General features: G+C 61.2%; 49 protein-coding genes and 1 pseudogene. 40 read left to right on the forward strand and 10 right to left on the reverse strand.

Annotated elements, in window-relative coordinates:
• From GM79_RS11600 to GM79_RS11695, 20 genes are all read left to right on the forward strand, one after another.
• A partial coding sequence (locus tag GM79_RS11600) for an IS5 family transposase (RefSeq protein ID WP_035561153.1) occupies window positions 1–696 on the forward strand: 696 nt, incomplete at its 5' end.
• 161 nt (window positions 697–857) lie between these two features.
• The gene (locus GM79_RS11605) at window positions 858–3,866 is read left to right on the forward strand and encodes a M16 family metallopeptidase (protein ID WP_235184047.1); all 3,009 of its coding nucleotides are present in this window, start codon (window positions 858–860) and stop codon (window positions 3,864–3,866) included.
• A 133-nt stretch (window positions 3,867–3,999) separates the two neighbouring features.
• Window positions 4,000–5,265 (forward strand): NADP-dependent isocitrate dehydrogenase, encoded by a 1,266-nt coding sequence (icd, locus tag GM79_RS11610; RefSeq protein ID WP_035564010.1) that lies wholly within the window; start codon window positions 4,000–4,002, stop codon window positions 5,263–5,265.
• A gap of 85 nt (window positions 5,266–5,350) precedes the next feature.
• Entirely contained in the window at window positions 5,351–6,052 is a 702-nt protein-coding gene (locus GM79_RS24925) for a hypothetical protein (protein WP_152559965.1), read from the forward strand.
• Between the two features lie 181 nt (window positions 6,053–6,233).
• Window positions 6,234–6,911, forward strand: a complete 678-nt coding sequence (locus GM79_RS11620; protein ID WP_035564016.1) for a response regulator transcription factor — start codon at window positions 6,234–6,236, stop codon at window positions 6,909–6,911.
• A complete protein-coding gene (locus tag GM79_RS25450; RefSeq protein WP_035564018.1) occupies window positions 6,908–8,167 on the forward strand; it encodes a sensor histidine kinase in 1,260 nt (419 codons plus the stop codon). The genes GM79_RS11620 and GM79_RS25450 overlap by 4 nt, the downstream gene beginning before the upstream one ends.
• 83 nt (window positions 8,168–8,250) lie before the next feature.
• A complete protein-coding gene (locus GM79_RS23030) occupies window positions 8,251–9,045 on the forward strand; it encodes a phosphatase PAP2 family protein (protein WP_051718811.1) in 795 nt (264 codons plus the stop codon).
• Between the two features lie 49 nt (window positions 9,046–9,094).
• Window positions 9,095–10,093 carry a GDP-mannose 4,6-dehydratase gene (locus GM79_RS11635; RefSeq protein WP_035564021.1) on the forward strand — a complete coding sequence of 333 codons (999 nt, stop codon included), beginning with the start codon at window positions 9,095–9,097 and terminating at the stop codon, window positions 10,091–10,093.
• Window positions 10,094–10,095: 2 nt separating this feature from the next.
• A complete protein-coding gene (locus tag GM79_RS11640) occupies window positions 10,096–11,766 on the forward strand; it encodes a glycosyltransferase family 39 protein (protein WP_035564024.1) in 1,671 nt (556 codons plus the stop codon).
• A 32-nt stretch (window positions 11,767–11,798) separates the two neighbouring features.
• Window positions 11,799–12,554 (forward strand): phosphatase PAP2 family protein, encoded by a 756-nt coding sequence (locus tag GM79_RS11645; protein ID WP_051718812.1) that lies wholly within the window; start codon window positions 11,799–11,801, stop codon window positions 12,552–12,554.
• Between the two features lie 221 nt (window positions 12,555–12,775).
• Window positions 12,776–14,140: a TolC family protein gene (locus tag GM79_RS11650; RefSeq protein WP_051718813.1), complete on the forward strand. Its 1,365-nt coding sequence runs from the start codon at window positions 12,776–12,778 to the stop codon at window positions 14,138–14,140.
• Between the two features lie 218 nt (window positions 14,141–14,358).
• The gene (locus GM79_RS11655; protein ID WP_035564026.1) at window positions 14,359–15,534 is read left to right on the forward strand and encodes an efflux RND transporter periplasmic adaptor subunit; all 1,176 of its coding nucleotides are present in this window, start codon (window positions 14,359–14,361) and stop codon (window positions 15,532–15,534) included.
• Window positions 15,535–15,634: 100 nt separating this feature from the next.
• Window positions 15,635–18,703, forward strand: a complete 3,069-nt coding sequence (locus GM79_RS11660) for an efflux RND transporter permease subunit (protein ID WP_035564028.1) — start codon at window positions 15,635–15,637, stop codon at window positions 18,701–18,703.
• A gap of 208 nt (window positions 18,704–18,911) precedes the next feature.
• Window positions 18,912–19,229 (forward strand): ArsR/SmtB family transcription factor, encoded by a 318-nt coding sequence (locus GM79_RS11665; RefSeq protein ID WP_235184048.1) that lies wholly within the window; start codon window positions 18,912–18,914, stop codon window positions 19,227–19,229.
• A 60-nt stretch (window positions 19,230–19,289) separates the two neighbouring features.
• On the forward strand, window positions 19,290–20,108 hold the full coding sequence (locus GM79_RS11670; protein ID WP_035564034.1) for a sulfite exporter TauE/SafE family protein: 819 nt from the start codon (window positions 19,290–19,292) through the stop codon (window positions 20,106–20,108).
• 123 nt (window positions 20,109–20,231) lie between these two features.
• The gene (locus GM79_RS11675) at window positions 20,232–21,587 is read left to right on the forward strand and encodes an MBL fold metallo-hydrolase (protein ID WP_035564036.1); all 1,356 of its coding nucleotides are present in this window, start codon (window positions 20,232–20,234) and stop codon (window positions 21,585–21,587) included.
• 100 nt (window positions 21,588–21,687) lie between these two features.
• Window positions 21,688–22,029, forward strand: a complete 342-nt coding sequence (locus tag GM79_RS11680) for a rhodanese-like domain-containing protein (protein WP_035564038.1) — start codon at window positions 21,688–21,690, stop codon at window positions 22,027–22,029.
• A 29-nt stretch (window positions 22,030–22,058) separates the two neighbouring features.
• Window positions 22,059–22,619: a YeeE/YedE family protein gene (locus tag GM79_RS11685; protein WP_035564040.1), complete on the forward strand. Its 561-nt coding sequence runs from the start codon at window positions 22,059–22,061 to the stop codon at window positions 22,617–22,619.
• 9 nt (window positions 22,620–22,628) lie between these two features.
• Window positions 22,629–23,039 (forward strand): DUF6691 family protein, encoded by a 411-nt coding sequence (locus GM79_RS11690; RefSeq protein WP_035564042.1) that lies wholly within the window; start codon window positions 22,629–22,631, stop codon window positions 23,037–23,039.
• 162 nt (window positions 23,040–23,201) lie between these two features.
• A complete protein-coding gene (locus tag GM79_RS11695; RefSeq protein ID WP_035564044.1) occupies window positions 23,202–23,828 on the forward strand; it encodes a hypothetical protein in 627 nt (208 codons plus the stop codon).
• A 278-nt stretch (window positions 23,829–24,106) separates the two neighbouring features.
• Here GM79_RS11695 and GM79_RS11700 read toward each other — a convergent pair whose 3' ends face one another.
• The gene (locus tag GM79_RS11700; protein ID WP_035564046.1) at window positions 24,107–25,519 is read right to left on the reverse strand and encodes a mercuric reductase; all 1,413 of its coding nucleotides are present in this window, start codon (window positions 25,517–25,519) and stop codon (window positions 24,107–24,109) included.
• 189 nt (window positions 25,520–25,708) lie between these two features.
• Here GM79_RS11700 and GM79_RS11705 point away from each other — a divergent pair, with 189 nt between their 5' ends.
• Entirely contained in the window at window positions 25,709–26,440 is a 732-nt protein-coding gene (locus tag GM79_RS11705; protein WP_035564048.1) for a hypothetical protein, read from the forward strand.
• Between the two features lie 724 nt (window positions 26,441–27,164).
• Here the strand turns inward: GM79_RS11705 and GM79_RS11710 are convergent.
• Entirely contained in the window at window positions 27,165–27,950 is a 786-nt protein-coding gene (locus tag GM79_RS11710; RefSeq protein WP_035564049.1) for a hypothetical protein, read from the reverse strand.
• Window positions 27,951–28,058: 108 nt separating this feature from the next.
• On the reverse strand, window positions 28,059–28,940 hold the full coding sequence (sucD, locus tag GM79_RS11715) for a succinate--CoA ligase subunit alpha (RefSeq protein WP_035564051.1): 882 nt from the start codon (window positions 28,938–28,940) through the stop codon (window positions 28,059–28,061).
• Window positions 28,941–29,244: 304 nt separating this feature from the next.
• On the opposite strand from sucD, the pseudogene GM79_RS11720 reads away from it, so the two are divergent.
• Together GM79_RS11720 and GM79_RS11725 are read left to right on the forward strand one after the other, a co-directional pair.
• Window positions 29,245–30,219 (forward strand): annotated as a pseudogene (locus tag GM79_RS11720) (PLP-dependent cysteine synthase family protein); the annotation flags it as partial.
• A gap of 72 nt (window positions 30,220–30,291) precedes the next feature.
• Window positions 30,292–30,699, forward strand: coding sequence for a response regulator (locus GM79_RS11725; RefSeq protein ID WP_035564055.1), 408 nt, complete (start codon window positions 30,292–30,294; stop codon window positions 30,697–30,699).
• Between the two features lie 213 nt (window positions 30,700–30,912).
• Here the strand turns inward: GM79_RS11725 and GM79_RS11730 are convergent, their stop codons facing one another.
• Together GM79_RS11730 and ade are read right to left on the reverse strand one after the other, a co-directional pair.
• A complete protein-coding gene (locus GM79_RS11730) occupies window positions 30,913–31,479 on the reverse strand; it encodes a hypothetical protein (RefSeq protein ID WP_051718819.1) in 567 nt (188 codons plus the stop codon).
• Window positions 31,480–31,597: 118 nt separating this feature from the next.
• A complete protein-coding gene (gene ade, locus GM79_RS11735; RefSeq protein WP_035564056.1) occupies window positions 31,598–33,259 on the reverse strand; it encodes an adenine deaminase in 1,662 nt (553 codons plus the stop codon).
• Window positions 33,260–33,337: 78 nt separating this feature from the next.
• On the opposite strand from ade, the gene GM79_RS25455 reads away from it, so the two are divergent.
• The 3 genes from GM79_RS25455 to cmk all read left to right on the forward strand — a co-directional run bounded on the left by GM79_RS25455 (window position 33,338) and on the right by cmk (window position 34,762).
• On the forward strand, window positions 33,338–33,499 hold the full coding sequence (locus GM79_RS25455) for a hypothetical protein (RefSeq protein WP_161787165.1): 162 nt from the start codon (window positions 33,338–33,340) through the stop codon (window positions 33,497–33,499).
• 137 nt (window positions 33,500–33,636) lie between these two features.
• Window positions 33,637–34,041, forward strand: a complete 405-nt coding sequence (locus GM79_RS11740) for a hypothetical protein (RefSeq protein WP_035564058.1) — start codon at window positions 33,637–33,639, stop codon at window positions 34,039–34,041.
• A gap of 31 nt (window positions 34,042–34,072) precedes the next feature.
• Entirely contained in the window at window positions 34,073–34,762 is a 690-nt protein-coding gene (gene cmk / locus GM79_RS11745; RefSeq protein ID WP_035564112.1) for a (d)CMP kinase, read from the forward strand.
• An 18-nt stretch (window positions 34,763–34,780) separates the two neighbouring features.
• Here the strand turns inward: cmk and GM79_RS11750 are convergent, their stop codons facing one another.
• Window positions 34,781–34,978, reverse strand: a complete 198-nt coding sequence (locus GM79_RS11750; protein ID WP_035564061.1) for a hypothetical protein — start codon at window positions 34,976–34,978, stop codon at window positions 34,781–34,783.
• Window positions 34,979–35,143: 165 nt separating this feature from the next.
• Between GM79_RS11750 and GM79_RS11755 the strand changes: the two genes are divergently transcribed.
• Window positions 35,144–36,025, forward strand: coding sequence for a 4-hydroxy-3-methylbut-2-enyl diphosphate reductase (locus GM79_RS11755; RefSeq protein WP_035564063.1), 882 nt, complete (start codon window positions 35,144–35,146; stop codon window positions 36,023–36,025).
• A 60-nt stretch (window positions 36,026–36,085) separates the two neighbouring features.
• Window positions 36,086–36,757 (forward strand): hypothetical protein, encoded by a 672-nt coding sequence (locus GM79_RS11760; protein WP_152559967.1) that lies wholly within the window; start codon window positions 36,086–36,088, stop codon window positions 36,755–36,757.
• Here the strand turns inward: GM79_RS11760 and GM79_RS11765 are convergent.
• Entirely contained in the window at window positions 36,708–37,298 is a 591-nt protein-coding gene (locus tag GM79_RS11765; protein ID WP_072008604.1) for an O-acetyl-ADP-ribose deacetylase, read from the reverse strand. The genes GM79_RS11760 and GM79_RS11765 overlap by 50 nt on opposite strands.
• Window positions 37,299–37,511: 213 nt before the next feature.
• Between GM79_RS11765 and GM79_RS11770 the strand changes: the two genes are divergently transcribed.
• From GM79_RS11770 to GM79_RS11785, 4 genes are all read left to right on the forward strand, one after another.
• Window positions 37,512–37,823: a 2TM domain-containing protein gene (locus tag GM79_RS11770; RefSeq protein ID WP_051718814.1), complete on the forward strand. Its 312-nt coding sequence runs from the start codon at window positions 37,512–37,514 to the stop codon at window positions 37,821–37,823.
• A gap of 76 nt (window positions 37,824–37,899) precedes the next feature.
• Complete coding sequence (locus tag GM79_RS11775; RefSeq protein WP_035564069.1) at window positions 37,900–38,376, forward strand: ATP-dependent zinc protease; 477 nt, start codon at window positions 37,900–37,902, stop codon at window positions 38,374–38,376.
• Window positions 38,377–38,553: 177 nt separating this feature from the next.
• The gene (gene rimK / locus GM79_RS11780) at window positions 38,554–39,504 is read left to right on the forward strand and encodes a 30S ribosomal protein S6--L-glutamate ligase (RefSeq protein WP_035564072.1); all 951 of its coding nucleotides are present in this window, start codon (window positions 38,554–38,556) and stop codon (window positions 39,502–39,504) included.
• A gap of 54 nt (window positions 39,505–39,558) precedes the next feature.
• Entirely contained in the window at window positions 39,559–40,518 is a 960-nt protein-coding gene (locus tag GM79_RS11785) for a succinylglutamate desuccinylase/aspartoacylase family protein (RefSeq protein WP_035564075.1), read from the forward strand.
• 32 nt (window positions 40,519–40,550) lie between these two features.
• Here GM79_RS11785 and GM79_RS11790 read toward each other — a convergent pair whose 3' ends face one another.
• Window positions 40,551–42,770, reverse strand: coding sequence for a tetratricopeptide repeat protein (locus tag GM79_RS11790; protein WP_035564078.1), 2,220 nt, complete (start codon window positions 42,768–42,770; stop codon window positions 40,551–40,553).
• A gap of 190 nt (window positions 42,771–42,960) precedes the next feature.
• Here GM79_RS11790 and GM79_RS23035 point away from each other — a divergent pair, with 190 nt between their 5' ends.
• The 6 genes from GM79_RS23035 (at window position 42,961) to GM79_RS11820 (ending at window position 47,017) form a co-directional block, all read left to right on the forward strand.
• On the forward strand, window positions 42,961–43,659 hold the full coding sequence (locus GM79_RS23035) for an OmpH family outer membrane protein (protein ID WP_051718815.1): 699 nt from the start codon (window positions 42,961–42,963) through the stop codon (window positions 43,657–43,659).
• A 140-nt stretch (window positions 43,660–43,799) separates the two neighbouring features.
• Window positions 43,800–44,105, forward strand: coding sequence for a hypothetical protein (locus tag GM79_RS11800; protein WP_035564081.1), 306 nt, complete (start codon window positions 43,800–43,802; stop codon window positions 44,103–44,105).
• 1 nt (window position 44,106) lies between these two features.
• Window positions 44,107–44,496 carry a hypothetical protein gene (locus tag GM79_RS11805; RefSeq protein ID WP_035564084.1) on the forward strand — a complete coding sequence of 130 codons (390 nt, stop codon included), beginning with the start codon at window positions 44,107–44,109 and terminating at the stop codon, window positions 44,494–44,496.
• A gap of 95 nt (window positions 44,497–44,591) precedes the next feature.
• A complete protein-coding gene (locus tag GM79_RS11810) occupies window positions 44,592–45,809 on the forward strand; it encodes an MFS transporter (protein WP_235184049.1) in 1,218 nt (405 codons plus the stop codon).
• A 107-nt stretch (window positions 45,810–45,916) separates the two neighbouring features.
• Window positions 45,917–46,495, forward strand: a complete 579-nt coding sequence (locus GM79_RS11815; protein WP_035564087.1) for a hypothetical protein — start codon at window positions 45,917–45,919, stop codon at window positions 46,493–46,495.
• A gap of 147 nt (window positions 46,496–46,642) precedes the next feature.
• Entirely contained in the window at window positions 46,643–47,017 is a 375-nt protein-coding gene (locus GM79_RS11820) for a hypothetical protein (protein ID WP_051718817.1), read from the forward strand.
• An 18-nt stretch (window positions 47,018–47,035) separates the two neighbouring features.
• Here GM79_RS11820 and GM79_RS11825 read toward each other — a convergent pair whose 3' ends face one another.
• Window positions 47,036–47,944 (reverse strand): mechanosensitive ion channel family protein, encoded by a 909-nt coding sequence (locus tag GM79_RS11825; RefSeq protein ID WP_235184050.1) that lies wholly within the window; start codon window positions 47,942–47,944, stop codon window positions 47,036–47,038.
• A gap of 243 nt (window positions 47,945–48,187) precedes the next feature.
• Between GM79_RS11825 and GM79_RS11830 the strand changes: the two genes are divergently transcribed.
• On the forward strand, window positions 48,188–49,639 hold the full coding sequence (locus GM79_RS11830) for a TIGR04222 domain-containing membrane protein (protein ID WP_035564093.1): 1,452 nt from the start codon (window positions 48,188–48,190) through the stop codon (window positions 49,637–49,639).
• A gap of 71 nt (window positions 49,640–49,710) precedes the next feature.
• On the opposite strand, the gene GM79_RS11835 is transcribed toward GM79_RS11830, so the two are convergent.
• Window positions 49,711–50,361: a zinc ribbon domain-containing protein gene (locus tag GM79_RS11835; RefSeq protein ID WP_051718818.1), complete on the reverse strand. Its 651-nt coding sequence runs from the start codon at window positions 50,359–50,361 to the stop codon at window positions 49,711–49,713.
• An 833-nt stretch (window positions 50,362–51,194) separates the two neighbouring features.
• Between GM79_RS11835 and GM79_RS11840 the strand changes: the two genes are divergently transcribed.
• Window positions 51,195–52,256, forward strand: a complete 1,062-nt coding sequence (locus GM79_RS11840) for a transposase (RefSeq protein WP_035562095.1) — start codon at window positions 51,195–51,197, stop codon at window positions 52,254–52,256.
• The last annotated feature ends 7 nt before the right edge of the window (window positions 52,257–52,263 follow it).

The following is a 52,263-nucleotide window of genomic DNA, read 5'->3' on the forward strand; positions in this document are numbered from 1 at the left end:
TTTTTTGCCATCTACTATATTTTGGTTACGGGGATGCAGTGGAAGGCCTTGCCGCGGTGCTTGGGGGCAACCTCCACGGTCCATGACCGGTTCCAGCAGTGGGCCCAGGCTGGCGTTTTTAAGCGGCTTTGGACCAGCGGCTTGGTGCAGTTACAGGCCGAAGGCCGCCTGGATTGGGACTGGCAGTGTCTGGATGCCTGCCAGACCAAGGCCCCGCTTGGCGGCGAGGCCGTCGGCCCCAACCCGACGGACCGGGGCAAGGGCGGCGTCAAACGCCACGTGCTGACCGAGGCTCAGGGCTTGCCCGTCGGCGTGGCCGTGACCGGAGCCAACGTCCACGAAGTGACGCAAGTACAGGCCGTACTCGATTCGATGCCCGTGCTGCCCCCACCGGCCGAAGGCGATTTCGCCCCCGGTTTCTGCGCCGACAAGGGCTACGACGCCGAGGCCATTCGGCGCCTACTGGCCCAGTGGGGCTACCGGGTGCACATCCTGAGCCGGGGAGAGGAAGCCGACAAATGCCGCACCCCCGGCTACCGCGCCCGTCGCTGGGTCGTCGAGCGCACCCACGCCTGGTTCCACCGTTTCCGCCGCCTGCTCATCCGCTGGGAAAAGAAAGTCGCCAACTACGAAGCCCTCCTCCACCTGGCTTGCGCAAACACCGTCTGGCGACACTCCCTCCTATTTTTCGGATAGGCTCTTAGTCTATGGATTAAGAAACAAAGCCCCAAAGCCGTCACAATCGTTTGGGGAATGGCCCGATAAATTTCTCATTCCTTCCCCGGGTTTTGAAAAATCCGGCAAGATAGCGCGAAAGTTCGTTTTTTATTCCCCTATCAGCCAGCTACCTTTGTTTTTTGAATCCTTCCGCGTCCTTCGTGAAAAACAACTTTTTGCTGCTATTTCCGGCCCTGGCAGTGCTTGGTGTTGCTACTCAGTGCCAATCCAGCAAGCCTGCCGCTACTGCTTCGGCTGCGGCTACTGCTCCCGCCGCCATGCCTGCTACCCCGAAGGAATACCGCTACGAAACGGTGCCCGGCGACCCGTTGCAGGTTCGTATCTACAAGCTGGACAACGGGCTGACCGTTTACCTCTCAGATTACAAGGACGCCCCGCGCATTCAGACCTACGTTGCTGTGCGTGCCGGCTCGAAGAACGACCCGGCCACCGCCACCGGCCTGGCCCACTACCTGGAGCACATGGTGTTCAAGGGCACGTCCAAGCTGGGCACGCAGGACTGGGCCAAGGAAAAAGTAGAGCTGGATAAGATTGAGGCGCTGTACGAAACGTACCGCGGCCAGCGCAACGACCCGGCCGCCCGCAAGCGCACCTACCACCAGATTGACTCGATTTCGGGTGTGGCCGCCTCCTACGCCGTGCCCAACGAGTACGACAAGGTGATGGGCGCCATCGGGGCCAAAGGCTCCAACGCCCATACCTCCAGCGAGGAAACGGTGTATCAGGAAGACATTCCAAGCAACCAACTGGAAAAGTGGACTGCCATTCAGGCGGAGCGCATGCAGGAGATGGTGCCGCGCTTGTTCCACACGGAGCTGGAAGCGGTGTACGAGGAGAAAAACCGGGGCCTGGACAGCGACTTTAACAAGGAGTTTGAGGCGCTGAACGCCGCGCTCTACCCCACGCACCCTTACGGCACGCAAACGACCATCGGCACGATTGACCACTTGCAAAACCCGTCGATAACGGAAATCAAGAAGTATTTCGGCCAGTACTACGTGCCCGGCAACGTGGCGCTCTGCCTGAGCGGTGACCTGGATTACGACGCCACAATTCGGCTTATCGACAAGTACTTTGGTGAGTTGCCCGCTAAAGCCGCGCCCGCCTTCGTGGTGCCGGTGGAGAAGCCGCTGATGGCGCCGATAACCCGCGAAATATTGGGTCCGCAGTCGGAAAACGTGATGCTGGGCTTCCGCCTGCCCGGTAAGTCGACCCGCGACGGCGTGCGGCTGCGAATGATGGACAAAATCCTGACCAACGGCCAGGCCGGTCTGATTGACCTCGACCTGAACCAGCAGCAGAAAGTGCTGGAAGCGGCCTCGTTCACAGACATGAACTCGGATTATTCCACGCACATCATCTACGGCACGCCGCGGGAGGGGCAGAAGCTGAGTGAGGTGAAAAGCCTGCTGCTCGGCGAATTGGCCAAAGTGAAGGCCGGGAACTTCCCCGACTGGCTGATTCCGGCCATCATCAACAACGACAAGCTGGAGCGCACCAAGGCGTTTGAGAGCAACGAGGCCCGCGCCAGCGCCATGTACGACGCCTTTATTCAGCGGGCCGAGTGGAAGGACTACCTGCAGCAGGAGAAGGATTTCGCCGCCATCACGAAAGAGGAAATGGTGAAATTCGCCAACGACCACTACGGCGAGAACTACGTGAGCGTGTTCAAGCGCACCGGCACCGACCCCAACAAGGTGAAGGTGGTGAAGCCCGCCATCACGCCCGTGCCCGCCAACCGCGACGTAGCCTCAACCTTCTACAAGCAGCTCACCGCCATGCCGAGCACGGAGCTGCAGCCGGTGTTCGTGGACTATAAGAAGGATATTCAGGAAACGGAGATTAAGCCCGGCCTGCCGCTGTACTACACCAAAAACAGCGAAAACGGCCTGTTCAACCTGTCTTACGTTTTCGACCTGGGCAAGAACAACGACCCGCGCTGGGGCCTCGCTTCGGACTACCTGCAATACCTGGGCACCGGCAGCTACAGCGCCGCGCAGCTGCAGCAGGAGTTCTACAAGCTGGGCTGCTCCTTCAACGTGAGCAGCAGCGCCGACCGCATTTTCGTTACCCTCAACGGCCTCGACACCAACCTGGAACCCGCGCTGAAGCTGTTTGAACAGCTGCTGAACGCGCCCAAGCCCGATGCTGCCGCCCTGAAAAACATGGTGGCCGGCGTGCTCAAGCAGCGCCAGGATGCCAAGCTGGAAAAAGGTGTGATTCTGAACGCGGCAATGGTGAACTACGTGAAGTATGGTCCAAAGAACCCCTTCACAAACGTCATTCCCGAGAAAGAGTTGAAGGCCATCATGCCCGAGCAACTCACGGCGCTGATTAAGAAGCTGCCGACGTACCAGCATCGGGTGCTGTATTATGGGCCGCGGCCTGGAAAAGGCGATACAGTAACTATTGTCGATGTGCTGAAGGCCAACCACCAAACACCCGCCATCCTCACGCCCGTACCGGCCGCAAAGGATTTCGCCGAGCAGCCGCTGAAAGACAAAAAAGTGTATTGGGTGGACTACAACATGGTGCAGGCCGAAATCCTGTTCCTGACCAAGGGCGACGTGTACAGCAAGGATATGGTGCCGACCGTAGCGCTCTACAACGAGTATTTCGGCGGCGGCATGGGCAGCATCGTATTTCAGGACTTGCGCGAGAGCAAGGCATTGGCCTACTCGGCGTCTTCCCGCTACTCGAACGCCGACAAAGCCGGTCGCTCCAACTACAACATGAGCTACATCGGCACGCAGAGCGACAAGCTGCCCGAGGCAATGGCCGGCATGGAAGCGCTGCTAACCGACATGCCCGTGGCCGCCGCCAACCTCGAAATTGCCAAAAATGCCATCCGCAACAGCATCAGCACCGAGCGCATCACCAAGGGCGATGTGCTGCTGAGCTACGAGCGTGCCCGCCGCCTCGGCCTCGACTACGACCTGCGCCGCGACGTGTACGCCGGCACCCAAAACATGACGTTTGACGAGCTAAGCAAATTTCAGAGCACCAAGATTAAGGGTCAAAACCAGGTCATTCTGGTGATTGGCTCGAAGGACCGGCTCAATTTCAAGGAGCTGGCCAAGTACGGCAAGGTGCAGCAGCTCACGCTGAAGGAGATTTTCGGGTACTAATTTCTTAGTTGTCGGTTGTTCGTTGTCAGTTGTTAGGCTGATGGCGATGGATAGAGACTTTTCTCCCAATAGCCGGCTACTTTAATTGAAAATCCTGACAACTGATAACTACTAACGGACAACTAAATTTCACATGGCAGAGCAAAAAATCACCATTAAAAATGGCAAGCTGAACGTACCGGATAAACCTACTATTCCCTTCATTGAGGGTGACGGCACGGGGCCGGACATCTGGGCGGCTTCCAAGCTGGTATTTGATGCGGCCGTTGAGAAAGCATACGGCGGCAAAAAGCAGCTGATGTGGAAGGAAGTGCTGGCCGGTGAGAAAGCCTACAAAGCCACCAACAACTGGCTGCCCAGCGAAACCCTCGACGCCTTCCGCGAATACCTCGTGGGCATCAAAGGCCCCCTTACTACGCCCGTGGGCGGCGGCATCCGCTCCCTCAACGTGGCCCTGCGCCAGGAGCTGGACCTGTATGCCTGCGTGCGCCCGGTGCGCTACTACGACGGCGTGCCCTCGCCGGTGCGCCACCCGGAACTGACCGACATGGTCATCTTCCGCGAAAACACCGAGGACATCTACGCCGGCATCGAGTACATGAACGGTACGCCGCAGGCCCAGAAAATGCTGGAATTCCTGCAGGATGAGATGGGCGTGAAGAAAATCCGCTTCCCCGATTCGTCCTCCTTCGGCATCAAGCCCGTGAGTAAGGAAGGCACCGAGCGCTTGGTGCGCGCGGCCATCAACTACGCCTTGCAGCACAAGAAACCCTCGGTGACCATCGTGCACAAGGGCAATATCATGAAGTTCACCGAAGGCGCCTTCAAAACCTGGGGCTACGAGCTGGCCGAGAAGGAATTCGGCAGCAAGGTATTTACCTGGGCGCAGTACGACAAAATAGTGGCCAAGCAGGGCGTGGCCGTGGCCGATGCCCTGCAGAAGCAGGCCGTGGACCAGGGCAAGCTCATTATCAAGGACAGCATTGCCGATGCCTTTTTGCAGCAGATTCTGCTACGCCCCGCCGAGTACTCGGTAGTGGCCACGCTGAACCTGAACGGCGACTACATCTCCGATGCGCTGGCGGCCATCGTGGGCGGTATCGGCATCGCGCCGGGGGCCAACATCAACTACCTCACCGGCCACGCCATTTTCGAAGCCACCCACGGCACAGCGCCCAAATACGCCAACCAGGACAAGGTAAACCCCGGCTCGGTTATCCTCTCCGGCGTGATGATGCTGGAGCACATGGGCTGGAAAGAAGCCGCTGCCCTCATCAACAAGGGCCTCGAAGCCGCCATCGCCAGCAAGCGCGTGACCTACGACTTCGAACGCCAGATGGAAGGTGCCACGCTGCTCAAAACCAGTGAGTTCGGCCAGGAAATTGTGAACAATATGTAGTAGCTTGGCCGCGGCCTAAGCAGCAATATAAACCCCCGCGTCGGCTTTGGCTGGCGCGGGGGTTTTGGCTTATCTGAAATCATTAATGACTCTTCACGCTATTCCTATTTGTGACCAATTAACTTGGTTGCCGCCGTACAGCCACACTGCTTCACCAAAGGCAGGAGCATTGCCAATGGGATACGAAGCTTATATCAAATTGCTCCCGCCATTGGGTATAGACACCGCAATTCCTTTAGCCGATTATGCTGCCGACTGTCGCACAGTAGCTGATTTAAATAAGCGGGCTGCGTTCTGGGACGCTCATGGCATACGACTTGGAGCACCTACGCCCGAGCGTTTGCAACCAATTACCTACCGTGAAGTGGCGAAGATTTTCGGCTTGATTTACGATGAAAAAATGAGCGGGGAAGCTATTCGACTTGCGTACGGGGTTTGGCCTCCTAATCTTGGGGTAAATGAGTTGCTCACACAGTCATTTGTAGCGCGTCTAATTCAGATTACTGGCCCGACAACTGCAACATATTTCCACGGTTCTGTAGACGAAGGAAACTATCATTTTGACGAGGAAGGCTTTCCCCAAGACTGGTTGGAACAAGGAGTTGCAGCTGATTTATCCGAAGTTGTGCATCGTGATAACGCTTTCCCAATCTATACATTCGCAGCTAATCATTCTTGGTGTCTCTATCAGGCCGAATACAATGATTGGCTTGAAATCGGCTGCTCCAATAATATGGCAGATAAATTATTTGCTGACCATAAATTAGAAGCTTTTCTGCTTCGTTAATTATTTGGTCGGAACTGGCTCAAGTTCAATACCGCATAATCTGTAGACGCATTTTGAACGCTCGTATTTGCGAGCCGACGCCAAAAACCCAACCCGACCGCCGCGCACCCCCCAAACCTTGCACTCAGAAAGCCTTCAGAATTGCCGCCTACCTTTCGGCCGTTCCTAATTCTGTTTTCCCGTGAAGCTGCTGATTGTTGAAGACGAGCCGGCCCTGCGCACCTCGCTGGTCGAGTACCTGCGTCAGGATGGCTACGTGGTAGAAGCGGCGGCCAACTATGCGCAGGCCCACGAAAAAATCAAGCTCTACCAATACGACTGCGTGTTGCTGGACCTGACCCTGCCCGACGGCAACGGCCTGGACCTGCTGCGCACGCTCCGGGCCGATAGTTCGCCGGCCGGCGTGCTCATCGTCTCGGCCAGGGGGGCGCTCGACGACAAGGTGCTGGGCCTGGAGCTGGGCGCCGACGACTACCTGGCCAAGCCCTTCCACCTCTCCGAGCTGAGTGCCCGGCTGAAAGCTATTATCCGGCGGCGACAGTTTCAGGGGCAGCGCCAGCTGCTGTTTCAGGAGCTGACGGTGCTTCCCGACCAGGCCCAAGTGCTGGTGCACGGCGAGGCGGTGGCCCTCACCCGCAAGGAATACGACTTGCTGCTCTACCTGCTCACACATCCGGGCCGGGTGCTCACCAAAGAGTCGATTGCCGAGCACGTGTGGGGCGATGCTGCCGACGCGGCCGACTCGTTTGATTTCCTCTACACCCACCTCAAAAACCTGCGCCGCAAGCTCCAGGAAAAGGGCGCCGGCGACTACATCCGCTCAGTGTATGGGGTGGGCTATAAGTTCAGCGCAGAATGAAGCTGCTGACCGCTACCAATCGCTACCACGTGCTGCTGGCGGCGCTGCTCTTCACCATCGGAAGCGGGCTGTTGTACTTTGGGGTGCTGTGGGCGCTGCAGGGCGAGGCGGAGGAGCGGCTGTTTCAGCAGCGCGACTACCTGCGGCGGGAAGTGCAGCGCACGGGTCGGCTGCCGGGCACGCCCTTTGAGGGCCGGATGCAGCTGAGCACGACGCCCCAGCCCGAAGGCCTGCGGGACGTGCTGCTGCTGGAACCGCTGGAAAACGAGCTGGAGCCCTACCGGCAGCTCACGTTTCGGCTGCAGCTGGCCGGTCGGCCTCAGTGGGTGTCGTTGAGCAAGTCGCTGCTGGAAACGGAAGACGTGCGGTTGCTGATTATGTGGCTGCTGCTGGGGGTGCTGGGGGCGCTGCTGGGGTGCATGGTGCTGCTCAACCGTTGGCTGGCGCGCCGCCTGTGGGCACCTTTCGAGCGCACCTTGCAGCAGCTGCGCACCTACGATGTGCGCCAGCACCAGGTGCTGCAGCTGCCCGGCACCCGCATCGAGGAATTCGCGCAGCTCAACCTCACCCTCACCCGCCTCAGCGAGCGGGTGGCTGCCGATTACGCCTCGCTCAAGGAATTTACTGAGAACGCGGCCCACGAAACCCGCACCCCACTGGCCATCATGCAGGCCAAGCTGGAGCAGCTGTTGCAGCTGCCGGATTTGCCGGCCCCAGCCGGCCCGCTCGTGGCCGACCTCTACGCCGCCGTGCAGCGCCTGGCCCGCCTGCACCAGGGCCTGACGCTGCTCAGTAAGATTGAGAACCAGCAGTTTGCCCAGGCCGTGCCGGTGTCGCTGGCGGCGCTGCTGCGCGAGAAGCTTGACCAGCTCGAAGGGTTTATCGAAGACAAGCAGCTGCGGCTGGAGGTGAGCCTGCCTGCCACCGGGACGTTGCCGCTGCACCCGGCCCTGGCCGATTCGCTGGTGAGTAACCTGCTGCACAACGCCATTCGCCACAATCAGCCCGGCGGCCTGCTGCGGGTAATGCTCACGGGCACCGAGCTGGCCATCACCAACACGGGGCCGCCGCTGGCGCCTACCCAAAACCCCGCGCAGTTTTTCGAGCGGTTTCGCAAGCAGAATGCCACCTCCGATTCGCCCGGTCTGGGGTTGTCCATCGTGCAAGGTATTGCGGTATTCTATGGGTTTGAGGTACGCTACGAATACGCCGCGGAGCAGGCCTTGCACACGCTGCGGGTGGTGTTCAAGCACTAGCCAAACGCCAATACTGGCGTCACTACTACAGAGTGTCTACAGAATTGGTCCATAGGTTTACCACTTCCTTCAGCCCCTTATCTATGCTCCGCTACCTGCTTGCGGTACTGGCTTGTCTGTTGCTCTGGCTGCCGTTGCGCGCCCAGCAGCTGGCCCCACTGCCCGCCTCCGCCCCGGATTCGCTGGTCCAGGTCCGGGCTGCCCCTGGGCCGCCACGTCTCTGGCAGCGTCCCGTGGTACGGCAGCTGCTGCCCCCGGTGCTACTGCTCACGGCTGGGGCCCTGACGACGCATAAGGTAGCCCTGTTGGAAACGGACGAAGAAACCCGCGAGGAAATCCGGGAGCACGTAGGTCGGCCCCTCACCCAGCTCGACAACCAGATGCGCTACCTGCCGGGGGCGGTGGCGCTGGGCCTGGGCCTGGCGGGCGTGCGGGGCCGTCACCGGCCCGTCGACCAGCTGCTGCTGGCGGCGCTGGCCTTCACCCTCAACGACGCGGCAACCAGCAACCTGAAAAAGCTTACGCAGGTGCAGCGGCCGGATGGCTCCGACTACCATTCCTTCCCCAGCCAGCACACCAGCCTGGCCTTTGCCTCCGCCACGCTTCTGCACAAGGAGTACGGCGGGCGTAGCGCCTGGTACAGCGTGGGCGGCTACTCGGTGGCGGCCGCTACGGCGGGCATTCGCATGGCCAAAGACGTGCACTGGCTCTCGGATGTGCTGGCCGGAGCAGGCGTGGGTATTCTGTCGACGGAGGCGGCGTACTGGCTCTATCCGCGGGTGACGAAGCCCTTGCGCAAGGTGCTTGGCAACCGGGCGCTGGTGCTGCCCAGCTACCAGCAGGGGGCCTTCGGGGCCATGGCGGTGGTGCGGCTGTAGGCTGGCGCTCGTCATCCAGCCCGGCCTTAAACTTCAGCTGCTTTTTTTGATGCACACCTGTTTGGTTACCGGCAGCGCCGGCTTTATTGGCTCCCACCTGTGCGAGCGGCTGCTGGCCGATGGCTGGCGCGTGGTGGGCCTCGACAACTTCGACCCGTTCTACGACCGCCGGCTGAAAGAGCAGAACCTAACGGCCCTGCGCCAGCACCCCCGGTTTTCTTTCCACGAAGCCGACCTGCGCCAGGGGCCGGCAGCGCTCACGGCCGCCCTGCCGGTTCTGGCCTACGATGCCGTGATTCACCTGGCTGCCAAAGCCGGCGTGGGGCCCTCGGTGCGGGAGCCGGCGGCTTATCTGGAAAACAACGTGCTCGGCACCACGCATCTGCTGGAGTGGATGCGCGAGCGGACCATCCGGACGCTGCTGTTTGCCTCCTCCTCTTCGGTGTACGGCAACACGCCGGTCACGCCCTTTAGTGAGGAGGAGCCGCTGCTGGCGCGCGGCATTTCGCCCTACGCGGCCAGCAAGCTGGCCGGCGAGGCCCTCACCTATACCTACCATCACCTCTACCAGATGAGCGTGCTTAATGCCCGGTTTTTTACCGTGTACGGCCCTCGCCAGCGGCCCGACCTGGCCATTCACAAGTTTGCCCGGCTGCTGCGGGCCAGGCAGCTCATTCCGGTTTACGGCGACGGCAGCACCTCGCGCGACTACACGTTTGTGGCCGATACGGTGGACGGCATTGTGCGGGGCCTGCACTACCTGCTGCAGCACCCCGGCACCTACGAAACCGTGAACCTGGGCAACAGCCACCCCGTGGCCCTGCTGGACCTGATAGCGGCCGTGGGCACGGCCGTGGGCGTGGTGCCGCAGCTGGCGTTTGGGCCCGAGCAGCCCGGCGATGTGGCCACCACCTACGCCGACAATAGCAAGGCCCACCGCCTGCTGGGCTACGCGCCCCGCACGCCGCTGGCCGAAGGCCTGCGCCAGTTCGCGGCCTGGCTCGATGCGGAACCGCAAACTGCTGCCGTACCACTTCGGGCGCGCTGATTATGGAAGGTGTTGACATGGAAGCGCTCATGCCAAGCAGCAAGTTTCCAAGGGCGTTGCTCGTGTTTCTGCTGCTGCTGGCGGTGGCGCTGGGCGTTGGGCTGGGCAGCTGGGGGCCACTGGAAAGCAGCGAGGCCCGCTACGCCGAAATTGGGCGGGAGATGCTGGCGTCCGGCGACTGGCTGCATCCGCGGCTGTTGGGCATCTCCCATTTTCACAAGCCCCCGCTCACTTACTGGCTCACGGCGGTGGGCCTGGCCTTCACGGGCTCCTCGGTGGCGGGCGTGCGGCTGCTGCCGGTGCTGGCCGTGCTGGCGCAGGTGGTGCTGGTGTACGGAATAGGCCGGCTAATTTTCGAGAACAACACCAGCCGGGCTTTGGGCGCGGCCATCGTGTACGGCACGTTTCCCGTGGTCTGGATTTCGGCCCTCAACGTCACAACCGACAGCTACCTGGCTACTTGGGAGCTGGTGGCGACCTACGGCATCCTGCACCATTACTACCGGGGCGGCTGGGGCGGGCTCTACTTTTTTTGGCTGGCGCTGGGGCTGGCGTTTCTCACCAAAGGCCCGGTGGGGCTGCTGCTGCCGCTGATGGCGGTAGTTGGCTTTTACTTTCGGGGCCAGCGGGCGCGACGGCCTTTCACCCGGCACCATGCCGTGGGGCTGGTGCTGTTTGTCGGGCTGGGCCTGAGCTGGTACATAGACCTGGTGGCCGAAAACCCGGTCTTCCTGCACTATTTTCTGGTGGGGCATACCGTGGAGCGGTTTACCAGCGCCGAAGCCTTTGGGCGGGCCAAACCCTGGTGGTTTTACCTGGTGCTGGTGCCGGCCACCAGCCTGCCGTGGGCGGGCCTGCTGCTGACGCGGGCGGTGCGCACGGGCTGGAACGCCCTGCCGCCGCCGTGGCGCGGCCTCTGGCTGTGGTGGGTGCTGGTGCCGGTGGGGTTCTTTTCCCTGTCGCAGTCGAAACTGCTGCTGTACGTGCTGCCGGTTTTTCCGGGAATGGCGCTGCTCACGTCCTACTACCTGCACCAGTTGCCAGCGGCCGGGCTGGCCCGCTGGCGTACCGGGCTGCTTGCTTTTTGGGTGCTGGTGCTGCTGGGCCTCGCGGTACTGCCTTTGGTGGCTGCCCTCACGCATCTGGTTGTGCCACTGTGCACAACCGAGGTGGCCGTGCTGGGGGCAATGGCCCTGCTGGTTCTGGCCGGCGCCCGCCGGCTGGCCCCGCAAAAAAGAATGTTGGGGAGTGCTACGGTGTTCACGGTGGCCCTGTTGCTGGCCGCTAAGCCGCTGCTTCAGGCCAACGAGCTGACCTTCAACGGCACCCAGCCCGTAGTGGCAGCCCTGGAGCAAGCCGGTCTGCGGGGCCGTCCCGTGCTGGTGTACAATCAGTTGCTGCCCTCGCTGGCTTTCACGCTGGGGCAGGTGCCGGTGTCGCTGTACGTTGGCAACCATAACCTGGTGCGCGAAACGCAGTTTGAGCACGATTCCCGCTGGCGCGCGACTTGGCTGGACCTTAGTGGTCCACATCCCGCCGCCCTGGACTCGCTGCTGCGGCTGCGCCCCGTGCTGCTGGTGAAAGGGGAGGTGCACCCCGAGCACCAGTGGCTGCTGCAGCGCCTGCCGCAACGGAAGGACGTAGGCAGGTGGCGGGTATATTATGAGCGGTAGATAACAGCACTATTTCAATAGTGCTGTTGCTGATGTCCCACGACTTTAATACTACCTCTACCACTCCCCTCATGACCCTGCTGAATTCCTTTTGGAGCTTCCTCCAGCTGCTCTGGCGCAACCACCGCAAGCTGCTGTTAGGCTTAGTGCTGGGATTCATCGGCCCGTGGCTGGTGTTCATCAAAGTGGGCCAGGAAGTGTGGGAGGGCGACGGGCTTCCCCTGGACCAGGCTATTCTGAAATTGCTTCACCGGCTGGGCGGCCCCAATCAGGACGCCATTGCGGTGTGGATGGCCCGGGCTGGCGGCACCTTCTGGACGCCCCTGGTGGAAGCAGCCGTGCTCCTGGGTTTGCTGCTGGCCCGGCAGCGCCGGGCCGCGCTGTTCTTCATCTTGTCGGTAGGTGGGGCCGGGGCCCTGAACCTGTTTGCCAAGCTGCTGCTGGCCCGCGCCCGGCCCACGCTCTGGGTGTCCATCGCCCCGGAAACTTCCTACAGCTTCCCCAGTGGCCACGCCATGGGCGCGGCAGCCCTAGCCCTGGCCTTGGGCATGCTGCTCTGGCCCACCCGGGCGCGGTGGCCGGCCGTGATATTGGGCACGGGCTGGGCGCTGCTCATGGGCTGGTCGCGGGTGTACCTGGGCGTGCATTTCCCTTCCGACGTGCTGGCCGGCTGGGTAGGCTCCGTGGGCTGGGTAGGAAGTATGCACCTGCTCTTCGATAAGTCCGCGCTGGACCTGCGCCGGCTGTGGAGCGATGCGCGCACCTACTGGCTGGCCCGGCCCGGCTAGCCGTAACGCAGCGTTGGCTACAGAATTACTTCAGAAACCACCCGTAATCTTGTGCATATGCTGCTTAGTGCTTTCTCAATATCTGCGCTTAGTTCTATTTGTCTGAGATTAAAAAGGTGTTAAATACGATTTGAGGCTGGCATCTGAATCTGTTGTCCTATTCACCGGGTCGTGAAACAGCCACTATCTCCGCTTTTTTCGTTGCACCAACACCCGTTGCCGTGACCGTTACCCCCCCGAAACAATTCCCCATTTCTGTAGTCGCCCCACTCCGCTGGCTGGGCATCTGGGTACTGGCGCTGCCCCTGCTGCTGGCCGGCTGCGTGAGCACCAAATCCACGTACAACCGTGACCAGGTAAGCCAGCGCCTAAAGGCCCGCAGCGGCTACGAGCTGGGCGCTGCCCGCACTGCCAGTGCCCCGGCCCCCGCGCTGCCCAACCTGCAGGACGGCCTGAGCGAAGACGAAACCGTGACCCTGGCCCTCACCCGCAACCCCGCCTTTCAGGCCGACCTGAGCACCCTCGCCCTGGCCCAGGCCGATTTGCAGGATGCCGGCCTGCTCGCCAACCCCGTCCTCTCCGGCGTGACGGCCTTCGGTACTTCGCCGGTTTCTCTGGCCCTCAGCTTCGCCTCCGACCTGCTCTGGCAGCGGCCCGGCCGGGTGGGGGCCGCCCAGCTCGAAACCCAGCGCGTGGCCGAAAGCCTAGTGAGCCGGGGCCTGCTGGTGAGCCGCGACGCCCAGGTGTCCTACACCGATATCACCCTGGCCGAGGAGCGGCTGCGCATTGCCCGCGAGGGGATTGTGATGCGGGCCGAGGTGGCGCGCATCGTGCGGGCCCGCTACCGGGTGGGCGAGGCCAGCGAGTTGGAAACCGTGGCCCCCAGCGCCGACTCGCTCCGCGCCGTCGACGACTTCTACCGCGCCCGCCGCGACGCCCAGGTGGCCCGCCTACGCCTACTCGCCACCCTGGGCCTGGATTCGGTGAATGCCGATTCGCTACGGTTTACAGCCGCGCCCGCCTCGGCTACTACGGTGCCGCCGCTGCGCACGCTGCTCGATTCGGCCTACGCTGCCCGGCCCGATTTGTGGGCCGCCCGCACCGGTATCGAGGGCATCGGCAAGAGGCTGAAGTGGGAACGGAGCCGGGTATTTTCGTTTGTGCTTTCGCTGAATGCCCGCCTCAACGACCCTAAGCCCGTGAGCCTGGCCCCCGGCGCGGCCATCGGGCTGCCCATCTTCAACCGCAACCAGGGCCGCATCTCGCGGGTGAAAGCCGAGCTGGAACAGGCCTCGTGGCAATACCTGGCGTTGCGCCAAACCGTGAACCTCGACGTGCGCGAAGCCTACGCCCAGTTCGAGCAGGCTACCCAGAGCGTGGCGCTGTGGGAAAACAGCTACCTACCCACCCTCACCGATGCCCTGCGCCGCTCCACCAACGCCTTCATCAACGGCGACTTTCCCTACGTGCAAGTGGCCGAAACCACCCGCCAACTCCTCGACGCTCAACAGCGCGCCGCCGACGCCCGCGCCGACCAGCGCCGCGCCGTGGCCCGGCTGCGCTACGCCGTGGGCGGCCGCTTCTAATTGAAGACTTAACAATCCAGCACAAAACAGCCCGTCATGCTGAGCGAAGGCGCAGCCGCAGTCGAAGCATCTCTACCGCTTCGGCTGGCACCCCTCTCTTTTGGAGAGGGGTCGGGGGTGAGGCGCTCACGGCCCCAACGAAGCGGTAGAGATGCTTCGGCAAGCTCAGCATGACAGTCTAATACTTCGCAACTATGTCCATTCCTAGTCTCATACCATTGTCTCGCCTCCTCCCGCTGGTCGGCATACTCAGTTTGGCCGCCTGCGGCAAAGAGGAGAAGCCCAAGGCCATTGTCGCTTCCGAAGTGGAAAACCCGGTGAAGGAATCGGAGCTGACCACCGTGACCATCACCGCCGACGCGGAGAAGCGGCTGGGCATTAAAACCGTGGCCATCAAAACCGACAACGTGCAGGCCACGCGGGAAGTGGGCGGCGAGATTCAGGCCGTGCCGGGCCGGGCCGTGACCATTGTGGCTCCCGTGCAGGGCACCTTGCGCGGCGGGGCCAGCATCACGGCCGGCCAGCGCGTGCGCCAGGGCCAGACGCTGTATAGCCTGGTGCCGCTACCCGCCGAGCGCGACCTGCTCACCCTCAACCAGGGCACGGCCCAGGCCCGCACCCAGTTGCAGGTGGCCCAGGCCCGCCTGAGTCGCGCTGAGGCCCTGCTGGCCGACCGCGCCGGCAGCGTGCGGGCCCGCGACGATGCCCGCGCCGACGTGGCCCTGGCCCAACGCGGCCTGGCCGATGCCCGCGCCCGCCAAGCCTCGGCCAACGGCAACGCCGGTGTAGGGCAGGCCCTGCCCATCAAAGCCCCCCTCAGCGGAGTGGTGCAGCGCGTCACCGTCACCGATGGCTCGGTGGTGACGCCCAACATGGTGCTGGTGGAGCTGGCCGCGCTCAACAAGGTATGGGTGCGCGTGCCGCTGTTCGTGGGCGATTTGCGTCGCCTGGGCAAGGGCCAGGCGGTAACCGTGCGCCCGCTCGACGGCGGGGCCCCGCGCCAGGGCCGGCCAGTGGAAGCGCCTTTGCTGGGGGCCACCGCCGGCACGGGCACGGCCGATGTGTTCTACGAAATCGACAACGCCGACGAAGCTTTCCGCCCCGGCGAGCGGGTGGCCGTGGACGTGACGTTGGGCGGCAACAACCTGGCAACTGCCGGCGCCGCCACAACGGAAGCCCTCACTATTCCGGCCGCCGCACTCCTCTACGACGCCACGGGCGGGCAGTGGGTGTACGTGCGCACCGCACCCCGGCAATACACCCGCCAGCGCGTGGAAGTGCAGCGGGCCGTGGGCGACCAAATCGTCATTTCCCGGGGCGTGAAAGCCGGGGCCGAAGTCGTAACCGACGGCGCGGCGGAGCTATTCGGAACAGAGTTTGGCGGGAGCCATTAATCCAATAGGTGAATGAGCGACTGGGTGAATGGGTGAATGCTCTAACGGAGTTGGTTGCCCATCCACCAATTCGCCCATTCACCCATTCACCCATTGACTTATGAAGTGGATAATTGAATCAGCATTGCGGCTGCGCCTGGTGGTCGTCATCCTGTTTGGGGTGATGCTGGTAGCGGGCCTGCAGGTGGTGCGCAACACGCCGCTGGACGTATTTCCGGAGTTTGCGCCGCCTTATGTGGAGGTGCAAACCGAAGCGCCCGGCCTGAGCACGGCCGAGGTGGAAGCTCTTATCAGCGTGCCCCTGGAAAACGCCCTGAACGGCACGCCCGACGTGAAGAAAATCCGCTCCAAATCGGTGCTGGGCCTCTCGTCGGTGGTGCTGTACTTTCCGCAGGGGATTGACATTAATAACGCCCGGCAGGCGGTGCAGGAGCGGCTGGCGCGGGTGGCGCCCACGCTGCCCGGCGTGGCCCGGCCCCCGGTGATGCTCTCGCCGCTGTCGTCCACGAGCCGGGTGCTGAAAATCGGCATTACTTCCGACAGCCTCACGCAGGTGGAAATGACCACCCTGGCCCGCTGGAGCATCCGGCCGCGCCTGATGGCGGTGCCCGGCGTGGCCAACGTGGCCATCTGGGGCCAGCGCGACCGGCAGCTGCAGGTGCTGGTGAACCCCGAGCAGCTGCGCACCCTAGGTCTCACGCTGGCTGAGGTGGAAAAGGCCGCCGCCGATGCCACTACCCTGGCCGGCGGCGGTTTCATTGACTCGCCCAACCAGCGCCTGGCCGTATCGCAGAGCGCCGCCATCCAGAGCGCCGCCGATTTGGCGCAGATGCCCGTGACCTTCCGCAACGGCGTGAGCCTGAAGTTGGGCGAGGTGGCCCAGGTGGTGGAGGGCTTCCCCGCGCCCATCGGCGACGCCGTGATTAACGACGTGCCCGGCCTGCTGCTCATCGTGGAAAAGCAGCCCGGCGCCAACACCCTGGAGGTGACGCGCCAAGTGGAAGCGGCCCTGAACGCCATGCGCCCCGGCCTGAAAGGGCTGGAAATCGACTCGACCATCTTCCGCCCCGCGACCTTTATCGAGATGTCGCTGAGCAACCTCAACAAGTCGCTGCTCATTGGCTGCGTGCTCGTGGTGCTGGTGCTGCTGTTCTTCCTCTACGAGTGGCGCACGGCCCTCATCAGCGCCCTGGCGCTGCCCACGTCGCTGATTGCGGCGGCGCTGGCGCTGCGCTACTCCGGCAAAACCATTGACACGATGGTGCTGGCTGGCCTCATCATTGCCCTGGGCGAAGTGGTGGACGATGCCATCATCGACGTGGAAAACATCATGCGGCGGCTGCGGCTGAACAAGGAAGCGGGCTCGCCCAAAACGTCGTTTGCGGTGGTGTACGAAGCCTCGATGGAAGTGCGCTCGGCCGTGATTTACGGCTCGGTTATCGTGGCGCTGGTGCTGCTGCCCATTTTCCTGCTGCCGGGCTTGTCGGGGGCGTTTTTCCAGCCGCTGGCTTTTGCCTACGTGCTGGCCATTCTGGCCTCGCTATTCGTGGCCCTCACGCTCACGCCCGCGCTGGCCCTCCTACTGCTGCCCAAGGCGGCTGAAAAGGAATCCAAGGATGCGCCGGTGGTGGCTTGGCTCAAGCGGCACTACGCCCGGCTGCTGCCCGGCCTGCTGGCCCGGCCCAAGCGCGTGGCCTGGTCGCTGACCGGCATTGCCGTGGTGTCAATGCTTACACTGCCGTTTTTCGGCCAGGAATTCCTGCCCAATTTCAAGGAATACGACTTTTTGATGCACTGGGTGGAGAAGCCCGGCACCTCGCTGCAGGCCATGTCGCGCATCACCATCCGGGCCAGCAAGGAGCTGCGCGCCATTCCGGGCGTGCGCAACTTCGGCGCCCACATCGGCCGGGCCGAGGTGGCCGATGAAGTGGTGGGCCCGAACTTCACCGAGCTGTGGATTTCCGTGGACCCCAAGGTGGACTACGAGGCCACAGTGGCCAAAATCCAGACCGTGGTCGACGGCTACCCCGGCCTCTACCGCGACCTACTGACGTATTTGCGCGAGCGAATCAAGGAGGTGCTCACCGGCACCTCGGCCACCATCGTGGTCCGCATTTTCGGGCCCGACCTCGACCAACTCTACACCAAGGCCAAGGAAGTGGGCGCGAAGCTGGAAGGCGTGGAGGGCGTGGTGGACTTGAAAGTACAGCAGCAAACCCTGGTGCCGCAGATTCAGGTGAAGATTAAGCCCGAGGCGGCGGCCCGGTTTGGCCTCAGCCCCGGCACCGTGCTGCAGGCCATCAGCACGCTGGTGAAGGGCCGCAAGGTGGGCGAAATCTACCAGGAGCAGAAGATTTTTGACGTGGCCGTGTGGGGCCAGCCGGCCGTGCGCTCCGACTTCGGAGCCGTGCGCGAGCTGCTCATCGGCCTGCCCGGCGGCGGGGCCGTACCGCTCAAAGAAGTGGCCGACGTCCGCATCGTGCCCACCCCCAACGAAATCACCCGCGAAGCCTCCTCCCGCCGCATCGACGTGACGCTGAACGTGCGCGGCCGCGACCTGGGGTCCGTCGCCCGCGACGTGCAGGCGCAGGTCGACGGCGTGGCTTTTAGTGCCGGCTACCACCCCGAAATTCTGGGCGAGTATGCCGAGCGGCAGGCCTCCCAGAACCGCATGGCGCTGCTGGTGCTGCTCTCGCTGGTGGGCATCTTCCTGGTGCTCTACACCGATTTCGGCACCGTGCGGCTGGCTACCCTGGGCCTGCTGAGCTTGTTTTTCGCTGTGTCGGGCTGTCTGTTGGCGGCGTTTCTCACAGGCGGGGTGCTGTCGCTGGGCTCCATCGTGGGCTTTATCACGGTGCTTGGGGTGGCGGCCCGCAACAGCATCATGCTCGTGAGCCACTACCAGCATCTGGAGCGCGAGGAGGGCATGCCCTTCAGCAAGGAACTCATCATTCGCGGCTCGCTGGAACGGGTTTCACCCATCATTATGACGGCCCTAACCTCGGTGCTGGCGTTGCTGCCCATCATTCTGGCCGGCAACGAGCCGGGCTCGGAAATCGAGCACCCGATGTCGGTGGTGATTCTGGGCGGCGTGGTCACGTCCACGGTGCTCAACCTGCTGGGTATGCCGGCGTTGTACTGGGCCTTCGGGCGCAAAAAAGCGTCTTAAGTTCGATTTGCGCGCATCTTCTTCCGACCGTTTTTACCACTGCGCCCGCTGCGGAAAAAGCTCTTTTCACTGCCACGCGTAAGCAGTTTTCAAGCAGCCGTAGCCGCATTTTCGTTGGCCCGGCAGGGGGAGAAAGGGGAGGGGCCGGGAACCGAGTGGGGCCTGATAGTTGTATAAATGAACATCCGTTCATAAGTTTGTATTCGCTATGACAATGCCTGCCGCTGCCGCCGACCTGAACCTGACCACTGAGAAGATGGAAAAGGTGGCGTTCATTCTCAAAACCACGGCGCACCCCACGCGCATCGCCATCGTGCAGCTGCTGGCCCAGCAGGAAAGCCTGTCGGTGACGGAAATCAGCGAAAAGCTCCGCGTAGAGCAGTCGCTGCTTTCCCATCACCTCTCGGGCATGAAGCTCAAGGGTATTCTCAGCTCGCACCGCGAAGGCAAAAACATCTATTACGCCCTGAAGATGCATGAAGTAGTGGATGTGATTCAGTGCCTGGCCGCCTGCACGTTTTTGTAGCGATGGCGGCTTTTTTTGGTCTTACACATGAACAGTCAATCATAAATTCATACGTTTGTTATGCTACTGCACTTCGGATACTTCGCGGCCATTTTTATTGGGCTTTCTCTGGGCATTATGGGTGGCGGCGGCTCTATTCTCACGGTGCCGGTACTGGTGTATTTGATGGGGGTGAGCCCGGTGCTGAGCACGGCGTATTCCTTGTTTGTGGTGGGCAGCACGTCGGTGGTGGGGGCCGTGGGCTACTTCCGCAAGGGGCTGGTGTCGCCGCGCACGGCCGTGGTGTTCCTCATTCCTTCGCTACTGGCCGTGTTTCTGGTGCGCAAGGTGCTCATGCCAGCCATTCCGAATGAGCTGTTCACTTTGGGCGGCATCGTGTTCACCAAAGATTTGCTGGTGCTGGTGGCCTTCGCCGTGCTCATGGTGGGCGCGGCCGTATCCATGATTCGCAGCAAGCAAGGCGAGGTAGTTCCCGATGGCGAGCCAGCGTCGGCGCACTCCTTCAACTATCCGCTCATTTTGGGTATCGGGCTGGTGGTGGGGGCGCTCACGGGCTTTGTGGGGGCGGGGGGCGGCTTCCTCATCATTCCGGCGCTGGTGCTGGGGGCGCGCCTGCCCATGAAACTGGCCGTGGGTACGTCCCTGGCCATTATTTCCCTCAATTCCCTCATCGGTTTTACTGGCGATTTGAGTGCGGGCACGCCCATTGCGTGGTCGTTTCTGCTGGGGTTTTTGGCCTTTGCGCTGGGCGGCATCGTGCTGGGTACCTACCTGGCGCGCTTCATTCCGGGGGCCAGGCTCAAGCCCGCCTTTGGCTGGTTCACCCTGGCCATGGGCACGTTTATCCTCACCAAAGAGCTGCTGTTTCACCACGCCTAAGTAGGCAACGGGGTATCAGTTGCTGTTTGTTAGTCAATTGTTTATCGAACAACTGACAACCAGCAACTGACAATTTAGAAGCAATTCCTTCTCCCTTATTCCATCCGTTTTTTTTTTTTTTTTATGAAAATCGAACAGTTTGATGACAAGGGCCTGTCCCACTTCTCCTACGCTATTCTGAGCGAGTGCGCCCGCGAAATTGTGCTCATTGACCCGGCCCGCAACCCGCAGCCGTATTACGATTACGCCAAGCAGCACGATGCCAAAATCGTGGCCGTCATCGAAACCCACCCGCACGCCGATTTCGTGTCGGCGCATCTCGAAATTGCACAGGCCACCGGGGCCGTTATCCGCGTGAGCAAGCTGTTGGGGGCCGATTATGCCCACGAAGCGTTTGATGAGGGCGACTCGTTTACCGTGGGTAAGCTCACCTTTCGGGCCCTGAATACGCCCGGCCACTCGCCCGATTCCATCAGCATTGTGCTGGCGCACGAGGGCCAGGACGCGGCCGTGTTCACCGGCGACACGCTCTTTATCGGCGATGTGGGCCGGCCCGACCTGCGCGAAAAAGCCGGCAATATTCAGGCGAAGCGCGAGGAGCTGGCGGCTCAGCTTTACCATTCGCTGCGCGAGAAGCTGATGCCGCTGCCGGCCGCGGTGCTGGTGTACCCGGCCCACGGCGCGGGCAGCCTCTGCGGCAAAGCCACGAGCGGCGCCAACAGCAGCAGCATCGGCGCCGAAAAAGCCGGCAACCCTATGCTGCGCGCCATGAGCGAGGCGGATTTCATTGAAGAGCTGCTGGCCGACCAGCCCTTCATTCCCAAATACTTCGGCTACGACGTGGCCCTGAACAAGGCCGGCGCGCCCGCCTACGCTCCCAGCGTGCAAGAGGTGCCGCGCTTAGCTGCCGGCGCCACGCTGGCCGCCGGAGCCGTGGTCATCGACTCGCGGCCCGAAACCGAATTTAAAAAGGGCTACGTGGCCGGAGCCATCAACATTCAGCAGGGCGGCAAATTTGAAACCTGGCTGGGTTCGATTGTGGGCCCGGAAGAGCCGTTCTACCTGTTGGCCGCCGACGCGGCGACGCTGGAAGACCTGATTCAGAAAACCGCCAAAATTGGCTACGAGCCGCTGATTAAGGGCGCATTGGTGGGCACGCCGGCCACCGCTGCCACCATCCCTGCGCTGGACGTTGCGCAGTTCCGCCAGCACCCGGAGCGCTACACCATCGTGGACATCCGCAACCCGGTGGAGCACCGCGACGAGCCCATTTTTGCGGGCTCCCTCAGCATTCCGCTGCCCGAGCTGCGGGAGCGCGCCCAGGAAATTCCTACCAACAAGCCCGTGGTGGTGCATTGCGCGGGTGGCTACCGCTCGGCGGCCGGCAGCAGCATTTTGGCCGATGCGCTGGCCGGCACGCAGGTGATGGATTTGGGCGAGGCCGTGAAGTCGTTTCAGATTGCTTCGGCAGCGCATTAGACCCCTATTCAACAACCAGAAAGTCATGCTTCGGCTGTGCGGATGCCAGATAAAGCACGCCAGTCAATTTTTCTCCCCTTCATCTCTAAACCCCTTCCTCATGTTCGGTTTTTCTAAATCTTCCGCGCCCGCTTACCACAACCTCACGCCCGCGCAGTTTGCCGAGGGCCTGCACCAGTCCGGCGCGGTGCTGCTGGACGTGCGCCGGCCCGACGAATTCGCGGCCGGCCACCTGCCCGGCGCGGTCAACATCGACGTGACCGGGCCCGACTTCGGGGCCCGCGTGGCCCGGCTGGACCCCGCTCAGCCCACCTACGTGTACTGCCGCAGCGGGGCGCGCTCGGCCAATGCCGCCGGGCAGCTCACTGCGGCCGGCTTTGCGCAGGTCAGCAACATGCTGGGCGGCGTGCTGGACTGGTCCGAGCCGCTGACGACCAAATAGCCTGCTTTATTATTCCGAAATCCGTTTCCATGCTCGAATTATTGCAAAAGCCCTGGCCCTGGTATGTGGCCGGTCCCCTCATTGGTCTCACGGTGCCGGCGCTGCTGCTGGTGGGCAACAAAGCACTGGGTATCAGTAGCTCGCTGCGGCACGTGTGCGCGGCCTGCGTGCCGGCCGGCATCCCGTTTCTGACTTATAACTGGCGGGCCGAAATCTGGAATCTGGTGTTTGTGCTTGGCATTGCGCTGGGCGGCTTCATCGGCTACCGCGTGCTGGGCCACCCCGAAACCATCGGCATCTCGGCCGAAACGGTGCGCGACCTGAAGGCCCAGATGCACCTGACGGACTTTTCCGGGCTACTGCCGCGCGAGCTGTTTGCCCTTGACAACCTGGCCAACTGGAGGGGCTGGGTATTTCTGGTGCTGGGCGGCTTTCTGGTGGGGTTTGGCACGCGCTACGCGGGCGGCTGCACGTCGGGCCACGCCATTTCGGGCCTTTCCAACCTGCAATGGGTGTCGCTGGTGGCGGTTATCGGCTTCTTTGCCGGCGGCCTGGTCATGACCTGGGTTATTTATCCGCTGCTATTTTAAGCCAGCCTTATGAAATACTTTAAATACCTGGTGCTGGGTACCTTATTCGGCATTATTCTTACCAAAAGCGAAGTTATTAGCTGGTTTCGGATTCAGGAAATGTTCCGTTTCCAGTCCTTTCACATGTACGGCGTCATCGGCTCGGCCGTGGTGGTGGGGCTGATTTCGATTCAGCTCATCAAGCGCAACCACCTGAAGTCGCTGAATGGCGAGCCCATTGCCATCGCCGACAAGAAATTCAACCACGGCGTGTGGATTGGCGGGTTCATTTTCGGGCTGGGCTGGGCCCTCACCGGGGCCTGCCCCGGCCCGCTGTTTGCGCAGCTGGGCAGCGGCGTGGGCGCGGCGGCCGTGCTCATCCTGGCCGCCCTGGCCGGCACCTGGACCTACAGCGCCCTGCGCGAAAAGCTGCCCCATTAAGCGCCGGGCCGGGGAATTGCTGAACCGCCGAGCGGAAGCCGGCCGGCTAGTAATCCCCGGCCCGGCCGGGTGCGGTGCTGTATAAAAATAGCTAGATAACATGATAAAAGAATATTTTTCTACTTTTAGGCTTCCTCTTCTTTTACCACGCTTTCTGAGACTATGAACAAACAACTGATGATACTAGCCAGCGCCCTGGTGCTGGTTACGGGCTGCGAGCAAGCCCAAAAAGCCCAGGAATCCTACTCGACTATCTCGCAGCTGAGCAAGGCCGGCGAGAACATAGAGGAAACCATGGACAAAGCCAAAACCCAGCGCACGGAGCGCGAGCAACGCGGCGATACGCTTTCGCTGCCCTACAAAGAGCTGCAACAGTACTTGCCCACAACGGTGAGCGGCTACACGGCGGGCGAGCTCAGCGGCCAGTCGCAGAAAATGAGTGGGATTTCTTTCTCGATGGCCGACCGGGAATACACTGCCGGCGAAAGCACCGTAAAAGTGTCGCTGGTTGACTACAACGGCGCCGACGAAATGTACCAGGGCATGGCTGCTATGTACAGCCTGGGTCTGGAACAGGAAAACGACGAAAAGATTCTAGGCCCTACCACGCTGAAGATGGACGGCGTCAACGGCATGGAAACCTTCTATAAAAAGGACGGCCGGGCCGAAATGTCATTGGCCATCAATGGCCGATTCCTGCTCAACCTCACGGCCGATAAGCAGAAAGATATGTCCCTGCTGAAATCGATAGCCGAAGACATGGACCTCGAAAAACTCTCGAAAATGTAGGCAGCCGCCCCGCCCGCGCCACGTAACCAGACATGCAAAAGAGCAGCGCTACCCAACCGGGCGGCGCTGCTCTTTTTTTGGTAATCGAAGCATTAGCGCAGTTTCGGGGTGCGTCTACGGGAATATAGAGCAGGCCAACGCCGAGCGTAGGGACGCGCCTTGGCGCGTTCAGCGTCTGAGAGCCGATGGCAGGGGGGCCGCCCGCCCAGTCGTCGAACGCGCCAAGGCGCGTCCCTACACCCAGACGCCGAAACCGCAATGCTAGCGCTATCAGCCAACTACTTCCCGCCCTTTTTCAAATCCCGAAACACGTTGTTCAGGCCCTCGGCCCAGGTGGGGTGGGCAAAAATCATCTCCTGAAGCTGCTGGTACGTCAACCGCCCGGCCATGGCCACTTCGATAACGGCCATGATTTCGCCGGCTTCGGGGCCGAGCAGGGTGGCGCCCAGCAGCCGGTCGTCTTTGCCCACCAGTACCTTCCAGAAACCCTGGGTGTAGCTGGTGTGCTGGGCCCGGCCAATGGTGCGCACGGGCATGGTAGCCACCCGATAAGGCAGTTTCTGTTCTTGCGCCTGGCCTTCGTCGAGGCCGATGCGGGCCATGGGCGGGTCGGTGAACACGCAATAGGGCAGGGGTCGCTCGCGGGCCGAGCGTTTCCGGCCGTGCAGCAGCGCGTCGCGCACCACGCGGTAGTCGTCGTAGGCCAGGTGCGTGAACTGCGGGCCGGGGTGAATGTCGCCTAGCGCATACACGCCCTTCACGTTGGTTAGCAGATTATTATTGACCAGGATGTAGCCTTTTTCATCGGTTTTAACGCCGGCAAATCCCAGTCCCAGCTTGTCGGAATTAGGCGTGCGGCCCGTGGCTACCAGCAGGTGGGAGCCGCGCAGGCGGCGCTCGCCGGTGGGGGTGGTGGCCGAAAGGGTGATGGTGCCGCTGGGGCTGCGGCTCACGCTGTGGGCGCGGGCGTTGAGCACAAATTCCACGCCCTCCGCGCCCAGGGCGTCCTGCAGGCCGCGGCACACGTCATCATCCTCGCGCTCCAGCAGCTGCGGGCCCGATTCCACAACGGTAACGCGGCTGCCGAAGCGCCGAAACATCTGGCTGAATTCCAGGCCGATGTAGCCCCCGCCCAGGATGATGAGGTGCTCGGGCAGCTCCTTCAAATCGAGTAGCTGCGTAGTGCTGAGGTAGCCCACATCGGCCAGGCCGGCCACGTCGGGGATGGCGGCGCGGGTGCCGGTGTTGATGAAAATGAGCGGCGCCGTGAGGTCCTGGCTGCGGCCGGTGGCCAGGGCCACGTGCAGGGCGTGCGGCCCCATGAAGGCAGCATGGCCTTCAAACAGGGTGATGTTGGGCTGCTTTTTGGTGAGATTGGCCCGCACACCGTCGCGCATGGCGGCAATCACCCGGTCTTTGCGGGCCACGGCGGCGCCCAGGTCCACGCGCAGGTCGGCGGCGTTGGCGGTTTCGGGGGCGGCTACCTGGGCGGCGGTGCGCAGCTGGTGCAGGCGGTCGGCGGTGGCAATAAGCGTCTTGGTGGGCGAGCAGCCGTAGTTTATGCAGGAACCGCCCAGGCGGTTTTCCTCAATGAGGGCCACCTTGCGGCCCGCACCCGCCAGGGCAGTGGCCAAGGGGTTGCCGGCCTGGCCGGAACCGATAATAATAGCGTCGAAAGGAGTTGCGGGCATAAGTAAGAAAATGAGTGTAGCTGCTTGGCATACGGACAGGGGCGGCAAGGGAACGAAGCCCATCCCAAAAAAACGGCGCGGCGGAGAAAAGCGACTCCCCACCGGCGGGAATAAACTGCAAAGTCAGGCAGAAAGACGAAATTGCCGTATCAGGCGTTGTTTTGCCTTCCTCCCGCTTTGCCCGTCCTTATGAAGCACCTGCTGCGCCTTGCCTATGTCCCCGTTTTCGCCGGTCTTTCCAGCTGCGCCTCGCTGTATTTCCCGCCGCCGCCTCATGCGCCACTGCTCACGCACAAGGGCGAGGCATACGGGTCGGTGAGTACCAATCTGCAGAATAATTTTGCCTTGCAGGGCGCCTACGCCGTCACCAACCACTTGGGCGTGGCGGGCACGTTTTCCTCGCTGCACCGCAGCAAGTCGCGCAAAACCGAAAACCTGGATTTCGCGGAGTTGAGCGTCGGCTATTTCACTCGTCTGTCTGATAAGCGCGTGCTGGAAGTGTACGTGGGCGCCGGGGGCGGGGCCACCGAGCGCATCGAGCGCAACGCCGAAAAAGTAACCACCCAAACTCTCGACGGCAGCCTGTCCAAGGTTTTTGCCCAAGTGAACTACGCCCGCAAAAAGACAAAGAACATTCATCTTTTCAAGCGCGATTTCCCGCTCACCTACGGCGCGGCCCTGCGCATGAGCTACATGCAGCTTAACAACTTCCGCATTGATGGCCAGGTGGCGCCCGGCGAAAACAACGTTTTTTTTGAGCCCATCACCTTCACCCGCACCCAAATAGCCGGCCCCGTGCAGCTGCAGCTAATGAGCGGCCAGATTTTCGGCTTCCGCAACAATAAATTTCTGAAAGCCGCCAACTCGGTGTTCCAGGTCGGCATTGTGGTCAACATTGGCGAAGGTCAAGTCAAGTTTTAGCCCTGACTTTTCTATAGAAAAATGAGACCACTAATTTTTGGATTTGGCTTAATGCTCATGTCGTGTTCAACCACGCGGGTGCTGCAAGAGAAATACATCGGTGGTGATAGGTACCACCTTTGGGTCTCATTAACTGATGTTACGCACCATCCTAGCGGACTGCCTGGAAACGGCCTTTGCTGATGCACCTAAAGTCTCTTTGTGAAGCGTAGGCGCAATCAGTGCGTAACATCAGTCATTAACCCTCTACACCGATTCCACTTACCGTTACTACATTCACAGCCATAATAGTAGGCATCCAGTTATCAATTATGGATATTGGAAAAAGTCACCTGAACGGCTGGTATTGAGGTCAAAAAGTTTTGGTGACGACCAAAAGCCAAAAGATTCTCGAAGGGCCCAAAATCGCGGAATTTTTGCAGACGACATTTTCCGATTGAAAAACGATACGTTGCGATTGTATTCTCTTCGCGATTCACTAAGAAAAACCTCTTTTTCCCAGTTGGCTGACATATTGAAGTTGGAAAAGCCCTGACACAAAAACCCTCTGGTTTGGCAGATACCTTTCATTTCTAAGGTTCAGCAACAGCTACTTGATACTCGGCATATGCAGCATGGTATCGCCAGTTTCGGCGGGCAAATTAAGAGGGCGGCCGCCATTCCGTCGCTGCCGCCTACGATGGTGCCTTAAAGGGCGTTGTACTTTCGACGCCTATGTACCGCGCTACAGCTCCCGCACCACCAGCTCCAGCCCCGCGTTGCTGATGACGCACCGTGGGCACTTGGGATAAGAAGCTTGCCGCCGCGTCCAAAGCCCTTTTTTCGGTGAATAGTCCCAGGTTTGGGGCTGCACAGTGGTGCGCACGTCGCGCACGCAGATAAAGTCAGTCGCGTTCACAATGCGCTGCTGGCCCGGAGTAGCCGGATTGCCCAGCCGCACGTGCTGCGAGGGCATCGCCCGGCCCAGGCCCCGGTCGGCAAAAACGGTGTCGCCCAGGTAGCGGTAGGGCGGCTCGGGCGCACCCTCGGCCACTACAAAAGCCCCCGAAGCTGGCAGCGTGAGGTGGTAGGCCCGCACGTCCAGCGTCAGCACGCCGTTTTTGGCGCGGCGTATTTCGCGGTCGGTTACGGCGATGGGAGCGGGGAGTAGTGCCCGGTCGGAGGGGGCCTGGGTGCTGCTGTCGGGCAACAACAGGTTCACCAGCACCAGGCCAGTGCTGCTCCTGTTATACTGCTTCGATACTAACAAGCGGATGCCGACAAGGTCGTACTCGTGCGCCCCATCGGGCGGTGTGTGCAGCACTGCCATTTTAGTGCCCGGCGTGAGCGAGCGCACCGAAATATCGGGCCCTGGCGCAGCGCTCAGCGTGAGCACGCGAGTGGTGCCCGTCACGGTCACCGTGTCGAGCGTGGCGCGGAGCGGCGGCAGCGACGGGGTATTTTGGGCGTGAGCGGTTACGGTAGCGCCGGCCAGCAGAACCGTGGCCAGACGTTGTCGGTAAAATTTCATGCAGAACAAAGGATAGGAAACCGCGGGCAACGCTAGCCGGCAGGGCCACAAAAAAGGAGCCTTGGCATCGGCCAGGGCTCCTTTTTGTATTGAGGGCGAAAGCAACAATTACTTGCCGCCCAGCACGCGCAGCATGGTGTCGCCAATCTCGGCGGGCGAATCCACGACGTGGATGCCGCACTCGCGCATGATGGCCATTTTAGCGGCGGCCGTGTCGTCGGCGCCGCCGACGATGGCACCGGCGTGGCCCATGCGGCGGCCGGGAGGAGCCGTCTGGCCGGCGATGAAGCCCACGACGGGCTTTTTGTTGCCGGTTTCCTTAATCCAACGGGCGGCTTCGGCTTCCATGCCGCCACCAATTTCGCCTATCATCACGATGCCTTCGGTTTCGGGGTCGTTCATGAGCAATTCCACCGCTTCCTTAGTGGTGGTACCGATGATGGGGTCGCCGCCGATGCCGATGGCCGTGGTCTGGCCCAGGCCGGCTTTGGTGAGCTGGTCAACCGCTTCGTAAGTCAGGGTGCCCGACTTGGAAACGATGCCGATTTTGCCTTTGGTGAAGATGAAGCCGGGCATGATGCCCACTTTGCACTCGCCGGCGGTCATCACGCCGGGGCAGTTCGGCCCAATCATGGTCACGCCTTTGCGGTCCTTGAGGTAGTGCTTCACGGCAATCATGTCCTTGGTCGGAATGCCTTCGGTGATGGTAATAATCACCTTGATGCCCGCATCGGCGGCTTCCATAATGGCGTCGGCGGCGAAGGCCGGCGGCACGAAAATGATGCTGGTGTCGGCGCCGGCTTTCTCCACGGCTTCGGCCACGGTGTTGAATACGGGACGGCCGAGGTGCTCGGAGCCGCCCTTGCCGGGCGTCACGCCGCCCACCACGTTGGTGCCGTAGTCCATCATCTGCTGGGCATGGAACGAACCTTCGGAGCCCGTGAAGCCCTGCACGATAACCTTGGAGTTTTTATTAACCAGAACGCTCATTCGGAGGTGTTTTTGGGAATATTGATGGAGTGGGAAAGGGTGGCCCGGCTGGGCAACGGTGGTGCAAAAGTAGGGCTTTTTAGGGCAAGGGCAAGGCGGAAGCTGTGCAATCCACTGAACGTCATGCGGAGCTTGCCGACGCATCGCTACTGCAGTCGCAAACAGGTGCCTGCTGCGGTAGCAGTGCTTCGGCTGCGCGCGGCCTGGCCTTCCTTATGCACCGCCCAACGTCGCTCAATCCCTCCCCGGCGCCGCAATCATTACCTTTGTACTCTAATTCCCAAGCAACTTCCAATAGGTTTCCATGTATTTCAACCACGTTATCGAGGCCGTTGGCCATACGCCCCTCGTCAAGCTCAATAAAGTAACCGACGGCATCAAAGGCACCATTCTGGCCAAGGTAGAGTACTTCAATCCCGGTAACTCGGTGAAAGACCGGATGGCCATTCGCATGATTGAGGACGCCGAAAAGGCCGGCCTGCTCCAGCCCGGCGGCACCATCATCGAGGGCACCAGCGGCAATACTGGCATGGGCCTGGCGCTGGCCGCCATTGCCAAGGGCTACAAAACCATCTTTGTGATGAGTGACAAGCAGAGCAAGGAAAAGCAGGACGTGCTGCGCGCCGTGGGCGCCCAGGTCGTGGTTTGCCCCGTGGATGTGGCCCCCGAAGACCCGCGTAGCTACTACTCCGTAGCCCGCCGCCTGAGCCAGGAAACCCCCAACTCCTACTACCCCAATCAGTACGACAACCTCTCGAACGCCGCCGCGCACTACGACACCACCGGCCCCGAAATCTGGACCCAGACCGAGGGCAAAATCACGCACTGGGCGGCCGGTGTGGGCACGGGCGGTACCATTTCGGGCGTCAGCAAGTATCTGAAAGAGCAGAACCCAGCCATCGTCACCATTGGTCTGGACACCTACGGGTCCGTATTTAAAAAATACAAGGAGACGGGCGTGTTCGACGAGAATGAGATTTACCCGTACAAAACAGAGGGCATTGGCGAAGATATTCTGCCTAAGAATGTTGATTTTGAGGTAATTGACCTGTTTATTAAAGTGACCGACGAGAATGCGGCCGTGATGACCCGTCGTTTGGCCAAGGAGGAAGGCCTGTTTGTGGGCTGGTCGTGCGGCTCGGCGGTTTTTGGCGCGCTGGAATATGCGCGTGAGCATTTAAAAGAGGACGATACCATGGTGATTGTGCTGCCCGACCACGGCACCCGCTACCTTGGAAAAATCTACAACGACGAGTGGATGCGCGCCCAGGGTTGGCTGTAAGAGGCCAGCCTATTGTGGGAACGCGCCGGGGTTGGTATCTTCGTAAAAGTTATAAATCAAACCTTATCTATGTCGGCGAATTTGAATCACATTGTACTGGTTGATGACAACGAAACCACCAGTTTTCTCAACAACCGCCTCCTGGGTCGGTTGGCTGTAGCGGAGCAGGTCAGCACGTTTTCGCGCGCCGACGAGGCGTTCGAAACGCTTTGGGGCGACGCTATTACAGACGGCCAGGCGTCCGCGCCCGACCTGGTGTTCGTGGACCTGAAAATGCCAGGCGTGTCCGGCTTCGAGTTCCTGGAGCTGTACAACGCCCTGCCCCAGCCCGTGCAGGACAAAACAGTGATGGCCGTGCTCACCACCTCCATGCACAGCGCCGACACGGCCCGCGTAGCCCAATACCCCAACGTGGAATACCTCACCAAGCCGCTCACCGAAGAAAAGATGCGCAAGCTGCTCCAAAAACGTTTTTGAGGGTTCACAAGTAAGCGTAACAAAAAGTTGTCATGCTGAGCTTGTCGAAGCATCTCTACCGCTTCGTTGGGCGGTTTCAACGGTGCGGTAGAGATGCTTCGACAAGCTCAGCATGACAGCTTAAATACAGTAGGGTTATTTGCGCTCTACTACTTAAAATTCTGTTGGTCAAAGTACTGAATTGAAGGTATTGACAAAACAAAAGGCTCCCGCTCATTCCGAGTCGGAGCCTTTTATTTTGTTTTTCATCCGCTCAAAGAACCCCTTGACGCTTTCCTTTTTCTGCTTCACCAGGATGTAGCGCACCGAAAAGGCCGTTGGAAACCGGGTCCAGTCGGCGGAGTTGAACTCGACCGTGGGCTTGAAATCGACGGAAAGCACGACGCGGGCAAAGGGGATTTTATACTCGGCTCCTACAATGCCGTCGAAGCCCCAGAAAGTACCGTGGTCTTTGTGACTGCCGACGTGGGCGCCGGCCCCAAGGTAATAGTTGAGGCTGGGCCCGAGAATGCCGAAGTGGCGCTCGGCCAGCACGGTAGCGCTGCGCTCGCGGGTCGAAAACAGCGCCAGGCCCTCCAGCGTGGTGCTGGGCAGCACCAACTGCTGCACGGTGAGGCCGTAAGCGCTGCCGCCCGCGCGAATGCCCGCCGTCGTGCGGTATTTCTGCGCCAGAGCCGGCGGCGCGAAGCCTGCCGCCAGCCCTGCCGCCAGCAACACCGCCCACGGTTTTGGTTGAAAGGAAGCGAAACGCAGCAACTGAGAAGGAAATAAGAAAAACATAATATTGGGTCGGGGCGAAGGCGGGGCGTGAGCAGTGCTGCCCACGGCGGCGCGGATGGCTACTACGTCATTACCTCCGGTAAAATTGCCTGAAAAGGCATAAATAAGCGAAATCAGCCTATTCCACGGCATCCACGAAAGCGAACTGCTGCCCATCAAACAAGCCTTTATCGCTCAGCTTCAGGCTGGGAATTACGAGCAGGGCCATGAAGGAGAGCGTCATAAACGGGGCGCCCAGCGGCGAGCCAAGGTCTTTAGCCAGGGCGTCGACGGCCGCGTAGGCGCTGGCCACGGCAGGCCCTTCCTGGTCCGACATGAGGCCGGCCACGGGCAGCGGCACGAGTATTTCCCGGCCATCGGCGCCCACGGCGGCTAGGCCGCCCTTGGCCGCAATAACGAGGTTGACGGCCCGCGCCAGGCTGGCATCGTCGCAGCCCACGGCGGTGATGTTGTGCGAATCGTGGCCCACGCTGCTGGCCAGCGCCCCGTGCTTCAGCCCAAACCCCCGGATGAAAGCCAGGGCGGGCGCCACCTGCGGCTGGTACCGGTTGATAACGGCCAGCTTGAGCACGTCGCCTGCCAGGTCGGGTACCACGAGGCCGTTTTCGACGGTCGCGGGCAAGTCCACCCGAGCCGTAATGAGCTGCCCGTCGAAGCACTCGATGACGCGCAGAGTGGGGTTTTCGGTGCCGGGAGCGGGGAGTTGGAAATCCTCGGACGCTACCGGCAAGGCGTGGAAATTGTTGACCACCGCGATGGGCGCGGCCGGCAGCAGCGACTGGCCGTTTTCGGCCACAAGTGCGCCATTCAGGTAGGTTTGGAGTACGGTGAAATCCTGCAAATCTTTGACGGTGATAAAGTCGGCCGGGTCGCCCGCTGCCAGCAGGCCCACGGGCAGGTTGTAGTGCTGCACCGGGTTGATGCAGGCCACTTGCAGCACCTGAAACACATCGTTGTCCAGGGCCATGGCGCGCTGCACAAGCTGGTTGATGTGGCCGAGCACCAGCGTATCGGGGTGCTTGTCGTCGGAGCAGAACATCAGGTTAGCGTAATGCTCGGGCAGCAGCTCGATGAGGGCGTCGAAGTTGCGGGCCGCCGAGCCTTCGCGGATGAGGATTTTCATGCCCACGGCCAGCTTATCGCGGGCTTCGGCCGCCGTGAAGCACTCGTGGTCGGTGCTGATGCCGGCGCTGGCGTAGTGGGCCGCGTCATCGGCGCGCAGGCCAGGCGCGTGGCCGTCGACGGGGCGGCCGGCGGCCTGGGCAATGGCAATTTTGGCCATCACGTCGGCGTCGCGGTGCAGCACGCCGGGCCAGTTCATCATTTCGGCCAGGTAGCCGATTTTGGGGTTTTCGAACAGCTTGGCGATGTCAGCGGCCGTAATTTCGGCCCCAGCGGTTTCAAACGGCGTGGCAGGCACGCAGCTGGGCGCTCCAAAGCAGAACTTAAACGGCGAGTGGCGGGCGTTTTCCAGCATGAACTCGACGCCGGCCACGCCCAGCACGTTGCCGATTTCGTGGGGGTCCGACACGGTGGCCACGGTGCCGTGGGCCACGGCCATGCGGGCAAATTCGGTGGGCACCAGCAGGGAACTTTCCACGTGCACGTGGGCGTCCACAAAGCCCGGCAGGGCGTAGGGCAGGGTGGCATCGGGCGCGGTGGCGCCGGTGGGCGTGATGCTGGCAATACGTCCGCCCGCTACCGCGATGGTGGCGGGCTGAATGGTGCGGGCCAGGACGTTGACGACGTTGGCGCGGAGGGAGAAGTCAGAAGAAGTCATGCGGAAAGCGAAAATTCATGGGGCCAGTACGAGCGGCCCAGCCGGCAAAGAACCTTAACTTTGAGTAAAATACCTGTCATGAGGAAATCTCCGTTGCTGCTGCTCGTACTTGTGTTGCTGCTGAGCTTTGGCGCCAGCACCCTGAGCAGCTGCGCCCGCCGCACCGCCCAGCAGAAGAAAACCAGCTGGTACAAAAAGCACGGCCGCGGCAAAGCCGAGCCCTGCCCCTGCGACCGGTAGCGCCAGTAATGTCCCCGCCGTGTTGCGGTCCGAAGAAAAACAGGAGGCGGGGGAAAGTTGTAAAACCTACGGCGAAGCTGTTTATAATTTCCAAACCGCTTCAGCAACCCCTGCCACCAAAAAACACCCTGACCTGTATGGCCGACCCCACGCCCACGCCTCTCGATTCCATCCAGACTGCCGCCGAGCAGGTACGCACGCAGCTAAAGTTAAAAGCATTCGATGCGGAGGGCGTCGCACACCTGGCTAACTTTATTGAGGCGCAACGCGGCAAGCTGCCCGCCGCCGAGCGCGAAGGCGTGGTGATGGCGCTGGGGTGTTTTCTGGGGCAGTGCCTGGTGCAGGTGTACCGGGCCGAATGGGGCACCGGCCGCGACGGTACGACGGGCGTCGGACTGGCCGGGAAGTTTTTTTTTAATCCCTTTTATTTGGTCGATGCGCAACTGAATGAGGGAGAAAGCGCATCGGTAGCGGCCTTTTTTGCCTCGGTGCCCGGCCGCTTGAAGGCACCGCCCGCCGCTCGTAAGGCTTGGATTTCGTAATCTTGCGGGGCCAATGGCCGCCCGCGTCGTTATGAAACAACTCGTTATCGCCATTGATGGTTACTCCTCGTGCGGAAAAAGCACGACTGCGAAGGCCGTAGCCGCCGCCCTGCACTACGCTTACGTGGACACCGGCGCCATGTACCGCGCCGTGACGCTGTACCTGCTGGAGCACCACATTCCGTTCGATGATTTGGGCCAGGTGGAGCAGGCGCTCCAGGCGCTGCAGGTCAGCTTCCGTCGCAACCGCCGCACGGGCCGCAACGAGGTGTTTCTGGATGGCGCGAACCGCGAGGACGACATTCGCCAAATGGTGATTTCCAACTCCGTGAGCGAGGTTTCGGTCATTCCGATGGTGCGGCACGCCATGGTGGCCCAGCAGCAGCGCATGGGCCGCAAGCGCGGCGTGGTGATGGACGGCCGCGACATCGGCACCACCGTTTTCCCCGACGCTGAAGTGAAGGTTTTCATGACCGCTGACGTGGTGGTGCGGGCCGAGCGCCGGCAGGAAGAGCTGGCCAACAACGGCGAACAAGTAGCACTAGACGACATCATCGAAAACCTGCGCAAGCGCGACCACCTCGATTCGACCCGCACCGAAAGTCCCCTGCGCCGCGCCCCCGACGCCGTGCTGCTCGACACCACGCACCTGGTGATTGACGAGCAGGTAGATTTTGTGCTGGAGCGGGTTTCGGCCGCACTGTTTGCGCCGGAAGCGTAGACCGGAAGCGTAGAAAAGCTAGGAATTCAGAAACTCTTTGATGCGCGGATAAGCCAGCAGCTTGATTGTGAGCAACAAAATACCGCTCACTTTCAGAGCGGTGGCCGCCAGTAGAATGTCATCGGCGCCGGCCCAGTGCGAAATTTTAAACAGGGCTCCGATGGCGTCGGCACTCAGCCCGAGGGCGTACAGAATAAGCGCGTGTTCGGCTTTCATAGCGGCAAATATGGGCCAAATCCGTTGTTGATGACGGATGAGGTTCGCGCGGGAGCAATGTGAAAGTCGGGGAAATTGGGCAGAATTTTGCTGAGGGCGCGCCGGCATGGGCCGTACCTTTGCCCCGGCAAACCCCACGGGCCCGCGCGGTGTTAAACTACTAGCATGAACGTCACGATAGATAAAAATTCCGGCTACTGCTTCGGCGTAGAATTCGCCATTCAGATGGCCGAAGACGAGCTGGCGCAGGGCCAGCAGCTTTACTGTCTGGGCGACATCGTGCACAACCGCATGGAGGTGGAGCGCCTGCACCAGCGGGGCCTGCGCATCATCGACCGCGTGCAGCTGGCCGAATTGCACGACACCAAAGTACTCATTCGGGCCCACGGCGAACCGCCCGAAACCTACCAGCTGGCCCTGCAAAACAACCTGGAGCTGATTGACGCCAGCTGCCCGGTAGTGCTCAAGCTGCAAAACCGCGTGAAGCACGCCTTCGACCTGAGCCAGCGTCAGAGCGGCCAGATTGTGATTTACGGCCAGCCCGGCCACGCCGAAGTTGCCGGCCTCACGGGCCAGACCGGCAACCGCGCCATCATCGTGATGAACGAAGCCGACCTCGACCAGATTGACTTTGCCCGGCCCGTGACCCTGTTCAGCCAAACCACCAAAAGCACGGCCGGCTTCTACAAGATGAAAGCCCTGATGGAGGCCCGAATCACGGCTGCCGGCGGCGCGCTGGAAAGCTTCGATGCCAACGACAGCATCTGCCGGCAGGTGAGCAACCGCGAACCCGCACTGGCCAAGTTTGCCGTGGAATACGACGTGGTGCTGTTCGTGAGCGGCCGCAAAAGCTCCAATGGCAAGGCGCTGTTTTCGGTGGTACACGCCAGAAATCCCCGCAGCTATTTCATCGAAAACGAATCGGAGATTGAGCCGGAATGGCTGGTTGGGGCGCAAACAGTGGGTATTTGCGGGGCTACGAGCACGCCGCTGTGGCTGATGCAGCAGGTGGCCGCCCGCATTGAGGGCGTGGGGGAGTTGGCGTAAGCAGCCAGACGGTTAGTTTTGGGTGATTTACGCTGCTCACAACGGTCTTTATTCTACTTGATGAACATTCGACTCCCTTTGGTTGGACTACTGGGCTTGCTCAGCGCGGGCCAAGCCCGTGCTCAACAGCCGGCCCCGGTCGCTTCGGCCGCAACCGATTCGCTGACGCTGGAAATAGGCACCTCGTACCTGGATAACAACATTAAAGGCTTTGGAAAAGCCGAAATTCTGGGGCCGGACGGCAAAACCCACCACGTCTATATTCCCATCACGTTGAATGGGTTTGCCCGCGTTCTGCCTTACTACCAGCGCGAAGAAGACCTGCGCCGGTTTGGTAATCAGCCGCTCAACATCAGTGTGGACAAGGTGCAATCCATTCGGATGAGTGCCCTGTACCTGGAACACATGCTGGTGGGAGGGAAGCGCAAGCATATTTTAGCGGCCCGCCTGTCCAACGGTACCGTTGAGGTTTTCAACTATACAGAGATTGTGTATACGGGCCTAATGGTGGCCTACCCGAACCGCTCCTGGTACTTGCGCCGGCACGGAGAACTGGTGGAAGTTTCGCGCAAGAACTTCATTCCGCAGATGACAGCTTATTTTCAGGACGATGCCGAGCTAGTGGCATTGATAAGCGCAGGGAAACTGCACTACCGGGATGTGCTCACGATAGGGCGGCTCTTCAACCAACACAAGGCGCAGGCCGTGCCAGCCCAACCCGAGGCCAAATAAATAGGGCCGGAAGCGTTAGCGCCTGCTCGTAAAGCCGTCGGTTCTCCTCATCAAACGCCACGAAGACGACCGTGCGTGGAAAGTCGTGCGCGGCCAGCCATTGCCGCACCTCGCGCACGGCAATGGCGGCCGCTTCCTGCTTAGGATACCCATAGATGCCGGTGCTGATGCCGGGAAAGGCTACGCTGGCGAGCTGGTGCCCGGTGGCCAGGCGCAGGCTGTTGCGGTAGCAGGCGGCCAAAAGCGCGGACTCGCCCTTTTGGCCGCCGTTCCATACAGGGCCTACGGTGTGAATGACGTGCGTCGCCGGCAGGCGCCCGCCGGTGGTGATGACGGCCTCGCCGGTTTTGCAGCCGCCCTGGCGGGCCCGGATGGCGCGGCACTCGTCCAGAATAGCGGAGCCGCCGGCGCGGTGAATGGCCCCGTCGACCCCGCCGCCGCCGAGCAGGCTGGAATTGGCGGCGTTGACGATGGCATCGACCTTTTGCTTGGTGATGTCGCCCTGAGTGATTTCAATACGGTTGGCAAGGCTGGAATCCATGGCAGGAAAATGACCGGGGCAAGCCGCAGGGCGGCATCGCGCCGGCTTGGGAAATGAATTTTGAGCGAAACCAGCTGGCGCGGGTTTACGCTTCGCCTCCGGAATTAGATGCCTGGGAGGCATCAGATAACGCTTCAGAAATAAAAATAGCAGCCACCCGAAACCAGCAGTTAGCTTTGAGCATCAACTTCAATCATTTAAAACCCCAGCCCCATGGAACCCCTGAACCGCGACCCCTACCTGTGGCAGAAAGCCAAAGCCCGCGCCAAATTTCAATCGCACCTGGTGGTGTACGTGGTGGTGAACGCCGGCCTGTGGGCTATCTGGGCGTTCAGCCCTAAACAGTCGGAAACGCTGCCCTGGCCGGTTTGGGTGGCGGCTTTCTGGGGCATTGGGCTGGTGCTGCGGGGAGTAGCGGCCTACGGCGGTTTCAGCCAGGAGCAGCGCACCCAGCGGGAGTACGAGCGGCTGCAGTTGCGGCAGCAGCAGCAGAAACAGCAGGATAATACCCCCCGAATGGCCTAATCGTAGTCGGCCTCCCGGACCGCTTGCCTCGCAAGGGCCGGCCGGGAACGCCGCGGACTTTCCTATCTTCACCGCCATGAACCGCCCCCTGAAACGCCTGCTGGGCCGCCGCGAGCTTGTGGATTTTCCAGCTTTTGAGCTGGGTGGCATCGAGGCCAAAGTCGATACCGGCGCCTACACCAGCGCCCTGCACTGCTCCGATATCCGCATCGAAACCGATGCCGGGCAGCAGCCCCGGCTGGTGGTGCACCTGCTCGACCCCGGCCACGCGGGCACCGACGGCCGGCTGCTGGCATTTTCCGAGTTTGCCCTGCGCGATATCCGCTCTTCGAACGGCGAAGTGCAGGAACGCTACGTCATCCGGGCAATAGTACAGCTGTACGGGCAGGATTTTGAAGCTGAATTTTCCCTCTCCGACCGGTCCGATATGAAGTACCCGGTGTTGCTGGGCCGCAGCCTGTTGCGTCAGGGCCGCTTCGTGGTTGATGTGGCTCGGCGTAATGTTTCTGCTAAGTATTTGGCCCGTGCCGCCGCCCGCCGCGCGCCGCGGTGAGTAATTTCGAGGCCGGAAAAGGGCCGGCCCGGCGCGGGCAGCGCCGGGCCGGGCCGCTTTTGGTTGGTGCACTGTCCTTGGTTTTGCTTAATTACCCGTTGCTTTGGCTTTTCGCCGCCCGTCCCCGTACACCCGCCCCCGGCCATTTGGCACCCGCATATCTCATTATCCTTTCCGATGAAACTGGCCATCCTCTCCCGTGAGCCGAAATCGTATTCCACCCAGCGGCTGGTGGAAGCTGCCATCGCCCACGGCCACGAAGCCGTGGTTGTCGACCACCTGCAGTGCAACCTCGTGCTGGAACAAGGCCACCCCGGTATTATTTACCAGGGCAAGCGGCTGGAGGGTTTCGACGCCATCATCCCCCGCATCGGGGCCTCGGTCACGTTCTACGGCACGGCCGTGGTGCGGCAGTTTGAGATGATGAAAGTGCGCACCGCCATCGACAGCCAGGCCATCGTGCGCTCGCGCGACAAGTTGCGCTCGATGCAGATTCTGAGCCGCGCCGGCGTGGGCATGCCCAAAACGGCCCTCACCAACTACTCGGCCGATGTGCCCGCCATGATAAAGCAGGTGGGTGGCGCGCCGGTCATCATCAAGCTGTTGGAGGGCACGCAGGGCCTGGGCGTGGTACTGGCCGAGTCGGAAAAGGCCGCCCAGTCGGTTATTGAGGCGTTTCACAACCTCAAGGCCCGCATTATTGTGCAGGAGTTTATTGCCGAAAGCAAGGGCGCCGACCTGCGCGCCTTCGTGGTGGATGGCGAAGTAGTGGGCGCGATGAAGCGCCAAGGCAAGGAAGGAGAGTTTCGCTCGAACCTGCACCGCGGCGGCAGCGGCACCCTGGTGAAACTCTCGCGCGCCGAAAAAGCGGCGGCCCTGCTGGCCACCAAGGCCCTGGGCCTGGGCATTGCCGGCGTCGACATGCTGCAAAGTGCGCGCGGCCCGCTGGTGCTGGAAGTAAATTCCTCGCCCGGCCTGGAAGGCATCGAAAAAGCCACCCAACAGGACATCGCGGGACGCATTATCGAATACACTACCCAATTGGCCGCCAAGCGCCGCAACAAGCCCAAGGCCATAAAAGCGACTGAGCAAGTCGATGCGCAGTCAGACATTCCCGCTGACAAGTAAGCTGTAAGCTTCAAGCCCGTAACATGCAGCTTGAGGCTTGCAGCTCAACAATCAATGTCCCAGGTTATTCCTCCTTTTCACCTCAACGGCCTCACCATTCAGCCCGGCGAGCAGGTGCTCACGCGGCTGGTAATTTCGCGACTGCCCTCGGGCACGGTGATTGACGTGCCGGTGCACGTGCTGCGCTCCACCGAGCCCGGCCCCACGCTGCTGCTGATGGGCGGCATGCACGGCGACGAGGTGAACGGCATCGAAACCATCCGGCGGCTGGTGCGGCGCAACCTGCTGCAACCGCTGCGGGGCAGCATCATTGCCATTCCCATCCTCAACATCTACGGCTTTCTGAATTTCAGCCGCGATGTGCCCGATGGCAAGGACGTGAACCGCTCATTTCCGGGGTTTCCGCGCGGGTCGCTGGCCGGGCGCGTGGCCCACCGCTTCATGCGCGAAATCATGCCCCTGATTGATTACGGCATTGATTTCCATACCGGCGGCGCCACGCGGGCCAACTTCCCGCAGGTGCGCTGCCTGCTGGGCATCGACCCCGAGGTGGATGCCATGGCCGCGGCCTTCGCGGCGCCGTTCACACTGCACGCGGCGCTACGGCCGGGCTCCTTGCGCGAGGCCGCGCAGCGCCTGGGCAAGCGCATCATCGTGTACGAAACCGGCGAAAGCATGCGCCTCGACGAGCCGGGCATTGAAGGAGCATTGGCCGGCACGCTACGGGTGCTGCACCACTTGGGCATGGGTGTGGCCGCCCCGGTGCCGTCGCGGCCCGGCATTGTGTGCCGCCGCCATACGTGGCTGCGGGCGCGCTTTGCGGGCATTTTTCGGGCCTTGGTCGAAAACGGGCAGTTCCTGAAAAAAGGGGACGTCTACGGTTCCGTGGCCGACCCCTACGGGCAGCAATCGGTGCGGCTGGAGTCGCCGCTGAGTGGCTACGTTATCGGGCTGAACCACATGCCCGTGGTGAACCAGGGCGATGCCCTGCTGCACATTGCGGTGCCGGAATAGGGTGGGGCAGAATAAGGAGCTTCCGGGTTCCGCTAGTTGCTGACCGACGCGGACGCTTTCTGGCGTGCCAGACGGGTTTTCCAGTGCGCCTCGCCAAACTTGCGGCTGTAGATGTCCAGTGCCTGCTGGTAGTGCGTCTGCGCCGCCGTTGGGCGTTGCTGCCGCTGGGCCAGGTCGCCAAAGGCCAGGGCCAAATCTCCAAATTGGTCGTGCTGTTTGGGCAGAAAAGCTTGGGCAATGCCGAGGGCCTGCTGAAGCAATTGTTCGGCCTCGGCGAGGCGTCCCTGTTGCCGGCGCAATTGGCCGAAGTTCAGGTAAACGGTGCCCGTGAGTGGATTGCGTTTCGTGAAAAGCCTTTCGTGCAGACGAACGGCCTCCGTCAGGAGCGAATCGGCGCGGGTAAGCTGGTGCTGAGATGTGGCCAGCAAACCCAGCCCATTCCAGGCGGCGGCGGACGCCGCCGTTTGGGCCTGCTCGAATTTGGCGTTGATGGCCAGCACCTGCCGGTATTTTGCTTGTGCGGCCGGGTAGTTGCCCGTGGCATAATCCACGTAAGCGGCCGTTGCCAGAATGCCGGTTTGGCGGGGTAGGGCAATGGGCTTGCCGGCCGTCAGGAGCGAAACAGCCTTGCCAATGGTGGCCTGCGCTGCCGCGTCACGGCCAAAAATCAAGTCCAGCTCGGCAAGCTGGGCCAATACTTCGGGTTCGGTTCCTGAGGCGTTCGGGTCTTTTCGCACCAAGCTCAGCACCTGTCGCAGCTGTTGGTCGGCCCGGGAATATTGGCCCAGCGCTTTGTTGAGGGCGGCTACGACGCGCAAGCAAGTGGCATAGGCAGAACTGGCCGAGCCTCGCTTTTGCTCGATGCGGCCCAGCGCCGCGGTTGCCAGGGTCTGCGTTTCAGCATAGCGGCCTTGTGCAAGACTGTTGTTTGCCAGCAGCATCTCGGCAACTGCCAGGGCCTCCCAGTTGCGTTCGGCCCGCTCCCGATAAAAACGCCAGGGCGCGCGCAGGGCGCGTTCGGCCGCGGCATATTGCCCGAGTTTATACAGGCAGATGCCGTTGTAGATATCCGCGTCGAAGCGGCGGTTTGAGGTATCACCCGGCGCGAAGGATAGGGTGCTTAGTTCGCGCAAAGCCCCAGCCAGACTGTCTTGTTGAATGCTGTTTCCAACGATGCGAATGCGGTTTGTCAGCAGCTCCTCCGCCGCTTCGCGGGCGCTGTCCGTGGCCAGGTAGCGGTTAATCCTCCGGTAGATTGTTGTGGATAATCCGGGCTCATTCTGCGCGGTGTAGGACCGGGCCAGGCCACTGGCAATGCGGGCATAAGGCAGGTCCGGCCTGGGGTTTACCAGTTTGTAGGCGTTTAGGGCGGCGATAAAAAGCGAGTCGCAGGCGGCAAATGCTCCTAGTCCCAGGTGGCAATCCGCCATGTTGCGCAGGGACCACGCTTTTTCCTCTTCCCAATAGGGGCTTGGCGCGGTTGCACCTTCTGCGCGGTTGTCTGAGCGAATCAAAAACGAGTGCCCTTGTTGGTAAGCTTGCAACGCCTCCGCAAACTCTTTCTTTGCGAAGGCCGCGTCGCCGCGGCCTTCGTACGCCTCGTAAGCCAGCTTATAGGCACCACTGATTTCGTTTTTCCTGCTAATTGAGTCGGAGCCCAGCCAGCGGTTGCCAAAAAAGTAAGATTTCCGGGCGTTGCTGATGGCGGCGGCGTAATCTTTTTTTCGCATCGCCTCCTGTGCTGCTATTCGGTGGTGGTGCATGAGCAGGTTGCTGGTCATGCGGACGTCTCCCCGATTGAAGGCCAGCAAGGCCAGGCGGTAGGGCGTGAAAGAGATGGGAGTGGAGGCGAAAAAGCCTGCGAAAACCAATAGCACCGCAGAGCGCAGCCATAGCCCACGCAAAGAATTTTGCTCCGGCTGGTGCGCTCTGTGCCGGTAAAAGTAGATGCCAAGCCCCACGCAGAAAATACCGTTGAGCACCGGCAGCAACACTTCCAGGGGTTCGTGCCGCACCCGAAGGGTAAAGGACAGGGAAACCAGCGAAGTGCCCAGGCAAATGCCCGCTACCACATAAAACGAAGTAGAAAAAGCTTGTTGGTCTTTGAAAAGCCAGCGCCCGCCCACGATGTAGGAAAGCGCCAAAAGCCAGATGCACAGCCACAGGTAAGTGTTACTTGTACTTATTCCCGTGGCTTGCAGCACCAGGAGGGAGAGAAGCAGGTAGAGGAGGTACTTTTCGTATCGTGTCATTCGCGAGTCAGATGGGTGTTCGCCAGGCGAACCCACCCAAAGATGGGGCGCTGAGCCGAAAACCCGTGCCGGGGCAAAAAACTGCTTTGCGGAAGTAGGATGGAAGAAAATTGACCTTTGACCGGATTTGCTGATTCTTCATTCGGTGAAGCATTACTTACTTTTGTCCTTTCCTCATCTTCACTTGTCAATGAAAAACCCGATTCAATTAACCATTAACATTGCGCTGCTGCTGGCGGTGGCCGTTTTGTTTTTCCTGCATTTCAGCGGCCGCCCGGTGGCGCCGGCTATCGCTACTGATAAATCGGTAGCCGTAATGGCTTCGCCCGACCTGAACACGGCCGACACTACCGTTGCCGCAACCGCTGCCACTCCCGAAATCAGTTCTCCGGCCGCCCCCGCGCCCGTCGCGATGACTGCCAATGCCAGCACCGACGGCAAAATTGCTTACGTGGAATCGACCAAGATGCTGGACGGCTACCAGGGCATGAAAGACGCCCGCAAAGCTTTCGAAAGCAAAGCCCGCGGCTGGGAGCGCCAGAACCAAGCCATGCTGACGACCTTCAAAACGGCGGTGGAATCTTACCAGAAGCAGGCCGCCAGCCTCACAGACGAGCAGCGCGCCGCCACCGAGCAGAAACTGCAGCAGCAGCAGCAGCAAGTGGGCCAGCAGCAGCAGCAGCTCCAGGCGCAGGCCCAGGAAGAGGAGGCTAAACTGACCCAAAAAGTACTGGAAAGCGTGAATAAGAAAGTGGAAGCCTACGGCAAAGCCAACGGCTACAAGCTCATTCTGATTGCCGCCCCCAGCGGTACCATCGCCTATGGCCAGAAGGACCTCGACATCACCACGCCCGTGCTGGCGTACCTGAACTCGGAGTACCGCAAGTAGTCAGCACTACCGCTTGATGTATCTGAAAAAGAGCGTTTCGCACGGCGGAATGCTCTTTTTTGTGTCGGGTTGGGCCCCAGGCTGCGGTATTTTTGTCCATACAACGGTACCTCTATTACCTATAGCACGTACCTTATAGCATGGCTGATTCTCCTTTGTTTGCGTCTAAAAAATGCCCGGTCTGCTTGCAATGGTCCACCTGGCAGCAACAGCCCGATGACCGGTGTGAGCACTGCGGTAACCTGCTGGACCCCCAGGCCGAAAAAAGCGCGATTGCGCGGGAAGAGCTCGCGAATCAAAAGATGCCTTCGGTCATTCTGATGGAAATCAGCCCCGATGACGGGCCCGTGAAACGCTTTTTCAAGACCATCGTGCGGGGCGGGCAGCTGGCTTTCGCGGCCATTCTGAGCTTCATTATGTGGGTAGTAGCCGCAGTGGCGGGCTAAGATGAAGCGCTGGCCTGAATTCCGGCACCCCTTGTTTGTAGGAGCCGGGCTCCTGTACCTCGTTTTCCAACTCAACCGGCAGGTGCTGCGCTGGCCGCTGCCGGCCGTGCTCACCAGTTACCTGGCCGATGCGTTGGCCATGCCCATCATGTTGAGCCTGGCACTGGCGGCGCACCGCCGCGTCGTAGCCCGGTCGCGCACCTTTGTGCTGCCCGATGCGTGGCTGCTATCGGCCTGGGCCTACGTTTCGGTGTTTTTTGAAGTCGTTTTGCCGTATTTTTCGGCTACCGCCGTGGGCGACCCATTCGATGCGGTGGCGTACGCCGTGGGCACGTTGGCGTTTCGTTATTGGCTCAATCAGGCCCCGGGCCAGGGCCGGCCGGGCAGCTAGCTGTCGGGCAATGCAACTGGCGCCGATGGGCTACGATGGCGCGGCGGCGGGCGTTTGCGTGTAGTTTTGATGCACGTTTTCCTGACATTTCTGCATTGGCTATTCCCTCGGCTTTTTCGCTCGCTTCCACCTACCAGCGGCCTCGGTGGGTGCTGCCAATCATTGTGTTTGCGCAGTTTGCGTGCACCTCGCTGTGGTTTGCCGGCAACGCGGTGCTGCCCGATTTGCTGCGCGAATCCGGCTTAACCGGTACTTCGCTGGGCGCAGTGGTCTCGGCAGTGCAGCTGGGCTTCATCGTGGGTACGCTGGCGTTCGGGCTGCTGCGGCTGGCCGACCGGGTGCCGCCGGCGCGGCTGTTTATGGGGTGCGCCGTGCTGGGCAGCCTCACCAATGCGGCGCTGCTGCTGCCGGGAACCACCGCCGCCACGGTGCTGGGGCTGCGCTTTGCCACGGGGCTGTGCCTGGCGGGTATTTATCCGGTAGGAATGAAAATCGCGGCCGATTACTACGAAAACGGCCTGGGCCGGGCCTTGGGCTACCTGGTGGGCGCGCTGGTGCTGGGCACGGCCCTGCCGCACCTGCTGCGGTGGCTGGCCGCCGGCTTTGCCTGGCAGGCCGTGGTGTTGGCCACGTCGGGCCTGGCGCTGCTGGGCGGCGGGCTACTGTGGGGGCTGGTGCCCAGCGGGCCTTTTCGCCGGCCGGGCGTCCGGGTGCGGCTATCGGCCGCGTGGAACGTGTTTCGGGAGCGGGCGTTTCGGCAGGCGGTGCTGGGCTACTTCGGCCACATGTGGGAGCTGTACACGTTCTGGGCGTTTGTGCCGCTGCTGCTGGCCACGCACGCCCAGCTGCACCCCGAGGCCGGGCCGGTAAGTCCCGCCTGGGCCTTCGGGCTGATTGCGGCCGGGGCGCCGGCCTGCGTGGCGGGCGGCTACCTGGCCCGGCGCTGGGGCAGCCTGGGCACGGCACGGGTGGCGCTGGCGGTATCGGGCGTTTGCTGCCTGCTTAGCCCGCTGCTGCTGGCGCTGCCGCGCCCGGCGTTTGGCGCGGGCGTATTGGTTTGGGGAATGGCCGTGGTGGCCGATTCGCCGCAGTTTTCGGCGGTGGTAGCGCAGCGGGCGCCCAAGTTCGCCACGGGCACGGCCCTCACGCTTGTAACCTGCCTCGGCTTTGCGCTCACCATTGTCAGCCTCCAGCTTTTTGCGGCTTTGCAGTCGGTATTGGAGGCGCGCTACCTGTTTCTGCTGCTGGTGCCGGGGCCGGTGCTGGGCCTGCTGGCAACCCGTGGGTCCGCCAAAAAACCAGTCGCGGAATAGGTGCTACCGTCATTATTGGCCGGGTGAGAACGGTATTCGACATCGCCCCGGGAACCGACACCGCCGCACCGTGTACCTTGCCGCCTGCAATCTTCAAACTCTCCTGCATGAAACCTTTGTACTTCATTCTGAGCGGGGCCGCGCTGTTGCTGGCCGCCTGCAACCAAACCGCCCCCGTTACGGAGCAGCCCGCTGCCACTGCTACCGACGCACCCGCGCCATCCGTGCGCCCGGATTCGACGGTTGCCCCCATCGACAACGTGGCTACGGCGCCCGCGCCCGACGCGCCCGCATTGGTTCGGGCCGAAACGCTGAAAGCAACTTTTCGCTTCAAGCCGGCGCCGAATCCTGAGGACCCCAGCCGCCCCAAAATCAACGCCCGTCTCCTGCTCCAGGGCACCAAGCCGTTGGACATCGACCTTGGTAATTTTGCCGGCAAGCCCGATGTAGTGGATGCCGAAAAAGCTAAGCTAGCCGGGTTTCCCAACGGGATGCTCATGGGTTTTCGCAGCTACCACGCCGCCTCCGGCACCAGCTCCGACCTGGCCGTGCTGAGCGTGGAGGGCCGCCTGCGCATCGTGCAGCGCCGCGTGGAAGAAACCGCCGCCGAGCCCGGCACCTTCGAAACCTCCCGCGAGGTTCCGCTGCCGGCCAACACCACCGTAGTAGCCGCCGCCCTGCAATAAAAAGCCGGGAAGCCAGCCGAAAAAACCTTAAAACGCCTCGGCTGCCACGATAGCCGGGGCGTTTTTGGTTCAGTAATTCGCCCCGAAGTGCGGCCCTGGATAAATAATATAAATCAGATGCCTGGTTTTTAATTTGTAAGTTGGGGCATGAATACGAACCCGCTCCTGAGCCCGATGAAGGGCGCCACGCGCCGCGAAATAGGCGGCGTAATTGTTGACGTGGTGCAGACCGGCAATGCCCGAGTCAAGCGCATTGTGTACCCGCTGGGCTTCCGCTGGTCGAAAAGTCTCAAGGACATTGTCGGTACCGAGCTGTGCATGCACGCCCACGTGGGCTTCCTGGCTAGCGGCGAATTCGATATTCAGTACGCCGATGGTACCGTGGAGCACTTTGTGGCGCCCCAGGCCGTGGCCATTGCGCCCGGCCACGACGGCTGGGTGGTGGGCACCGAGCCAGCCATTCTCATTGAGTTTGACTTTGAGGGCGAAACCGTAGAGCGCCTGGGCCTGACGCGCGAGTGAGCGACTGCGGCGCCGCCGCTACTGGTTCTCGTTTTTGGGGCTGTCGCGCTTGAGCACCGGAGCAAGCGTGGTATTCGTTTCGGGGTGCAGGTGCAGGGTGCGGATGGGGAACGGAATAGAAATGCCGTGGTCGTCGAAAGCGCGCTTGATGCGGATAATGGCCTCGCTACGGGCACTCACGTAGTCGACCTGCCGGCGGTAGGGCACCCAAAAACGCACCTGAAACGTGATGGCGCTGTCGGCAAAGGCGGTGAACATGACTTCCAGCGGCCGTTCGGGTATCAACTCGGGAACGGTGGCCACGGCCTGCTGCACCACTCGCTGCACCAGCTCCAGGTCCGATTCGTAGGCCACACCGCACTCCAGGTCCACGCGGCGCATGGTTTGCTGGGTGAAGTTGATGAGCGGGTTTTCGAACACCTTGCGGTTGGGCATAATCACCAGCTCCCCCGTGGTTTGGCGGATGTTGAGGGTGCGCAGGCTGATGCGTTCAATCGTACCGAAAAACTTGTCGGTTTCGATGACGTCGCCCACGTTGAAGGGACGCTGCACGGCGATGATGATGCCGCTAATAAAGTTGGCCGCAATGTCCTGAAACGCAAAGCCCAGCGCCAGGCCGATGATGCCGACGCCGGCTAGCAGCGAGGTCACGGTCTTGTCCAGGTTCAGCACCGTGAGCACGAAAAACGTGCCCACCAGCAGGGTGAGGACGTAAAGCACCGTGATGAGCAGGTTGTTGAGCGTGTCGCTGGCGGATACGCGGGGCAGCACCCGCCGCAGTACCCGCCGCACTACCTGCGCACCAACAAAGGTGAGGGCCAGTAAGATAGCGGCCACTACCAGGTTGGGTAGCATCACGATTAATTGCCGAAACCAACCCAGCAGTTTGCCGGATAATAAATCAAAAGCGCGTTCTACTTCGGTCACAACTGCAAACATAAAAAAGCCTAAAACAACACGAATCCAAACTCAAGATACGGCTCAACGGCCGCCACCGTCGGATTTGCCGCTTCCGGGCGGGCACCATGCCTGGCCGCGACAAAAGTCAGCCCGGCTCCGGTTTCGCAGCCGGGAGGCCAACGTTTCCCTTGCATTCGTTGCCAGTACCCGTACCATATTCGGCTTGGGTTGCTACCTTGGCGCACTGACTCTCCCTTGCTTTTCCGGCCCATGTTTTCCGCGTCACCCCAGGCAGCTTCGCCCGATTTGTGGGCCAAATTAGACGCCCTTGACCTGGACGGCGGGGAGCAATTGTCGTTTTCGAAGCGCCTGGCGCGCGACAACGGCTGGTCGTTGGCCTTTGCCCGGCGCGTGGTGCTGGAATACAAGAAGTTTGTGTTTTTGGCGGCTACCTGCGGGCACCCCGTCACGCCCTCCGACGAGGTGGACCAGGCCTGGCACCTGCATTTGGTGTACACCCGCTCCTATTGGGACGACATGTGCGGGCAGGTGCTGGGTTTCGCGCTGCACCACGGCCCCACCAAAGGCGGCACCGCCGAGGGCAACAAATTTCAGGACTGGTACGCCCGCACCCTGCAGTCGTATGCGGCGGTATTCGGTCTGCCGCCGGTTGATGTCTGGCCGGCCGCGGCGGTGCGTTTTGGCGAGGCGCCTTATTTCCGACGCGTAAACCTGCGCCGGAAATGGTTGCTGTCCCGCCCGCAGTGGCGCGTGCGGCTAGGCTGGCGCGGGTGGAGCACGGTGGCGGCCGGGCTGTTGCTGGTGGGCTGTACCGCCCGCACCCCGCTCAACCCGCTGAACTGGTACGGCACCGAATTCTTGCAGCTATTTTGGGCGCTGTGCCTCACGCTGGTGCCGCTGGCGCTGCTCCTCCGCCACTGGGGGCGGGGGCCAGCCGCGGCTTATGCCGGGCCCGAGCCCACCACGTATGAATTGGTGCGCCTGGCCCGGCGCGGGCACCTGGTGGTCGAAAGCGCATTGGCAGCTCTCGTCTACACCGGCAAAGCCGAGCTGATGCCCGGCCGCCGCATCCGGCGCTCCACGGCCGCCCCGCCCACCGCGCCCTACGAGCGTGCCGTGTGGGACCTGATAGCGCCGGAAGGCTCGTCCGACATCAAGCAGCTTCGGGAAGCGGCCACCCAGCCCAATGCTCCGGCGCTGGAGGAGTTGGACGCCGCGCTGGTGGCGAAAGACCTGCTATTGCCGCCCCCGAAACGGAAAAAATTGGACCGGCTGGTGCTATTCACCATTTTGGCTCTGGGCTTGTTTGGGCTGGCAAAGTTGGCGGTCGGAATAAGCCGGGACAAGCCCGTGGGGTTCCTCGTTCTTTCGCTGATAATCCTGGGTCTGGGGAGTATCTATTGCTTCGGCAACGGCGTGTGGGCCACCGGGCGGGGAGCCCGGCTGTTGCAGGAGTTTACCCCCGTGCTAAAACAGCAGCAGCAAGCGGGCGAACACTCCCGCTCTACCGTGGCCTTGTGCGTGGCGTTTTTCGGGCTCAGTGCACTAAGTGACTTGGGAATGAACAACCTGGCCATAAGCCTGAAGCCCCTGGTAAGCAGCGGCGACGGCGGTAGCAGCAGCGATTCGGGCAGCGGCGGCAGCGATGGTGGTGATGGCGGAAGCGGGTGCGGTGGCTGTGGCGGCTGCGGCGGCGATTGAGAAAAAGCAAGCTCAGCACTTTTGAGCGAGCTATATCGAGTATTAATAGCCCGCTCAAAAGTTACAAGACATTAGTTTTTGGTGCCGCACTCGGCGCAGAACTTCTGCTCGGGCTTGAGGCCGCCGCCGCAGCCGGTGCAGAACCGGTCTTTGGTTTGGGCGGCGGCGTTGGGCGTGCCGCAGCTGGGGCAAAACTTTTGGCCGGGCGCCAGCTTGGTTTGGCAGCTGGGGCACTGCACCAGCCCGTCGCGGTTCATGAAATCAATGTTTTTGGTGTAGTCCTGCTCGCGGGTTTTGGTGCGAATTTGCTCGCTGGTGGCCTGGGCCTGCTGGGCGCGCAGCTCCTCCTGTTCGTCGGGCGCGCAGTCTTCGCATAGGCCAGCGCTGTGGTTCCAACACGCATCGGGGCACACCCAATGGCCGCAGCGCGTGCAGTGCTTGAATTGCTGCTTGCCTTCGGCTACGGCCGTTTCCATAGCCGAGTCGTGCGCCTTGCCACCTACCGCCCGCTGAATGTGGTAGGCCGCGTTGCCGGCCCCACTAAAGGCCCCGCCAAACAGGCTGCTGGCCGCCTGTAGCAAGCCGCCGGCAATGCCGATGGCGTTGGGCTGAAACCGTGACATGTAGCCATTGCGGCACCGGTCGCAGTGAAACTTGAACTGAAAGCCTTTGTCGGTGGAAAGGTCGTCGTGGTTGGCAACAAATTGAATCAAGGTGCTCATAGCTGAAAGGGAAGTGATGGGTCAAATGTAATTGTAGCCGCTTAATCAAGGCTCACCGGGCTGCGCTTGGATGTCGACTGTTTGCTGCTCAAGCGCGCCGAAGGTTACTCCTTCTCCAGCACCGCCTTAATGCCGCCCAGCCCGCCGGCAATGTGCTCCAGCTGCGTGAGCATGCCGGTATGCAGGTGGCGGGTGAGGGGGGCCTTGATGTCGTTCCAACGAACGGTTTCAGAGTCCAGTAGCCAGCCCAGCAGTTCGCCTTTAACTGGCGCGAGTTTAGCGCAGCGTAACTCGTGCCGCTTCTGCGGGCGAGGCTGATTCCCGCGGTGAAACGAAGCGCGATGTGATTTGCAAGCTCCGGCTTGCTGCCTTGCGGTAGTGCAGGCACAGCCTCCATATCATTGCTGGTTACGAGTTACGCTGCGCTAAACTCGCGTCAGTTAAGGCAACTTTGAAAGAGCCCGGGGGCAACGAAAAACCCGCCAGGTTCTGACGAGGTTTGCGTTATGTTGGGGAAGTTTATGAAACTTATCAGCTAGCGCAGTTTTATAAGTTTTGATTGATAAACCAGTTTCTTAAACTCTGCCACACGGTAAGAGGCTACTAGCTACTTGGCGCTGGGCATTTAAAAGGGGTTTGAGAAGCGGTGGAAAGCAACGAACTAAAAGAGCACCAAACTGAAGCAGTAAATGAAAAGCGATAAGAAGAAAAACGTAACTATCATATAGTTTCTGAGACTACCTCTTTGATTCCATTCCTCCTTGATAAGGTCTATTCTAGAGTTAGAATAACTGATGTTACGCAGTATTTTTCCGTTCTAACTACCGTTTTCGATGGCCTGCACCCTGGATTTGTACACGGATTATCTCATCAGCTCGACGGGCCAAACTTCGGCTACGGGCCTCTCACGCCTGTTCGATGGGCAGCTTAGTCACGACCAGGTGACGCGCTGGCTCAGCAGCGTACACTTGGATTCACGCCAGGTCTGGGGCCATGCCAAACCGCTGATTCGGCAAACCGAGCGGACGTTGGAAGCAGCCGATTTTGCTGTTCTTATCGTCGATGATTCTATTTTGGAGAAGGCCCACACCGATGCCAATGCCCTGCTCTGTACCCATTACGACCATAGCCTGGGGCGGTACGTGAAGGGGCTCAATTTCGTGAGCCTGCTCTATGTGGCCGGTTCGCTCGCCGTGCCGATTGCCGTGGAGCTGGTGGAGAAAACGCAGGCCGTAACCGACCCTAAAACCCAGAAAGTGAGTCAGAAAAGCCCGCTGACGAAAAACGAGATGCTCCGCGCCATGTTGCGCGTGGCCCAAGAGCAAGTGGCCTACGGCTACCTGCTGGCCGACAGCTGGTATGCCTCGGCTGAGAACATGAACCAGGTGCGCGCGTTGGGCCACGACTTTATTTTTGCCCTGCCCACCTCGCGCACCGTGGCCCTGAGCGAAGTGGGGCGCGGCAATGGGGAATTCCAGGCCCTTGATACGCTGGCTTTCCCGGATGGGCAGCCCTTGCGCGTCTGGCTACGGAGCGTCGTGGAGGCGGTGCTCGTGGTCCGGCAAGTCTTTACAAATAAGGACGGTTCGCAGGGCGTGTTATATCTGGTGAGCAGCGATACGAATTTGACCGGGGAACAAGTGACGGTAATCTACCAGAAAAGGTGGAAAATCGAGGAGTACCACAAATCGCTCAAGCAAAACACGTCGATGGGCAAGTCGCCTACGAAAACCATCGATACGCAGGCCAATCATTTCTTTTCTTCCATCCTGGCCTACATCAAGTTAGAGAAGATAACCCGACAATTAGGCATTGGTCATTTTCGCCTCAAAGCCCAACTTTATTTGCGCGGACTCAAAGCCATGCACTACGCGTTAACCAAAATGGCTGCGTAACATCAGT

It is taken from the genome of Hymenobacter sp. IS2118, assembly GCF_000715495.1.
GTDB lineage: Bacteria > Bacteroidota > Bacteroidia > Cytophagales > Hymenobacteraceae > Hymenobacter.

What these genes read in the sequence shown, in the direction of transcription:
- GM79_RS23030 (WP_051718811.1), top strand. Translation starts at nt 8,251, where the DNA reads ATGCTCCGCTACCTGCTTGCGGTACTGGCTTGTCTGTTGCTCTGGCTG.
- GM79_RS11660 (WP_035564028.1), top strand. Translation starts at nt 15,635, where the DNA reads ATGAAGTGGATAATTGAATCAGCATTGCGGCTGCGCCTGGTGGTCGTC.
- GM79_RS23035 (WP_051718815.1), top strand. Translation starts at nt 42,961, where the DNA reads ATGAAAAACCCGATTCAATTAACCATTAACATTGCGCTGCTGCTGGCG.
- cmk (WP_035564112.1), top strand. Translation starts at nt 34,073, where the DNA reads ATGAAACAACTCGTTATCGCCATTGATGGTTACTCCTCGTGCGGAAAA.
- GM79_RS11730 (WP_051718819.1), bottom strand. Translation starts at nt 31,479, where the DNA reads ATGTTTTTCTTATTTCCTTCTCAGTTGCTGCGTTTCGCTTCCTTTCAA.
- rimK (WP_035564072.1), top strand. Translation starts at nt 38,554, where the DNA reads ATGAAACTGGCCATCCTCTCCCGTGAGCCGAAATCGTATTCCACCCAG.
- GM79_RS11775 (WP_035564069.1), top strand. Translation starts at nt 37,900, where the DNA reads ATGAACCGCCCCCTGAAACGCCTGCTGGGCCGCCGCGAGCTTGTGGAT.
- GM79_RS11785 (WP_035564075.1), top strand. Translation starts at nt 39,559, where the DNA reads ATGTCCCAGGTTATTCCTCCTTTTCACCTCAACGGCCTCACCATTCAG.
- GM79_RS11790 (WP_035564078.1), bottom strand. Translation starts at nt 42,770, where the DNA reads ATGACACGATACGAAAAGTACCTCCTCTACCTGCTTCTCTCCCTCCTG.
- GM79_RS11710 (WP_035564049.1), bottom strand. Translation starts at nt 27,950, where the DNA reads ATGAAATTTTACCGACAACGTCTGGCCACGGTTCTGCTGGCCGGCGCT.
- ade (WP_035564056.1), bottom strand. Translation starts at nt 33,259, where the DNA reads ATGACTTCTTCTGACTTCTCCCTCCGCGCCAACGTCGTCAACGTCCTG.
- GM79_RS11765 (WP_072008604.1), bottom strand. Translation starts at nt 37,298, where the DNA reads ATGGATTCCAGCCTTGCCAACCGTATTGAAATCACTCAGGGCGACATC.
- GM79_RS11840 (WP_035562095.1), top strand. Translation starts at nt 51,195, where the DNA reads ATGGCCTGCACCCTGGATTTGTACACGGATTATCTCATCAGCTCGACG.
- GM79_RS11680 (WP_035564038.1), top strand. Translation starts at nt 21,688, where the DNA reads ATGTTCGGTTTTTCTAAATCTTCCGCGCCCGCTTACCACAACCTCACG.
- GM79_RS11760 (WP_152559967.1), top strand. Translation starts at nt 36,086, where the DNA reads ATGAACATTCGACTCCCTTTGGTTGGACTACTGGGCTTGCTCAGCGCG.
- GM79_RS11645 (WP_051718812.1), top strand. Translation starts at nt 11,799, where the DNA reads ATGTCCCACGACTTTAATACTACCTCTACCACTCCCCTCATGACCCTG.
- GM79_RS11805 (WP_035564084.1), top strand. Translation starts at nt 44,107, where the DNA reads ATGAAGCGCTGGCCTGAATTCCGGCACCCCTTGTTTGTAGGAGCCGGG.
- GM79_RS11700 (WP_035564046.1), bottom strand. Translation starts at nt 25,519, where the DNA reads ATGCCCGCAACTCCTTTCGACGCTATTATTATCGGTTCCGGCCAGGCC.
- GM79_RS24925 (WP_152559965.1), top strand. Translation starts at nt 5,351, where the DNA reads ATGACTCTTCACGCTATTCCTATTTGTGACCAATTAACTTGGTTGCCG.
- GM79_RS11820 (WP_051718817.1), top strand. Translation starts at nt 46,643, where the DNA reads ATGAATACGAACCCGCTCCTGAGCCCGATGAAGGGCGCCACGCGCCGC.
- GM79_RS11670 (WP_035564034.1), top strand. Translation starts at nt 19,290, where the DNA reads ATGCTACTGCACTTCGGATACTTCGCGGCCATTTTTATTGGGCTTTCT.
- GM79_RS25455 (WP_161787165.1), top strand. Translation starts at nt 33,338, where the DNA reads ATGAGGAAATCTCCGTTGCTGCTGCTCGTACTTGTGTTGCTGCTGAGC.
- GM79_RS11835 (WP_051718818.1), bottom strand. Translation starts at nt 50,361, where the DNA reads ATGAGCACCTTGATTCAATTTGTTGCCAACCACGACGACCTTTCCACC.
- sucD (WP_035564051.1), bottom strand. Translation starts at nt 28,940, where the DNA reads ATGAGCGTTCTGGTTAATAAAAACTCCAAGGTTATCGTGCAGGGCTTC.
- GM79_RS11675 (WP_035564036.1), top strand. Translation starts at nt 20,232, where the DNA reads ATGAAAATCGAACAGTTTGATGACAAGGGCCTGTCCCACTTCTCCTAC.
- GM79_RS11800 (WP_035564081.1), top strand. Translation starts at nt 43,800, where the DNA reads ATGGCTGATTCTCCTTTGTTTGCGTCTAAAAAATGCCCGGTCTGCTTG.
- GM79_RS11705 (WP_035564048.1), top strand. Translation starts at nt 25,709, where the DNA reads ATGAAGCACCTGCTGCGCCTTGCCTATGTCCCCGTTTTCGCCGGTCTT.
- icd (WP_035564010.1), top strand. Translation starts at nt 4,000, where the DNA reads ATGGCAGAGCAAAAAATCACCATTAAAAATGGCAAGCTGAACGTACCG.
- GM79_RS11740 (WP_035564058.1), top strand. Translation starts at nt 33,637, where the DNA reads ATGGCCGACCCCACGCCCACGCCTCTCGATTCCATCCAGACTGCCGCC.
- GM79_RS11830 (WP_035564093.1), top strand. Translation starts at nt 48,188, where the DNA reads ATGTTTTCCGCGTCACCCCAGGCAGCTTCGCCCGATTTGTGGGCCAAA.
- GM79_RS11695 (WP_035564044.1), top strand. Translation starts at nt 23,202, where the DNA reads ATGAACAAACAACTGATGATACTAGCCAGCGCCCTGGTGCTGGTTACG.
- GM79_RS11770 (WP_051718814.1), top strand. Translation starts at nt 37,512, where the DNA reads ATGGAACCCCTGAACCGCGACCCCTACCTGTGGCAGAAAGCCAAAGCC.
- GM79_RS11635 (WP_035564021.1), top strand. Translation starts at nt 9,095, where the DNA reads ATGCACACCTGTTTGGTTACCGGCAGCGCCGGCTTTATTGGCTCCCAC.
- GM79_RS11725 (WP_035564055.1), top strand. Translation starts at nt 30,292, where the DNA reads ATGTCGGCGAATTTGAATCACATTGTACTGGTTGATGACAACGAAACC.
- GM79_RS11685 (WP_035564040.1), top strand. Translation starts at nt 22,059, where the DNA reads ATGCTCGAATTATTGCAAAAGCCCTGGCCCTGGTATGTGGCCGGTCCC.
- GM79_RS11640 (WP_035564024.1), top strand. Translation starts at nt 10,096, where the DNA reads ATGGAAGGTGTTGACATGGAAGCGCTCATGCCAAGCAGCAAGTTTCCA.
- GM79_RS11815 (WP_035564087.1), top strand. Translation starts at nt 45,917, where the DNA reads ATGAAACCTTTGTACTTCATTCTGAGCGGGGCCGCGCTGTTGCTGGCC.
- GM79_RS25450 (WP_035564018.1), top strand. Translation starts at nt 6,908, where the DNA reads ATGAAGCTGCTGACCGCTACCAATCGCTACCACGTGCTGCTGGCGGCG.
- GM79_RS11750 (WP_035564061.1), bottom strand. Translation starts at nt 34,978, where the DNA reads ATGAAAGCCGAACACGCGCTTATTCTGTACGCCCTCGGGCTGAGTGCC.
- GM79_RS11665 (WP_235184048.1), top strand. Translation starts at nt 18,912, where the DNA reads ATGACAATGCCTGCCGCTGCCGCCGACCTGAACCTGACCACTGAGAAG.
- GM79_RS11690 (WP_035564042.1), top strand. Translation starts at nt 22,629, where the DNA reads ATGAAATACTTTAAATACCTGGTGCTGGGTACCTTATTCGGCATTATT.
- GM79_RS11755 (WP_035564063.1), top strand. Translation starts at nt 35,144, where the DNA reads ATGAACGTCACGATAGATAAAAATTCCGGCTACTGCTTCGGCGTAGAA.